This is a genomic window from Microbacterium memoriense (genome assembly GCF_025398275.1).
Lineage (GTDB): Bacteria > Actinomycetota > Actinomycetes > Actinomycetales > Microbacteriaceae > Microbacterium > Microbacterium memoriense.
This window is the reverse complement of sequence record NZ_JAODOR010000004.1, coordinates 283,732-339,739: the sequence shown is the minus strand read 5'-3', so window position 1 is coordinate 339,739 and position 56,008 is coordinate 283,732. Positions and strand designations below refer to the sequence as shown.

61 protein-coding genes and 2 tRNA genes (2 of these 63 running past the window's edge) are annotated in these 56,008 nt (G+C 67.5%); 20 read left to right on the top strand and 43 right to left on the bottom strand.

Annotation, left to right across the window (positions count from 1 at the left end):
* Positions 1–455, top strand: the 3' portion of a protein-coding gene (locus N4R40_RS04395) for an acyl-CoA thioesterase (protein WP_261606222.1). 382 nt of this gene lie to the left of the window's left edge; 455 of the gene's 837 nt are visible here — the last part of the coding sequence; the start codon falls outside the window, past its left edge; its stop codon occupies positions 453–455.
* A 15-nt stretch (positions 456–470) separates the two neighbouring features.
* On the opposite strand, the gene N4R40_RS04390 is transcribed toward N4R40_RS04395, so the two are convergent.
* From N4R40_RS04390 to N4R40_RS04375, 4 genes are read right to left on the bottom strand one after another with little or no spacing between them, the layout of a single operon-like run.
* Entirely contained in the window at positions 471–959 is a 489-nt protein-coding gene (locus N4R40_RS04390) for an acyl-CoA thioesterase (RefSeq protein ID WP_261606135.1), read from the bottom strand.
* Entirely contained in the window at positions 952–2,631 is a 1,680-nt protein-coding gene (gene ettA, locus N4R40_RS04385) for an energy-dependent translational throttle protein EttA (protein WP_261606134.1), read from the bottom strand. The genes N4R40_RS04390 and ettA overlap by 8 nt, the downstream gene beginning before the upstream one ends.
* A 35-nt stretch (positions 2,632–2,666) precedes the next feature.
* Positions 2,667–3,167 carry a DUF6993 domain-containing protein gene (locus N4R40_RS04380; RefSeq protein ID WP_261606133.1) on the bottom strand — a complete coding sequence of 167 codons (501 nt, stop codon included), beginning with the start codon at positions 3,165–3,167 and terminating at the stop codon, positions 2,667–2,669.
* A 39-nt stretch (positions 3,168–3,206) separates the two neighbouring features.
* Complete coding sequence (locus tag N4R40_RS04375) at positions 3,207–3,752, bottom strand: single-stranded DNA-binding protein (RefSeq protein WP_261606132.1); 546 nt, start codon at positions 3,750–3,752, stop codon at positions 3,207–3,209.
* Positions 3,753–4,017: 265 nt separating this feature from the next.
* On the opposite strand from N4R40_RS04375, the gene N4R40_RS04370 reads away from it, so the two are divergent.
* Positions 4,018–4,266, top strand: coding sequence for a hypothetical protein (locus N4R40_RS04370; RefSeq protein ID WP_261606131.1), 249 nt, complete (start codon positions 4,018–4,020; stop codon positions 4,264–4,266).
* A gap of 1 nt (position 4,267) precedes the next feature.
* Here N4R40_RS04370 and yczR read toward each other — a convergent pair whose 3' ends face one another.
* Positions 4,268–5,698, bottom strand: a complete 1,431-nt coding sequence (yczR, locus tag N4R40_RS04365; RefSeq protein WP_261606130.1) for a MocR-like transcription factor YczR — start codon at positions 5,696–5,698, stop codon at positions 4,268–4,270.
* A 61-nt stretch (positions 5,699–5,759) separates the two neighbouring features.
* On the opposite strand from yczR, the gene yczE reads away from it, so the two are divergent.
* Entirely contained in the window at positions 5,760–6,374 is a 615-nt protein-coding gene (gene yczE / locus N4R40_RS04360) for a membrane protein YczE (RefSeq protein WP_261606129.1), read from the top strand.
* A gap of 17 nt (positions 6,375–6,391) precedes the next feature.
* Here yczE and N4R40_RS04355 read toward each other — a convergent pair whose 3' ends face one another.
* Complete coding sequence (locus N4R40_RS04355) at positions 6,392–6,595, bottom strand: methyltransferase (RefSeq protein WP_261606128.1); 204 nt, start codon at positions 6,593–6,595, stop codon at positions 6,392–6,394.
* Between the two features lie 125 nt (positions 6,596–6,720).
* On the opposite strand from N4R40_RS04355, the gene N4R40_RS04350 reads away from it, so the two are divergent.
* From N4R40_RS04350 to N4R40_RS04325, 6 genes are all read left to right on the top strand, one after another.
* Positions 6,721–6,792: transfer RNA gene (locus N4R40_RS04350), tRNA-Arg, on the top strand.
* A gap of 73 nt (positions 6,793–6,865) precedes the next feature.
* The gene (gene orn / locus N4R40_RS04345; protein WP_261606127.1) at positions 6,866–7,489 is read left to right on the top strand and encodes an oligoribonuclease; all 624 of its coding nucleotides are present in this window, start codon (positions 6,866–6,868) and stop codon (positions 7,487–7,489) included.
* A gap of 34 nt (positions 7,490–7,523) precedes the next feature.
* Positions 7,524–7,599: transfer RNA gene (locus tag N4R40_RS04340), tRNA-His, on the top strand.
* A 25-nt stretch (positions 7,600–7,624) separates the two neighbouring features.
* Positions 7,625–7,975, top strand: a complete 351-nt coding sequence (locus tag N4R40_RS04335) for a metallopeptidase family protein (protein ID WP_261606126.1) — start codon at positions 7,625–7,627, stop codon at positions 7,973–7,975.
* Positions 7,966–8,265, top strand: coding sequence for an ATP-dependent Clp protease adapter ClpS (gene clpS, locus N4R40_RS04330; protein WP_261606125.1), 300 nt, complete (start codon positions 7,966–7,968; stop codon positions 8,263–8,265). Before N4R40_RS04335 ends, clpS begins: the two co-directional genes overlap by 10 nt.
* A complete protein-coding gene (locus N4R40_RS04325) occupies positions 8,262–8,750 on the top strand; it encodes a DUF2017 domain-containing protein (protein ID WP_261606124.1) in 489 nt (162 codons plus the stop codon). The genes clpS and N4R40_RS04325 overlap by 4 nt, the downstream gene beginning before the upstream one ends.
* On the opposite strand, the gene N4R40_RS04320 is transcribed toward N4R40_RS04325, so the two are convergent.
* Genes N4R40_RS04320 through gatC form a run of 6 tightly spaced genes read right to left on the bottom strand, consistent with a single transcriptional unit; the run spans position 8,751 to position 14,295 of the window.
* Positions 8,751–9,326 (bottom strand): nucleoside/nucleotide kinase family protein, encoded by a 576-nt coding sequence (locus N4R40_RS04320; RefSeq protein ID WP_261606123.1) that lies wholly within the window; start codon positions 9,324–9,326, stop codon positions 8,751–8,753.
* A complete protein-coding gene (locus N4R40_RS04315; protein ID WP_261606122.1) occupies positions 9,310–9,627 on the bottom strand; it encodes a hypothetical protein in 318 nt (105 codons plus the stop codon). The genes N4R40_RS04320 and N4R40_RS04315 overlap by 17 nt, the downstream gene beginning before the upstream one ends.
* Before the next feature lie 42 nt (positions 9,628–9,669).
* A complete protein-coding gene (gene dinB / locus N4R40_RS04310) occupies positions 9,670–10,935 on the bottom strand; it encodes a DNA polymerase IV (protein WP_261606121.1) in 1,266 nt (421 codons plus the stop codon).
* Positions 10,936–10,973: 38 nt separating this feature from the next.
* The gene (gatB, locus tag N4R40_RS04305; protein ID WP_261606120.1) at positions 10,974–12,488 is read right to left on the bottom strand and encodes an Asp-tRNA(Asn)/Glu-tRNA(Gln) amidotransferase subunit GatB; all 1,515 of its coding nucleotides are present in this window, start codon (positions 12,486–12,488) and stop codon (positions 10,974–10,976) included.
* Positions 12,488–13,999 carry an Asp-tRNA(Asn)/Glu-tRNA(Gln) amidotransferase subunit GatA gene (gene gatA, locus N4R40_RS04300; RefSeq protein ID WP_261606119.1) on the bottom strand — a complete coding sequence of 504 codons (1,512 nt, stop codon included), beginning with the start codon at positions 13,997–13,999 and terminating at the stop codon, positions 12,488–12,490. Before gatA ends, gatB begins: the two co-directional genes overlap by 1 nt.
* Positions 13,996–14,295: an Asp-tRNA(Asn)/Glu-tRNA(Gln) amidotransferase subunit GatC gene (gatC, locus tag N4R40_RS04295; RefSeq protein ID WP_261606118.1), complete on the bottom strand. Its 300-nt coding sequence runs from the start codon at positions 14,293–14,295 to the stop codon at positions 13,996–13,998. The genes gatA and gatC overlap by 4 nt, the downstream gene beginning before the upstream one ends.
* Before the next feature lie 56 nt (positions 14,296–14,351).
* Here gatC and N4R40_RS04290 point away from each other — a divergent pair, with 56 nt between their 5' ends.
* Positions 14,352–16,061 (top strand): long-chain-fatty-acid--CoA ligase, encoded by a 1,710-nt coding sequence (locus N4R40_RS04290; protein ID WP_261606117.1) that lies wholly within the window; start codon positions 14,352–14,354, stop codon positions 16,059–16,061.
* Here the strand turns inward: N4R40_RS04290 and ligA are convergent, their stop codons facing one another.
* The 3 genes from ligA to N4R40_RS04275 all read right to left on the bottom strand — a co-directional run bounded on the left by ligA (position 16,062) and on the right by N4R40_RS04275 (position 20,747).
* On the bottom strand, positions 16,062–18,275 hold the full coding sequence (ligA, locus tag N4R40_RS04285) for an NAD-dependent DNA ligase LigA (protein WP_407665832.1): 2,214 nt from the start codon (positions 18,273–18,275) through the stop codon (positions 16,062–16,064).
* 186 nt (positions 18,276–18,461) lie between these two features.
* Positions 18,462–19,559, bottom strand: a complete 1,098-nt coding sequence (gene mnmA / locus N4R40_RS04280) for a tRNA 2-thiouridine(34) synthase MnmA (protein WP_261606115.1) — start codon at positions 19,557–19,559, stop codon at positions 18,462–18,464.
* Between the two features lie 9 nt (positions 19,560–19,568).
* A complete protein-coding gene (locus N4R40_RS04275) occupies positions 19,569–20,747 on the bottom strand; it encodes a cysteine desulfurase family protein (RefSeq protein ID WP_261606114.1) in 1,179 nt (392 codons plus the stop codon).
* Positions 20,748–20,801: 54 nt separating this feature from the next.
* Between N4R40_RS04275 and glgX the strand changes: the two genes are divergently transcribed.
* The 3 genes from glgX to glgB all read left to right on the top strand — a co-directional run bounded on the left by glgX (position 20,802) and on the right by glgB (position 27,223).
* On the top strand, positions 20,802–22,889 hold the full coding sequence (glgX, locus tag N4R40_RS04270; RefSeq protein ID WP_261606113.1) for a glycogen debranching protein GlgX: 2,088 nt from the start codon (positions 20,802–20,804) through the stop codon (positions 22,887–22,889).
* Between the two features lie 102 nt (positions 22,890–22,991).
* Positions 22,992–25,076, top strand: coding sequence for a maltotransferase domain-containing protein (locus N4R40_RS04265; RefSeq protein WP_261606112.1), 2,085 nt, complete (start codon positions 22,992–22,994; stop codon positions 25,074–25,076).
* Positions 25,073–27,223, top strand: coding sequence for a 1,4-alpha-glucan branching protein GlgB (glgB, locus tag N4R40_RS04260; protein WP_261606111.1), 2,151 nt, complete (start codon positions 25,073–25,075; stop codon positions 27,221–27,223). The genes N4R40_RS04265 and glgB overlap by 4 nt, the downstream gene beginning before the upstream one ends.
* Positions 27,224–27,236: 13 nt before the next feature.
* Here glgB and N4R40_RS04255 read toward each other — a convergent pair whose 3' ends face one another.
* Together N4R40_RS04255 and N4R40_RS04250 are read right to left on the bottom strand one after the other, a co-directional pair.
* Entirely contained in the window at positions 27,237–28,193 is a 957-nt protein-coding gene (locus N4R40_RS04255) for a tetratricopeptide repeat protein (RefSeq protein WP_261606110.1), read from the bottom strand.
* Positions 28,190–29,968, bottom strand: coding sequence for a glycosyl transferase (locus tag N4R40_RS04250; protein WP_261606109.1), 1,779 nt, complete (start codon positions 29,966–29,968; stop codon positions 28,190–28,192). Before N4R40_RS04250 ends, N4R40_RS04255 begins: the two co-directional genes overlap by 4 nt.
* A gap of 163 nt (positions 29,969–30,131) precedes the next feature.
* On the opposite strand from N4R40_RS04250, the gene N4R40_RS04245 reads away from it, so the two are divergent.
* Positions 30,132–31,211, top strand: coding sequence for an AI-2E family transporter (locus tag N4R40_RS04245; protein WP_261606108.1), 1,080 nt, complete (start codon positions 30,132–30,134; stop codon positions 31,209–31,211).
* Positions 31,212–31,215: 4 nt separating this feature from the next.
* On the opposite strand, the gene N4R40_RS04240 is transcribed toward N4R40_RS04245, so the two are convergent.
* The 9 genes from N4R40_RS04240 to rpsB all read right to left on the bottom strand — a co-directional run bounded on the left by N4R40_RS04240 (position 31,216) and on the right by rpsB (position 37,828).
* The gene (locus N4R40_RS04240) at positions 31,216–31,926 is read right to left on the bottom strand and encodes an alpha/beta hydrolase (protein ID WP_261606221.1); all 711 of its coding nucleotides are present in this window, start codon (positions 31,924–31,926) and stop codon (positions 31,216–31,218) included.
* A 2-nt stretch (positions 31,927–31,928) separates the two neighbouring features.
* A complete protein-coding gene (locus tag N4R40_RS04235) occupies positions 31,929–32,210 on the bottom strand; it encodes a hypothetical protein (protein WP_261606107.1) in 282 nt (93 codons plus the stop codon).
* Between the two features lie 4 nt (positions 32,211–32,214).
* On the bottom strand, positions 32,215–32,832 hold the full coding sequence (locus N4R40_RS04230) for an aggregation-promoting factor C-terminal-like domain-containing protein (protein ID WP_407665827.1): 618 nt from the start codon (positions 32,830–32,832) through the stop codon (positions 32,215–32,217).
* A gap of 163 nt (positions 32,833–32,995) precedes the next feature.
* Positions 32,996–33,562 (bottom strand): DivIVA domain-containing protein, encoded by a 567-nt coding sequence (locus tag N4R40_RS04225; RefSeq protein ID WP_261606106.1) that lies wholly within the window; start codon positions 33,560–33,562, stop codon positions 32,996–32,998.
* Entirely contained in the window at positions 33,559–34,578 is a 1,020-nt protein-coding gene (locus N4R40_RS04220; RefSeq protein ID WP_261606105.1) for a phosphatidate cytidylyltransferase, read from the bottom strand. The genes N4R40_RS04225 and N4R40_RS04220 overlap by 4 nt, the downstream gene beginning before the upstream one ends.
* 8 nt (positions 34,579–34,586) lie before the next feature.
* Positions 34,587–35,141 (bottom strand): ribosome recycling factor, encoded by a 555-nt coding sequence (gene frr, locus N4R40_RS04215; protein ID WP_261606219.1) that lies wholly within the window; start codon positions 35,139–35,141, stop codon positions 34,587–34,589.
* A gap of 56 nt (positions 35,142–35,197) precedes the next feature.
* Positions 35,198–35,917 (bottom strand): UMP kinase, encoded by a 720-nt coding sequence (pyrH, locus tag N4R40_RS04210; protein WP_261606104.1) that lies wholly within the window; start codon positions 35,915–35,917, stop codon positions 35,198–35,200.
* Between the two features lie 85 nt (positions 35,918–36,002).
* Positions 36,003–36,830 (bottom strand): translation elongation factor Ts, encoded by an 828-nt coding sequence (tsf, locus tag N4R40_RS04205; RefSeq protein WP_261606103.1) that lies wholly within the window; start codon positions 36,828–36,830, stop codon positions 36,003–36,005.
* Positions 36,831–36,922: 92 nt separating this feature from the next.
* The gene (gene rpsB, locus N4R40_RS04200) at positions 36,923–37,828 is read right to left on the bottom strand and encodes a 30S ribosomal protein S2 (protein WP_261606102.1); all 906 of its coding nucleotides are present in this window, start codon (positions 37,826–37,828) and stop codon (positions 36,923–36,925) included.
* A gap of 314 nt (positions 37,829–38,142) precedes the next feature.
* On the opposite strand from rpsB, the gene N4R40_RS04195 reads away from it, so the two are divergent.
* Entirely contained in the window at positions 38,143–38,643 is a 501-nt protein-coding gene (locus N4R40_RS04195) for a murein hydrolase activator EnvC family protein (protein WP_261606101.1), read from the top strand.
* A gap of 1 nt (position 38,644) precedes the next feature.
* On the opposite strand, the gene N4R40_RS04190 is transcribed toward N4R40_RS04195, so the two are convergent.
* From N4R40_RS04190 to N4R40_RS04145, 10 genes are all read right to left on the bottom strand, one after another.
* Positions 38,645–39,202, bottom strand: coding sequence for a DUF3060 domain-containing protein (locus N4R40_RS04190; RefSeq protein WP_261606100.1), 558 nt, complete (start codon positions 39,200–39,202; stop codon positions 38,645–38,647).
* Between the two features lie 25 nt (positions 39,203–39,227).
* On the bottom strand, positions 39,228–40,127 hold the full coding sequence (locus tag N4R40_RS04185) for a tyrosine-type recombinase/integrase (protein WP_261606099.1): 900 nt from the start codon (positions 40,125–40,127) through the stop codon (positions 39,228–39,230).
* A 47-nt stretch (positions 40,128–40,174) separates the two neighbouring features.
* On the bottom strand, positions 40,175–41,374 hold the full coding sequence (gene dprA / locus N4R40_RS04180; protein WP_261606098.1) for a DNA-processing protein DprA: 1,200 nt from the start codon (positions 41,372–41,374) through the stop codon (positions 40,175–40,177).
* A complete protein-coding gene (locus N4R40_RS04175; protein WP_261606097.1) occupies positions 41,371–42,903 on the bottom strand; it encodes a YifB family Mg chelatase-like AAA ATPase in 1,533 nt (510 codons plus the stop codon). The genes dprA and N4R40_RS04175 overlap by 4 nt, the downstream gene beginning before the upstream one ends.
* The gene (locus tag N4R40_RS04170; protein WP_261606096.1) at positions 42,900–43,262 is read right to left on the bottom strand and encodes a YraN family protein; all 363 of its coding nucleotides are present in this window, start codon (positions 43,260–43,262) and stop codon (positions 42,900–42,902) included. The genes N4R40_RS04175 and N4R40_RS04170 overlap by 4 nt, the downstream gene beginning before the upstream one ends.
* Positions 43,263–43,365: 103 nt before the next feature.
* Positions 43,366–43,689, bottom strand: coding sequence for a DUF2469 family protein (locus tag N4R40_RS04165; protein WP_144807996.1), 324 nt, complete (start codon positions 43,687–43,689; stop codon positions 43,366–43,368).
* Positions 43,690–43,716: 27 nt separating this feature from the next.
* Positions 43,717–44,376 (bottom strand): ribonuclease HII, encoded by a 660-nt coding sequence (locus N4R40_RS04160; RefSeq protein ID WP_261606095.1) that lies wholly within the window; start codon positions 44,374–44,376, stop codon positions 43,717–43,719.
* Positions 44,373–45,110, bottom strand: a complete 738-nt coding sequence (lepB, locus tag N4R40_RS04155; protein WP_261606094.1) for a signal peptidase I — start codon at positions 45,108–45,110, stop codon at positions 44,373–44,375. The genes N4R40_RS04160 and lepB overlap by 4 nt, the downstream gene beginning before the upstream one ends.
* Positions 45,111–45,269: 159 nt before the next feature.
* The gene (gene rplS / locus N4R40_RS04150; protein ID WP_261606093.1) at positions 45,270–45,617 is read right to left on the bottom strand and encodes a 50S ribosomal protein L19; all 348 of its coding nucleotides are present in this window, start codon (positions 45,615–45,617) and stop codon (positions 45,270–45,272) included.
* 177 nt (positions 45,618–45,794) lie between these two features.
* The gene (locus N4R40_RS04145; RefSeq protein ID WP_261606092.1) at positions 45,795–46,316 is read right to left on the bottom strand and encodes an MFS transporter permease; all 522 of its coding nucleotides are present in this window, start codon (positions 46,314–46,316) and stop codon (positions 45,795–45,797) included.
* A 25-nt stretch (positions 46,317–46,341) separates the two neighbouring features.
* On the opposite strand from N4R40_RS04145, the gene map reads away from it, so the two are divergent.
* The gene (map, locus tag N4R40_RS04140; protein WP_261606091.1) at positions 46,342–47,124 is read left to right on the top strand and encodes a type I methionyl aminopeptidase; all 783 of its coding nucleotides are present in this window, start codon (positions 46,342–46,344) and stop codon (positions 47,122–47,124) included.
* 485 nt (positions 47,125–47,609) lie between these two features.
* A complete protein-coding gene (locus N4R40_RS04135) occupies positions 47,610–47,951 on the top strand; it encodes a hypothetical protein (RefSeq protein ID WP_261606090.1) in 342 nt (113 codons plus the stop codon).
* 629 nt (positions 47,952–48,580) lie between these two features.
* On the opposite strand, the gene trmD is transcribed toward N4R40_RS04135, so the two are convergent.
* The 4 genes from trmD to rpsP are packed head-to-tail and all read right to left on the bottom strand — an operon-like array spanning position 48,581 to position 50,540.
* Complete coding sequence (trmD, locus tag N4R40_RS04130; protein ID WP_261606089.1) at positions 48,581–49,282, bottom strand: tRNA (guanosine(37)-N1)-methyltransferase TrmD; 702 nt, start codon at positions 49,280–49,282, stop codon at positions 48,581–48,583.
* Between the two features lies 1 nt (position 49,283).
* A complete protein-coding gene (gene rimM / locus N4R40_RS04125) occupies positions 49,284–49,874 on the bottom strand; it encodes a ribosome maturation factor RimM (protein WP_315902487.1) in 591 nt (196 codons plus the stop codon).
* A gap of 1 nt (position 49,875) precedes the next feature.
* Positions 49,876–50,106, bottom strand: coding sequence for an RNA-binding protein (locus N4R40_RS04120; protein WP_261606087.1), 231 nt, complete (start codon positions 50,104–50,106; stop codon positions 49,876–49,878).
* 5 nt (positions 50,107–50,111) lie between these two features.
* A complete protein-coding gene (gene rpsP, locus N4R40_RS04115) occupies positions 50,112–50,540 on the bottom strand; it encodes a 30S ribosomal protein S16 (protein WP_261606086.1) in 429 nt (142 codons plus the stop codon).
* A gap of 185 nt (positions 50,541–50,725) precedes the next feature.
* Between rpsP and N4R40_RS04110 the strand changes: the two genes are divergently transcribed.
* Positions 50,726–51,889: a glutamate--cysteine ligase gene (locus tag N4R40_RS04110; RefSeq protein WP_261606085.1), complete on the top strand. Its 1,164-nt coding sequence runs from the start codon at positions 50,726–50,728 to the stop codon at positions 51,887–51,889.
* A gap of 13 nt (positions 51,890–51,902) precedes the next feature.
* On the opposite strand, the gene ffh is transcribed toward N4R40_RS04110, so the two are convergent.
* Positions 51,903–53,459: a signal recognition particle protein gene (ffh, locus tag N4R40_RS04105; RefSeq protein ID WP_261606084.1), complete on the bottom strand. Its 1,557-nt coding sequence runs from the start codon at positions 53,457–53,459 to the stop codon at positions 51,903–51,905.
* Positions 53,426–54,016: a TetR/AcrR family transcriptional regulator gene (locus tag N4R40_RS04100; RefSeq protein ID WP_261606083.1), complete on the bottom strand. Its 591-nt coding sequence runs from the start codon at positions 54,014–54,016 to the stop codon at positions 53,426–53,428. Before N4R40_RS04100 ends, ffh begins: the two co-directional genes overlap by 34 nt.
* Positions 54,017–54,136: 120 nt before the next feature.
* Between N4R40_RS04100 and lipB the strand changes: the two genes are divergently transcribed.
* Positions 54,137–54,787: a lipoyl(octanoyl) transferase LipB gene (lipB, locus tag N4R40_RS04095; RefSeq protein ID WP_261606082.1), complete on the top strand. Its 651-nt coding sequence runs from the start codon at positions 54,137–54,139 to the stop codon at positions 54,785–54,787.
* Positions 54,784–55,806, top strand: a complete 1,023-nt coding sequence (gene lipA, locus N4R40_RS04090) for a lipoyl synthase (protein ID WP_261606081.1) — start codon at positions 54,784–54,786, stop codon at positions 55,804–55,806. The genes lipB and lipA overlap by 4 nt, the downstream gene beginning before the upstream one ends.
* Before the next feature lies 1 nt (position 55,807).
* Here lipA and N4R40_RS04085 read toward each other — a convergent pair whose 3' ends face one another.
* A protein-coding gene (locus N4R40_RS04085; RefSeq protein WP_261606080.1) for a DUF2004 domain-containing protein crosses the window boundary here: on the bottom strand, positions 55,808–56,008 show its 3' portion. Its footprint extends 300 nt past the window's final position; 201 of the gene's 501 nt are visible here — the last part of the coding sequence; its start codon lies off the right edge, out of view — the gene reads right to left on this strand; the stop codon is at positions 55,808–55,810.

Sequence of the window (56,008 nt, the reverse complement as noted above, 5' to 3'; positions counted from 1 at the left end):
CGGTGGCCGCGACCGCGCCGGTGCTCCACCCGTTCTCGCGTCGACTTCTCGACTCGAGCCCCATCGAAGTGGTTCACGTCGACGGAGCGATCTACGACGCGACGCCGACACCGGCTTCCGCGACGCAAAACGTCTGGATGCGTGCACGCCGCCCTCTCGGCGACGATGCCGCGGTGCACCGAGCGGTCCTGGCCTACATGAGCGACCTGACGATTCAGGAGACCGTCCTGCGCGCGCACGGTGTGGCCTGGTCGCTGCCGGGATTGAAAGTCGCGAGCCTCGATCACGCGATGTGGTGGCACCGCCCGGCCCGCGCCGACGAGTGGCTGCTCTATGCGCAGGAATCCCCCAGCGCCCGTGGCGGGCGCGGGCTCGCTCGCGGGCGCCTGTTCACGCGCGAGGGTGCGCTCGTGGCCACCGTCGCGCAGGAAATCATGATCCGGGTGCCGGCCTGACCGGCGTCCGCAGGGTCAGCGCCGCGTGAATGCGACCGGCTCGCCGAGGTAAGGCGACCACGCCGCGCGCATCCGGTCGTTCAGACGCACGGGGCGGAAGGTCTGCGCGTCGACGAGCACGACGGCCGACGATGCCCGCGCGTAGAGCGTCTGCGGTGCGTCGCTCAGCGGGCTGTAGACCTCATAGCAGACTTCGATGCTCGAGCCGCCGATCTTCCCGAACCACATCTGAATGTCCAGCGGCTCGCGGCGGTACGGCACGGGAGCGAGGTATTCGATCTCCTGGCGCGCGATCAGTGTGAGCTCACCGGCATCCACTCCCGCGTCGATGACGGCGGTGTCGGGCGCCTGCTCGCCGCCGATCGGCGACCAGAACACCCGTACGCGCGCCTCTTCGAGGAGCTTGAGCATCGTCGCGTTGTTCACATGATTGAACGCGTCGAGGTCACCCCACCGCAGATGGATCGGAACGTGCAGCCGCGCGCTCGTCGAGGTGTCAGTCACGCGTGAGCTTGCGGTAGGTCGACTTCGCCGGGTTCGCCGCGTCCGCGCCCAAGCGCTCGACCTTGTTCGCCTCGTACGACTCGAAGTTCCCCTCGAACCAGTACCACTTCGCCGGGTTCTCGTCCGTGCCCTCGTAGGCGAGGATGTGGGTGGCGATACGGTCGAGGAACCACCGGTCGTGAGTGATCACGACGGCGCACCCGGGGAACTCGAGGAGTGCGTTCTCGAGGGATCCGAGCGTTTCGACGTCGAGGTCGTTGGTCGGCTCGTCGAGAAGCAGCAGGTTGCCACCCTCCTTGAGCGTCAGAGCGAGGTTCAGCCGGTTGCGCTCACCGCCGGAGAGGACGCCCGCCTTCTTCTGCTGGTCGGGTCCCTTGAAACCGAACTTCGACACATACGCGCGGGACGGGATCTCCGTCTTGCCGACCGTGATGATGTCCAGGCCGTCGGAAACGACCTCCCACAGGGTCTTCTCGGGGTCGATGCTGCTGCGCGACTGGTCGACGTAGCTGATCTTGACGGTCTCGCCGATCTTCAGGTCACCGCCGTCGAGGGGCTCGAGCCCGACAATCGTTTTGAACAGCGTGGTCTTTCCGACGCCGTTGGGGCCGATCACGCCGATGATGCCGTTGGGCGGCAGGCTGAAGCTCAGGCCGTCGATGAGGACACGGTCACCGAACGCCTTGTGCAGCTTCTTCGCGTCGATCACGACGCTGCCGAGGCGGGGACCGGCGGGAATCTGGATCTCTTCGAAATCGAGTTTCCGCTTGCTCTCGGCCTCGGTCGCCATTTCCTCGTACCGAGCGAGCCGCGCCTTCGACTTGGTCTGACGGCCCTTCGCACTCGAACGAACCCAATCGAGTTCATCCTTGAGGCGCTTGGCGAGCTTCGCGTCACGCTTGCCCTGAATGTCGAGACGTTCGGCCTTCTTCTCGAGATAGGTCGAGTAGTTGCCCTCGTAGCCGATCAGGCGGCCGCGATCGACTTCGGCGATCCACTCCGCGACGTTGTCGAGGAAGTACCGGTCGTGGGTGATCGCGATGACGGCACCCTTGTAGGCCTGCAGGTGCTGCTCGAGCCAGAGGACGCTCTCAGCATCGAGGTGGTTGGTGGGCTCGTCGAGGAGCAAGAGGTCGGGCTTCTGCAGAAGGAGCTTCGCGAGTGCGACGCGACGACGCTCACCACCGGAAAGGGGCGCGACGGGAGCATCCGCCGGCGGCGTGCGCAGAGCATCCATCGCCTGGTGGAGCTGGGATTCGAGTTCCCAGCCGTCGGCCGCGTCGATCTCTTCCTGCAGGGTGCCCATCTCTGACAGCAGCGCGTCAAAGTCGGCGTCCGGATCGGCCATGAGTGCAGAGATCTCGTTGAATCGGTCGAGCTTCGCCTTGATCGCGACGCCGTCTTCGATGTTCTCCAGCACCGTCTTGGTGTCGTCGAGTACGGGCTCCTGCATGAGGATGCCGACCGTGAAGCCGGGCGCCAGTTTCGCTTCACCGTTGGACGGGTTGTCGAGGCCCGCCATGATCTTCAGGATCGTGGACTTTCCCGCACCGTTCGGCCCGACCATGCCGATCTTGGCACCGGGGAGGAACGCCATCGTGACGTCGTCGAGGATCAGCTTCTCGCCCACAGCTTTGCGGGCACGGACCATGGAGTAGATGTATTCGGCCATAACGGCCTCAGTCTACGTGCGCAGCCGCACGGGGCTCACCAGTCGATGGGTCGGGTCTGTCCGATGAGGCACGTTCCCCCGGGCACTTCCGGAAGGACGACCGCCGTCGGCGCCGGGGTGGACGGACCCACTTGCCCGACCAGACACTCCCCCTGCCAGCGGACGGAGAACTGGATGGCGTCGGCCGGGTTGTCGACCGTAGTGCGGTCCTGCGTCACTTCCATGTCGGCCTTCGGGAAGCCGGCTGCCACGAGCGCGTCGATGTAGGCGCGCCCTTGATAGCTCTGGTCTTCGGCCCAGACGCTGTCCATCACCACGCGGAAGAACGGCAGGTTGTCCTCGGCAGATCCATCGGGCACAAGGACCGGAACGGACGGAGACGGCGTGCCGCTCGGACCGACCGATGCGGTCGAGGTCGTCACTGATGTCGGCTCTCCATCGGGCGCTACGGCGCATCCGACCCATGTCAGCACACCGATGATGACCCCCGCGACCACGGCGGACACACGGATAGATCGCGAGGTGGTTCGGCGCACCCGAGCAGTCTAGAGCGCCGAACCTGTGACCTCGGCGGCTCAGAACGGCGTCGGATCGCCGAGGGGTCGCGTGTCCCAGGTGCCCGCAGACACGAGCTCGGGTGCGGGCGCGAGCTCGGCAGAGTCGCCCGCATCCCGCGCAGGCGACGCCTCCGCCTGCGTCTCCGGGCCGGGGTCAGCCCAACCGGATTCGCCCGTCGATTGCGACTCGGGCCGCGGTGCCACGCGATTGCGGTCATCCCGCTGGAAGCTCGTCGTGCCGAACAGAAGGTCGGGCCCCACAGCGTCCGCGTCGATCTCGGCTTCCGTGCCATGCTTGCCGCCGGCCTCCCACTGCCGCACTCGGAACCGACCGGTCACGATGACACGCTGCCCCTTCGTGAGAGAGGCAAGAGCGTGCTCGGCCAGTCGACGGTAGGCCGACACCGTGTACCAACTGGTGTGCGCGTCGACCCAGGTCCCGTTCTCCTGCCGGCGCTGGCTGGTCGCGGCGAGTCGAAATCGTGCGATCGGCTCGCCTCCGGGGAGGGAGCGCGGCTCCAGTTCGTTGGCGATGTTGCCGACGACGGTGATGTGTTCGGTCATGACGGATCCTCTCTCCTGCGCCGAAGACGGTCCTCGGCCCGCTCCGGCACCCGGGTGCCCACCGGGTGCCGGAGCACTCTCAGACTGCAGCGCCCCGGGGCCGCGTAGCTGCGGCGGACGTCGATCTGTGGAGAGGTCCGGCCAATCGCGCCCTGGGGAGGAAAAGTGCCGATCGCCACGAGATCTCCGTGTCGGAGGCCGCGCGTAGGGTCCGGAGCAGATGCCACCCGAACGGGTCGCAGATCACGATCAGAGAGGAAGCCGCATGCAGACCATCGACCTCGCGCCCTCCACCGTCGACGCCGCCGGAGTGCGGGTCATCCCGATCGGCGTGCAGCGATGGAGGGTGCTGGACCTCTCCGGCCGCGCACTCGGACAGCTCGTCGCCTCCGGTGAAGCGACCGGCAGACGCTTTCGTGCGCGCCGGTTCCACCCCGCACGTGGGGCCTTCCATGACGTCGGCGACTTCTGGCGGGCCGCCGAGGCGCTCGAATGTCTGCGACTGCTGCGGTGACTCAGACGACGGCTTCGAGCAGCTCGCCGCCTGACACCGGAGCGGCCGCGCGCACCGTGGGCCACACGCGAGCGAGGACGTCGACGGCGCGTCGAAGCTGATCGGCGGGTGCCGTGAACGGAATGCGGAGGTGGCGGTCGTGGCCACCGTCGACAGCGAATCGCGAGCCGGCAGACAGGTACACCCCGTGGGCGCGTGCTGCGAGAACCAGACCCGAACTCAGCGGCGCGTCCAGCTCGACCCACAACGCGACGCCGCCGGCCACATGCGGCACGCGCCACGACGGCAACTCGAGCCGAAGTGCGGACGTCACGGCATCCCGCCCTTCGCGGAGAAGCGCAGAACGCTGGCTCAGAATCGTGGGCATCAGTGGCATCAGTCGCGCAGCCACGGCCTGCTCGAACTCCGGAGTACCGAGGTCTCGCCGGGGTCGCGCCGCGACGAGGCGCCGGATCAGCTCAAGGTCGGCCCGGATCCATCCGACGCGCAGGCCGCCCCATACCGTCTTACCCAACGACCCGACACGAACGATGTCTGCGTGCGAGAAGCCGCTGTCGCCGACGAACAGGGGCCCCGCGGGCCGCGGGTCGATCGCGAGCTCGGCTGTCGTCTCGTCGATGACGAGAGTCGTTCCTGCGCGCACTGCCGCCTGCGCGATCGCGGATTGCTCGTCGCCGGACATACTGCGTCCGGTCGGGTTCTGGTAGCTCGGCATGAGGTAGGCGAGCGTCGGCGACGTTCTCGTGAACGCTTGCGCGGCGCGGTCGAGGTCCCACCCCTCGGTGGTGACCGGCACACCGACAAGCCGTGCGCCGGCTTCCCGCAACGCTTCCGCCGCGTGCGGGTAGGTCGGCGTCTCGATCACAGCCCGGTCCCCGCGCCGCAAGAGCACGCTCGCGAGCAGATGGATAGCCGCCTGCGCGCCCATCGTGATCATGATCTGGTCGACCGAGGTCGTCACGCCGCGCTGTGTGAAGCGCTCGGCAACCTGCGCCCGGAGCTCCATGGACCCGAGGACGTCGTAGCCGGACCGGGCCACGAGGGAAGCCGCATCCACCGCCGTCTCGCTCATGATTCCCGCCAACCCGGGCCAGGCCGCGGGACTCGCCTGCTGGAGATCGATGTCGTCGTCGTTCACGGAGACCCGGCCCAGCTCGCGTCGACCGAGCGGGAGCGTGACGCTGCCCGAGCCGCGCACACTCTCGATGTGTCCCGTGTCGCGCAAGCTGCCGTATGCGGTGGCGACGGTCGTCCGGCTCAATCCGAGGGCTGCTGCGAGTTCGCGCTCTGCCGGAAGCGCCGTGCGAGGCGCCAGCCGGTTGTCGAGGCAGAGAAGACGGATCCCATCCGCCAACGCTTCGTATGCAGGCTCGCGCGTGCGCCACCCGCCCAGCGCAGCGGCCAGGGCCCGTGCCGTCAATCGAGAGTCCATGCGTCCACGATATCTAAATTGGACTGCTGCTCAAGGTCCAATCATGCGATTGGATATCTTCATGGCCCTTCGTCTCGTACAGCTCCTCGTCGGACTCATCTTGTTCGGCGCCGGCTGCGGAATCATGGTGCGCGCGGGAATCGGGCTGGATCCGTGGACGGTGTTCGCGCAGGGCCTGGCTCTGCAGACGGGGATCGGGATCGGCTGGATCACCAACATCGTCGGCTTCCTGGTCCTGCTGCTCTGGATTCCACTGCGTCAGCGCCCGGGGATCGGTACGGTCGCCAACATTCTGCTGGTCGGCACGAGCATGCAGGCCACGATCGCGGTCGTCCCCCACGTCGACGGTTTTGTGTGGGACCTGCTGATGTTCGTCGGCGGGATGCTGCTGGTCGCGGTGGCGTCCGGTCTGTACATCGGCGCTGATTTCGGGCCCGGGCCGCGCGACGGATTGATGACGGGGCTCAATTCGCGCTTCGGCTGGCGGATCTGGGCCGCGCGACTCGGCGTTGAAGCCTCCGTACTCGTCGCCGGATGGCTTCTCGGCGGCACGGTCGGTCTCGGGACAGTGATCTTCGCGCTCTGCATCGGCCCGCTCGTGCACGTCGCGCTTCCGCCTTTCGACCGTCGGCGCAGGCGCGCGGCACGCGTGGCGGAGACGGTACAACCGGTCTGAGCGACCTTCGGGTCGGCTCAGTGCTCGCGGAACTGCGGCCAATCCGCACCGGGGGCCAGATGCCCATGCAGCGCATTCTTTGCGATGTCCATCGACGGGTATGTGCCGAGACTCGCCTCGGCGCCGGCGATGGTGACGGTGTAGCCGTCGTCGTCCTTGCGAACGCTTCCGACGACGTTCCCCTCGCTGCCGTAGGCAACCCAGAGACTGGATGAACTCATGATGGCGCTCCTCTCGTTCTGCCCCTGACGCTACGCCGACGAAGCGCCGCGCGCCACGGTTCTCTGCGTCGCACCCGCGATCACACCCTGCGGCGTTGCGCGGTACGGTAGAACACGTCTCACCACCCTCCATAGCTCAGTGGAAGAGCGAGCGGTTTCTACCCGCAAGGTCGGGGGTTCGAATCCTCCTGGGGGGACTCTTTCGCTGATGTGCCCTCCGGCGTCGCCTGCGCCAGGCCGGCGTGTCGGCCTGCTCGTTAGGATGACGGAATGGTGAATGCCGCGGAGAACGACAGGATCGTCTGGATCGATTGCGAGATGACCGGGCTGGATCTGGCTGTCGACGAGCTCGTCGAGATCGCGATCGTCGTGACCGATTTCGAACTGAACGTGCTTGACCCGGGCTTCCAGATCGTGATCAAGCCCGACGACTCCGCGCTGGCGAACATGAACGACTTCGTGACGAACATGCATGCCAGCTCGGGGCTCCTCGAAGAGATCCCACGTGGCGTGAGCCTCGCCGAAGCGGAGTTCGAGGCGCTCGAGTACATCCAGCGTTTCGTGCCGGAGGGGAAGGCGCCGCTCGGAGGCAACACGATCGGCACCGACCGGATGTTCCTCGCGAAGTACATGCCACGCGTCGACCGCTGGCTGCACTATCGCAACGTCGATGTCTCCAGCATCAAGGAGCTGTCGCGTCGCTGGTATCCGCGCGCCTACTTCCAGGCCCCCGTGAAAGACGGCGGGCACCGTGCGCTCGCCGATATCCGCGAGTCGATCCGTGAGCTCGCGTACTACCGCGACGCGGTGTTCGTCGCCGCACCTGGACCGACGTCCGATGAGGCGCGAGAGGCGGCAGCCTCGGCTGTGTCGTCGTTCGCCCGCGAGCTGTAATACACTTGATGGGTTGCCCGGAGATGGGCACATGGTGGGTATAGCTCAGTTGGTAGAGCGCGGCCTTGTGGTGGCCGATGTCGCGGGTTCGAGCCCCGTTACTCACCCCAAGTACTCCCCCGGTGGGAGGGTGTCATGATCGAGATGGATGCGGTGGCGTTCGATCGCCTGGTGACCGATGAACTCGACCTTCTTCCCGACGAGATGCTCGACGGGCTGGACAATCTCGTGTTCGTCGTCGAAGACCGTCCGGAAGACGGGAGCCTGGACCTGCTCGGTCTGTACGACGGACTCGCCCTCACGGAGCGGGATCGTTACGGAATGGGTGAACTCCCGGATCGGATCATCGTCTACCGGGAACCGCACCTGCACGCGTGCGATGACCTCGACGAACTCCGCGAGGAAGTGCACACGACGCTGGTGCACGAGATCGCGCATTTCTACGGGATCGATGATGAGCGCTTGCACGAACTGGGGTGGGCGTGATGAGCGTCGCCCTCCCCCTCGACGACGTCGAACTCCGCCTCGAAGAAACCGGGTTCGGCGCCTGGCAGACGGTCGTCTGGAACGATCCGGTGAACCTCATGAGCTACGTCGCCCACATCTTCCGGGAGTACTTCGGTTTCTCGGCGGAGCGCGCCGAGAAGCTCATGCTCGCCGTGCACCATGACGGCCACGCGGTCGTCGCGGAAGGTGCGCGCGAGCAGATGGAACTGCACGCCCAGGCCATGCACGACTACGGCCTGTGGGCCACCGTCCGCGAGGCGGGGGGATGACGGGGTCCGTCGAACTCGACCTGTCGCTCATCGAGGCAGCTCATCTGACCGACCTCGTCGAGCAGTTCATCGAGGTGATCAGCGCAGGCGAGGCGACGGACGATCCTGCCGTCGCGCGACTCGTGCCCGATGCGTACCGGGACGATGACGCTGCCGCTGAGGAGTTCCGACGCCTCACCCAATCCGACCTGCTCGACCGGCGGCTCGCCGATGCCCAGCTCGTTGCGACGACGCTTCTCCGCGACGGCGAGCAGTTGTCCCCGGCATCCCTCGACGTCACGGAGTTCGACGACCGCCTACGGGTGCACCTGGACCGTCACGCATCCGCTGCCTGGCTACGAACGCTCAGTGCCCTGCGACTCGTCCTGGCGACGCGGCTCGGAATCCACACGGAAGACGACCACGACGACGCCGATGGCCGATTCGGCATCTACGACTGGTTGGGCTATCGCTTGGACGGGCTTGTGCGCGCGTTGGAACGCTGATCAGGGCATCGCGAAGACGAACATGGCGTGGCTCTGAGGCCGGTGCTGCGCAAGGTGCACCGTCTCCTGTGCGGCCCACTGATCCCAGTGCGGCCGGTACGTCTCGCCATCGCGATCGAGAGCCCGCCGTTTGCGCGAAGACGCCGGTGCCTCCAGCCAGACCGTGACGTCGGCCAGCGCAGCGGTCTCTGCGGTGAGCAAGCCCGCACCTTCGACGAGGAGTGGGCGATCCGGATCGACCGTATGCGCTTCCGCGCGGCGCCCGAGAGCCCAATCCCACCGCCGCCAGGTGGCACTATGTCCCGTCGCGTGCGGCGCGATGACGCGCTTCAACGCCTCCTCGGCCCCCGCAGCCAACCCATCCCACCCCGGGTAGAGATCGTCGAGGGCGATGAGTTGCAGGCGGCCGCGGCTACGCGCGACGAGATCGGCCGCGAGAGTGGACTTTCCCGACCCGGATCGGCCGTCGATCAGCGTGATCGGGGCGAAAGCGGATGCCGAACCGAGCGCGGCGACGATGTCATCGGCGGCGGCGGACAGCGCCGCCGCGAAGGTGAGGTCAGCGCTTGAGGGCACGGATGATGCGGCTGAGCGCCCGACCCACGACCCACACGAGCGGGATCGCGATCGCGGCGAGCGAGACCAGGTTCGGTTCGAACCGCAGGTCGTCGCCCTTGCGGATGTAGGCACCCAGGGGAATGGCGTAGCCGCCGCCTCCGCCGCCGCTTCCCTCTGCGGCTTCCCCGGCGCCGAAGCCGGTCCACGCGAGGGCGACGGGCACGAGTGTCACACCCCCGACATCCTGCTGTTGTCCGTAGACGCTGTTCACGCCGAGGGAGGCTGTCTGCTTGCCGAGTTCGAGTGCGAGATTGGGCATGCCTCCACCGTACTGCGCAGTCGGAGCCTGCGCACGGCTTCGTCAGTCGCGCGAAACGTCCGGCAGTCGCGGATTGGTGGGAAGCGCATTGACGTCGCGACGTGGTCCGATCACGCTGGCGCGCGTGACGGCTCCGCCACCGAAGCGTTCGCGCGCACCGTCGAGCGCGGCATCGATGCGCTTCCAACCGGCGTCGTCGTCCCAGAGCGGGATCATTCCACCTCCGTGGGGGCGCAGCTTCTCCGCCCGGACACCGATGAGCCGCACCGGCTGCGACAGGTCCAGCTGCTCGAACAGGCCGATCGCGACGTCGCCGATCCGCTGTCCGACGTCGGTGGGCTCTGCCGGCGTCGATGCTCGCGTCAGCGTCGTGAAGTCGGCGTAGCGCAACTTCAGGGCGATCGTGCCGGCCTCCCACCCGCCGGCCCGTAGCCGGGCCGCCACACGGTCGGCCAGTCGGCGCAGTTCGCTGCGGAGCACCGTGGGGTCGGCGACATCCTCGAGGAAAGTCTCTTCGTGGCCGATGCTCTTCTCGATGCGTTCAACCTCGACCGTGCGCGGGTCATGCCCCTGCGCCAACTGCCGGATGCGCTGGCCGGTCACGGCCCCGAGCGCCCGGTCGAGGACGGACGGCGGCGTGGCGAGAATGTCGGCGACGGTGTGGATGCCGCGCCCTGCCAGTGCCTCGGCCGCTTTCGGCCCGACGCCCCAGAGCGCAGCCACCGGTCGCGCGGCGAGGAAGGCCGCGGTCTCGTCGGCGCTCACGATGAGGAGCCCGTCGGGTTTCGACAGAGTCGATGCGATCTTGGCGACGTGCTTGGTCGATGCAACGCCGATGCTGCAGATCAACCCCGTCTCGGCGCGGACGCGTGCGCGCAACTCGCGCGCGATGTGTCCCGGGCTCCCCCACAACCGCCGCGCACCGGCGACATCGAGAAAGGCTTCATCGATCGAGAGGGGCTCGACGAGCGGAGTCACGGAATGGAAGATGTCCATGACCTGGCGCGACAGCGCGGCATACCGCTCGAAGTGCGGGACCACGACGATCGCGGTCGGGCACAGCCGTAGCGCGACCTGGACCGACATCGCCGATCGCACGCCGTATCGGCGCGCCTCGTACGAGGCGCTCGCAACCACACCTCGCCCCTCGGCGCCTCCGACGATCAGCGGTTTCCCGGCGAGCGACGGATCGTCGAGCACTTCGACGGACGGGTAGAAGGCATCCATGTCGACGTGCAGGATGCGGGTACCCGAATCGTCGGCATCGTCCGGTGAGACGACCCGCCCCGTTCCATCGCCGCGTCCCATGCATCCATTCTGCCGGTCAGCGCCGACAGCGGCGGTGGCTACTGCGCGGCGCGCTCGAGGACGAGTTCGCGCACGCGACCCGCGTCGGCCTGACCCCGCATGGCCTTCATGACCGCGCCGATGACGGCACCGGCCGCCTGCACCTTGCCGTCGCGGATCTTCTCGAGCACATCCGGTTGAGCGGCCAGCGCGTCGTCGATCGCAGCGATCAGCGGGCCGTCGTCGGAAACGACCGCAAGTCCGCGCGCGTCGACGACTTCCTGCGGCGTGCCTTCGCCGGCGATGACGCCTTCGAGCACCTGGCGGGCGAGCTTGTCGTTCAGCGTGCCCGCATCGACGAGCAATTGCAGAGCGGCTACCGAGGCCGGAGCGATCAGCGACGTCGCCTCGACGCCCTGCGCGTTGGCCAAGCGGGAAATTTCACCCGTCCACCATTTGCGGGCGGCGGACGGTGTCGCGCCGGCGGCGACCGTGGCCTCGACCTCCGCGAGGAGCCCGCCGTTGGCGACGTCCTGGAACTCCAGGTCGGTGAAGCCCCAGTCGCCCTTCAAGCGACGGCGGCGTACCGACGGCGCTTCGGGAAGGGCGGCGCGCAATTGCTCGATGAGCGCCTCGGACGGAACGACCGGCAGCAGATCCGGCTCCGGGAAGTAGCGGTAGTCGTCGGCATCCGACTTCGGGCGGCCGGGCGACGTACGCCCGGTGTCCTCGTGCCAGTGGCGCGTCTCCTGCGTGATCGTCCCACCGCCGGCGAGGATCGCCGCCTGACGCTGAATCTCGTAGCGGACGGCGCGCTCGACCGAGCGCATCGAGTTGACGTTCTTGGTCTCGGTGCGCGTTCCGAGCTTCTCCTGGCCGCGAGGACGCAGCGACACGTTCGCGTCGCAGCGAAGGTTTCCCCGCTCCATGCGCGCTTCCGAGATGCCCAGCGACAGCACAATGTCCCGGATCGCCGCGACATAGGCCTTGGCCACCTCCGGAGCACGGTGCTCGGTGCCGTAGATCGGCTTCGTGACGATCTCGACGAGCGGCACTCCGGCACGGTTGTAGTCGACGAGCGAGTACTCCGCGCCCTGGATTCGCCCGGTCGCGCCACCGACGTGAGTCAGCTTGCCGGCATCCTCTTCCATGTGCGCACGCTCGATCGGGACGTCGATCACGGTGCCGTCGGCGAGTTCGATCTGAACTTCGCCCTCGAAGGCGATCGGCTCGTCGTACTGCGAGATCTGGTAGTTCTTGCCGAGGTCGGGGTAGAAGTAGTTCTTCCGCGCGAAGCGGCTCGACGGCGCGATCGAACACCCGAGGGCCAGACCCAGGCTGATCGAGAATCGCACGGCCGTCTCGTTGACGACCGGCAGCGAGCCCGGCAGTCCCATGTCGACGGGCGCGACCAGCGTGTTCGGCGCAGCGTCATGGTTGTCGGCGTGCGCCGGGTTGCCGGCGGCCGAAAACATCTTCGTGGCGGTGTTCAGCTCGACGTGCACCTCGAAGCCCAGTACCGGCTCGTAGAGCTCGAGCGCTTTGTCGAAGTCGAGCAGTGCGTCCTTGGCCATCAGCGGGCCCCTCCCAGCAGCGGGGCGCGGTCCAGGAGCGGACCACCCCATTCATCGACGAGCAGAGCTTCCAGCGCAGCACCCACGCGGTACAGGCGGGCATCCTCGCGGGCGGGAGCGACGAATTGGATGCCGACCGGCAGCCCGTCCTCTGCCGCCAGCCCGGAGGGGATCGAGATCCCGGGGACTCCGGCGAGGTTCACCGGAATCGTGGTGATGTCGTTGAGGTACATCTGCAGCGGGTCATCGATCTTCTCCCCCAGCCGGAAGGCCGTGGTGGGCGCCGACGGCGTCGCGATCACATCGACCTGCGCGAAGGCGTCGTCGAAATCACGCTGAATGAGCGTGCGCACCTTCTGGGCACTGCCGTAGTACGCGTCGTAGTAGCCGGCCGACAGCGCGTAGGTGCCGAGAATGATGCGACGCTTGACCTCGTCTCCGAAGCCGAGGTCGCGCGAGCGCGCCATCACGTCCTCGACCGTGCCGCCCGGAACGTCGACGCGAAGACCGAAACGGACCGAGTCGAACTTCGCGAGGTTGCTCGATGCCTCGGCGGGCAGGATCAGGTAGTACGCCGCGACGCCGTACTCGAAGTGCGGTGCGCTGATCTCCACGATCTCTGCGCCCTGTGCCTCGAGGAGCGCGAGTGACGCGCGGAAGGACGCCGAGACACCCGCCTGGAAGCCGCTATCGGGCAGCTCGCGAATAACGCCGACCTTCAGCCCTTTCAGGACGTCGCCGCGAGCGCCTTCGCGCGCAGCCGCCGCGAACGACGGCCACGCGTCGGTCAGCGACGTGGAATCGTGCGGGTCGTGCCCGCCGATGACGTCGTGCAGCAGCGCCGAGTCGAGGACGGTGCGCGAGACGGGGCCGACCTGATCGAGGCTCGAGGCAAGAGCGATCGCGCCAAAGCGACTGACGCCACCGTAGGTGGGCTTGAGCCCGACCGTCCCGGTGACGTGTGCCGGTTGACGGATCGACCCGCCGGTGTCCGAGCCGAGGGCGATCGGCGCTTCGAACGCGGCCACGGCCGCAGCCGAGCCACCACCGGAGCCGCCGGGGATACGGTCGAGGTCCCACGGGTTGTGGGTCGGACCGTACGCGGAGTGCTCGGTGGAGGAGCCCATCGCGAATTCGTCCATATTGGTCTTACCGAGGGGCACGAGGCCCGCCGCGCGCACGCGGGCGACGACAGTCGCGTCGTAGGGCGACAGGAATCCCTCGAGGATCTTCGATCCGCTGGTCGAGGGCATGTCGGTCGTGACGAGGACGTCCTTGATCGCCAGCGGAACACCGGCGAGGTCTCCGAGCTGCTCGCCCGCGGCGCGGCGCCGGTCGATGTCGGCAGCGACGTCGAGCGCGTGATCGCTGACGTGAAGGAACGCGTGCACGTCGCCGTCGACCGCGGCGATGCGGTCGAGGTGAGCCTGCGTCGCCTCGACGCTCGAGACGTCGCCCGCAGACAGGCGCGCCGCGAGGTCCGCGGCGCTCAATCGAATCAGTTCGCTCACTGCTCTTCTCCCAGGATCGCGGTCACGCGGAAACGGCCGTCGGCGGCATCCGGAGCATTCTGCAGCACCTCGTCGCGGGTCAGCATGCGGCCCACGACGTCGGGACGGAACACGTTGTGCAGCGGAATCGGGTGGCTCGTCGCGGGGACGTCGGGGGTGGCGACCTCGGACACCTTGGCGATGTTGTCCACGATCGCGTCGAGCTCTCCGGTGAGGCGCTGCACCTCCTCGTCGCTCAGTTCGATCCGGGCGAGCACGCCGAGATGGCGCACGAGATCAGGGGTGATTTCAGACACCAGACCAGTCTACGTGGGCCCTCCATGGCTTCCTGCCGCGCCGTTAGGCTGATGCCGTGACGACCTACGACCCTCCTCGCCCTTGGATCGCCAGCTACGCCGACGGGGTCCCCGACGACCTGGAGCCCGTCACGGGGTCCCTTCTGGACATCGTCGCGGCATCCGCACGGGACTACCCTGATGCGCCGGCGTTGCAGTTCTTCGGGCGCGAGACCACCTATCGCGATCTGCAGGATGCCATCGATCGGACGGCGGCAGGGCTCGCCGCGCTCGGGGTCGGTACCGGCGATACCGTGGCCATCGTGTTGCCCAACTGCCCCCAGCACATCGTCGCGTTCTACGCGATCCTCCGGCTCGGCGCCATCGCGGTCGAACACAACCCGCTCTACACGCCGCGAGAACTCCGCCAGCAGTTCGAGGATCACGGGGCGAAGACGGCCATCGTCTGGAGCAAGGTCGTCCGCACCGTGCAGGATTTCCCCGCGGATGTGGAGGTCCACAATCTGATCTCGGTCGACATCACGCGCGCCATGCCGCTGCGTCTTCGCCTTGCGCTGACGCTGCCGATCGCGAAGGCCCGCGCGTCGCGGGAGGCTCTCACCGAGCGCGTCTCGGGAGCGATCCCGTGGGAGAAGCTCCTCGCGAGCGATCCGCTGCCGGCGTCTCGACCCGGACCGCAGTGTGATGATCTGGCGATCATCCAGTACACGAGCGGGACGACGGGCGCGCCGAAGGGTGCGGCGCTGACGCATCGGAACCTGCTGTCGAACGCCCGCCAGTCCCAGGCGTGGGTGCCGTCGATCCAGCGTGGCCATGGCTGCGTCGTCTATGCCGTCCTGCCGATGTTCCACGCGTACGGGCTGACGCTCTGCCTCACCTTCGCGATGTCGATGGGAGCGCGACTCGTGCTCTTTCCCCGCTTCGAGCCCGATCTCGTTCTCGAGGTGACGAAGAAGCACCCGGCCACATTCCTCCCGCTCGTTCCGCCGATCGCCGAACGGCTCCTGGCCGCGGCCCGTGCGGAGGGTGTCTCCCTTGCCGGGACCGACGTGGCCATCTCGGGCGCCATGGCGCTGTCGCAGAGCATCGTGGTGCCGTTCGAGGAAGCCACCGGCGGGTTTTTGGTGGAGGGCTACGGCCTCTCCGAGTGCTCCCCCGTCCTCATGGCCAACCCTGTCGCGGACAACCGGGTGGCGGGGACCGTGGGCCTGCCCCTGCCGGGAACCGAGTGCCGCGTCGTCGATCCCGATGAGCCGACGCGCGACGTGCCGCCGGGTGAACGCGGCGAGCTCTTGGTGCGGGGACCGCAGGTCTTCCAGGGGTATTACGGCCGCCCGGAAGAAACCGAACGGGTCTTCGTCGACGGTTGGTTCCGGACGGGCGACATCGTCACGATCGACGAAGGCGGCTTCGTGCGCGTCGTCGACCGCATCAAGGAGCTCATCATCACGGGTGGGTTCAACGTCGCCCCGACCGAGGTGGAGAACGCGCTCCGCCAGCACCCGCACGTCGTCGATGCCGCCGTCGTGGGACTCCCGAGCACCCATTCCGGCGAGGAGGTCGTCGCCGCCGTCGTCCTCGACGGAGCCGACATGGACGTGGAGAGCATCCGCGAGTACGTGCGCGGCATCCTCACGCCCTACAAGGTGCCACGCCGGATCTTCGTCGTCGACGAGTTGCCGACCTCGCTCATCGGCAAGGTCCTGCGCCGTCAGGTGCGCGAGTCACTGCTGACCCTGACGAACGGCACCGCACCGGCGGAGTGATCAGCCGGCGCCGAGCGCGTCGGGGCCTTGCTCGACGAGGATCCGGAACTGTGCCGCGTCGATGATGCGCACGCCAAGCTCCTCCGCCTTGCCGAGTTTCGACCCGGCGCCGGGTCCGGCCGCAACGAAATCGGTCTTCTTCGAGACGCTGGATGCCGCTTTGCCCCCGGCGGCGATGATCGCCTCCTGCGCGCCCTCGCGCGTGTAGCCGTCGAGGCTCCCCGTCGCCACGACGGTGACTCCCTCCAAGACCCCGCCGGCCAGGGCAGCAGCGCCCGGTCCGGGGTGACCGGGAGTTGTGAGCTGCGCACCGGCGGCGGCCCAGCGATCGACGATCTCGCGATGCCAGTCGATATCGAACCATTCCCGCAGCGAATCGGCGATGATGCCGCCGACGCCGTCGACGGCGGCCAGCTCCTCACGCGTGGCCGCACGAATGGCGTCGAGCGAACCGAACCATTGGGCGAGAGCGCGCGCGGCCACCGGACCGACGTGACGGATACTGAGCGCGACCAAGAAGCGCCAGAGCTCTTTCGTCTTGGCCTTTTCGAGTTCCGCCAGCAGTTTCACCGCGGCCTCGGACGGCAGCACTTCGCGATAGTCCTTGCGGATGCCGGCCTTCCGCCGTTGCGCCGCGTCCATGTCGGCGGCTTCGGGTGGATACGCCGCCGGGCCGAGCTTCTGGAAGGGCGTCCGGCGAACGAACTCGCCGGTCGACTCGTCGACCCGCCGCTCCCCTGTTTCGGCGTCGCGGACGACGACCTCGATGGGCACGAGATCATCGAGCGTCAGCTCGAACAGCGCCGCCTCCGTTGCGAGCGGCGGGATCGTCGGCACGTCGGGTTGCGTCAGCGCAGCCGCGGTGACTTCGCCGAGCACTTCGATGTCGAGCGCTCCACGGGAGCCGATGTGCTCGACCCGCCCGCGGACCTGCGCGGGGCAGGAGCGCGTATTGGGACACCGCAGATCGATATCTCCCTCCTTCGCGGGTGCGAGGGGGGATCCGCATTCCGGGCACTGCGTCGGCATGACGAAGGCCCGCTCCGTGCCGTCACGCAACTCGACGACGGGACCGAGAACCTCGGGGATCACGTCTCCTGCTTTGCGCAGCACGATCGTGTCGCCGATCAGAACACCCTTGGCCTTCACGACGTCCTGATTGTGGAGAGTCGCCTGACGGACGACCGATCCCGCGACGCGAGCGGGTGCCATGACGGCGAAGGGCGTCGCCCGTCCGGTGCGCCCGACGGACACGACGATGTCCAGGAGCGTGGTGTTGACCTGCTCGGGCGGGTACTTGTACGCGATGGCCCAGCGCGGCGCGCGGCTCGTCGCGCCGAGCTCGTCGTGCAGAGCCAACTCGTCGACTTTCACGACGATCCCGTCAATCTCGTGGGTGACGTCGTGTCGATGCGACCCGTAGTGCGCGACGAACTCCTGCACCCCGGCGACGTCGTCGAATGTGCGGAAGTAGGGACTCGTCGGCAGACCCCATCCGGCCAGGAGCGCGTAGATCTCACTCTGCGACGACACCGGCGGATCGGGCCACGCCCCGATTCCGTGGACGTACAGCCGCAGCGACTCGACGCGCGCGCGGCCCGCTTCGAGTTCGAGCCCGGTCTTCTTCTCGAGTTGCTGTCGTAAGCCGCCGCTGGCCGCATTGCGCGGATTGGCGAACGCCGGGAAGCGGCGCGCCGCACTCCGGGTCGCCTTTTCCTCGTCGACGCCGCGCTCGAGCGACTCGGTCATGACCTGATCACGCAGGCGCGCCTGGAGTGTGTTGAGCACGTCGAATGCCGCCACCGGAATATAGACCTCGCCACGCACCTCGACGAGCGCCGGATGCCCGGTGCCCTCCAGCCGGCGGGGGATTCCCGCGATGCGGAGGGCGTTCTCGGTGACGTCCTCGCCGACGCGACCGTCCCCGCGGGTCGCCGCGGAGACGAGCTCACCGTGCGCGTACCGCAGGTTGATCGCGAGCCCGTCGATCTTCAGTTCGGTGAGCCACCGGACATCCCGCGCCGCCGCCGCACGGGTCTTCTCACACCACTGCGTGAGTTCCTCGGCGCTGAACACGTTGTCGAGGCTCAACATCCGCTCGGCGTGAGTGACCGGAGCGAACAGCGACGACTCCGCAGCACCGATCGTCAGAGTGGGCGAGTCCTGGCCCTGCACCTCGGGGAAGAGGCGCTCGAGGTCTTCGAGCGCACGCATCCACGTGTCGTAGGTCGCGTCGTCAACGAGTTCGGCATCATGCCCGTAGTACGCCTCACGGGCATCGACGATCAGCGCGGTGAGCCGCTCGGACTCGGAACGCGCCGCGTCGAGGTCATCTGGCAGCGCGTTCTGGTCAGCGGCATCCGTCACCCCGTAAGTGTAGGACGCACCTGCGACATCGTCTCAGGCGTCGACGGCGACCGCAGACACCGTCGCGTCGACGGTGAACTGGCCGAGCACACGCGTCCCGAGGTAGAGAACCGCGGTCTGGCCCGGAGCGACCCCGTCGAACGGAGCATCGGGGACGACCGTGACACCGCCTGAGCGCCACTGTGCGCGTGCCGAGACCGGGTCGGAGTGCGCCCGGATCTGCACGTGGCAGTCGAACTCCTCCGCCGCGGGCGGCGCGCCGGTCCACGTCGCGCGGATGCCGGAGATCTCCGCTGTCGCGAGGGCTTCTTTGGGTCCGACGACGACCGTGTTCGACACGGGTCGCACCTCCAGAACGAAGCGCGGTTTGCCGTCCGCAGCAGGAGTGCCGATCGAGAGTCCACGACGCTGGCCCACGGTGAACGCGTGCGCCCCCTCGTGAGTGCCGATGACGTCACCGGCACGATCGAGGATCTGCCCGCGCTCTGCGCCGACCTTGTCGGCCAACCAGCCGCGCGTGTCGCCGTCCGGGATGAAACAGATGTCGTGGCTGTCCGGCTTCTGCGCGACCGTCAGACCGCGCTCGGCAGCCTCTGCACGCACGAGCGCCTTGGACGGCGTGTCGCCCAGCGGGAAGTACGTGTGTGCAAGCTGCTCAGCAGTGAGGACACCCAGGACGTAGGACTGGTCCTTGGCAGCGTCCGACGCACGGTGCAGCTCCCGACCGTCCGGTCCGTCGACCAGCAGGGCATAGTGCCCGGTGCAGACCGCGTCGAAACCGAGCTCGAGCGCACGCTCGAGGAGCGCGGCGAACTTGATCTTCTCATTGCACCGCATGCACGGGTTCGGCGTGCGGCCCGCCTGATATTCGGCGACGAAGTCGGCGATGACGTCCTCACGGAAGCGCTCGGAGAAATCCCAGACGTAGAACGGGATGCCGAGGCGATCAGCGGCGCGACGCGCATCCAGAGCGTCCTCGATCGTGCAGCAACCACGACTGCCCGCGCGCAGCGTGCCCCCCGCGCGCGAAAGCGCCAGATGGACCCCGACGACGTCGTGACCGGCCTCCACGGCACGCGCCGCAGCGACGGCAGAGTCAACCCCACCGCTCATCGCCGCTAGAACTCGCACGAACCCAGTCTACGAGCGAGCGGCTGTGCGGGCTCCGGATGCCCGCAGATACGCATCCGGCAACACCGCGAGCACGGCGTCGATGTCGGTGGCGGTCGTCGTCCTGCCGAGCGTGATGCGCAGCACCGACCGCGCCACGCGTTCGTCGCGCCCCAGTGCCAGGACGACATGCGACGGTTCGGCGACTCCGGCCTGGCACGCCGATCCGGTCGATACCGAGATGCCCGCCTGGTCGAGCAGAAACAGCAGAGACTCCCCCGCGGCGCCCGGGAAATGCAGGTGGACGTTTCCCGGAAGGCGATTGTCGGGGTCACCCAGGAGTTCGGCGGCCGGCACCGTAGCGCGGATACCCGCGATCAAGCGCGCGCGCAGCGCCGACAGGCGCGCGTGCTCCCCCGCCTGCTCGGCGACGGCCTCCGTCGTCGCGACGGCGAGAGCGGCAGCGCCGGCGACATCGGGGGTACCGGAGCGCAGGCCGCGCTGCTGCCCGCCCCCGTGAAGGAGCGGGGTGAGGGCGGCGTGGCGCGACACCACGAGCGCACCCGTGCCGACGGGAGCGCCGACCTTGTGTCCCGAAATACTGAGCGCGACCAGGCCGCCGGAGCCGTTCCCGGCGCCACGCCAGCCGGCGAAGTCGAGCGGGAGGTGACCGAGTGCCGAAATCGCGTCGAGGTGGAGCGGGATGCTGGCCTCCGCCGCCGCGCCGGCCAAGGCACCGGCATCCTGCACCGTCCCGACCTCGTTGTTGGCGATCAGCGCGGTCGCAAGTGCCGCGCCGGGGAGGGCATCCGCGAACCGGGTCGGATCGATTCGTCCCCATCCGTCGAGCGCCACGTGGCGCGCGTGTGCACGTTCGACGGCCACGAGCCACGACATCGTGTCCATCGTCGCGTGATGCTCGCCATCCGGGACGACCACGGCATCCGCCCCGGCCGAACGTGACCACCAGAGACCTTTGAGCGCGAGATTGACCGATTCCGTGCCGCCCGACGTGAAGACGACTTCGATCGGCTCGCACCGCAAAGCGGCGGCGAGGGTTTCCCGAGACTCCTCGAGCACCCGTCGTGCGTCCTGGCCGGCACCGTGCACAGACGAGGCGTTGCCGATCACGTCGGTCGCGGCGAGCCACGCGTCGCGTGCAGCGGGCCGCAACGGCGAGAACGACGCGTGGTCGAGGTAGATCGACATGACCCTCCTCGTGGCGTTACGTGCCGGACTCACGGCATTACTACTGTAGAGCGCATGGCCTGCCCGACGCCGTCCAGTACCCTCGCGGCTCCCCCCGCATTCCTCGACTCCTCGCTCGACGATCTGGGGGTGACTCTGCGGGGTGATAGTGGACGCCTGCGCGTCTGGTCGGGAGCGGCCACGCGCATCGAGCTGGTCGTCTTCGACGAAACCGACCTCGACTGGATCACGGAAGCGTTTCCGCTCGCCCCCGTCGGCGGCGGTGTCTGGGAGATCTCGACGCCGAGCCTGCGTCCCGGCACGCGCTATGCGCTGCGCGTCGACGGTCCGGCCGGGCCCGGCAACACCTTCAACCCCGAGAGCTTGCTGATCGACCCGTACGGGCGGGGCCTCGTGCCGGTGCGGCGGGGTCAGTGGCGCTCGGTCGTCGTCGAGCCCGATTTCGATTGGGAAGGCGTCACGAAACCGGCGACTCCGCTGGATCGCACCGTGATCTACGAAGCGCACGTCACCGGGCTCTCCAAAAGACATCCCGGTGTCCCTCCTGCGCTGCACGGCACGTACGCCGGGCTCGGACACCCGGCGATGATCGAGCACTTGCGTGCGCTGGGTGTCACGGCCGTCGAACTGCTGCCCGTGCACGCGTTCGAGACCGAGCCTCGTCTGTTGCAGCACGGTCTCACGAACTACTGGGGCTACAACACGCTCAGCTTCTTCACGCCACACGGCGGCTACGCGACCGTGGAGTCATCGGCCCAGGGGCCCGGCGGTGTCGTCCGCGAGTTCCAGGAAATGGTCAAGGCCCTGCACGCGGCCGGTATCGAGGTGATCCTCGACGTCGTCTTCAACCACACGTCCGAACTCGGTATGGCCGATCCCCGGTCGAGCCTGCGGGGCATCGACAACGGGGCCTACTACCGCCAGCACGAGGACAGCGCGTACATCGATGTCACGGGCTGCGGCAATTCGCTGAATACGTCCACGGATGCCGCCGCGCGCCTGGTGCTCGATTCGCTGCGCTACTGGGCGAACGACCTGCAGGTCGACGGATTCCGTTTCGACCTGGCCGCGACGCTCGGTCGTGACGAGAACCACGTCTTCACCGCCGATCACCCCCTCCTGCGAGCGATCATCGACGATCCCGCCCTGGCCGGTGTCAAGAACATCGCCGAGCCGTGGGATGTCGGCATGGGCGGCTGGCAGACGGGAAACTTCGGCGAGGGGTGGGCCGAGTGGAACGACCGCTATCGCGACCGCGTGCGCAACTTCTGGCTCAGCGACGTCGACTATGCGCGACGGGCCGGGACGGCTCCCGTCGGGGTCGGCGGGTTCGCGACCCGACTCGCGGGATCGTCGAACACGTTCAGTGACGCGCGCGGTCCGCTCGCGAGCGTCAACTTCGTGACCGCACACGACGGGTTCACGCTTCGCGACCTCGTCTCCTACGACATCAAGCACAACATGGGCAATGGTGAGCAAGGGCGCGACGGCACCGACACGAATCGCTCGTTCAACCACGGCGCCGAGGGCCCGACGAATGATCCGCATATCCTCGCCGCACGGCGACGCGCGATGCGCAACCTCATGGGGACGTTGCTGCTTTCGGCCGGCATTCCGATGATCACCGCCGGCGACGAGTTCGCCCGCACGCAACGTGGCAACAACAACGCCTACTGCCACTCGTCGCCCCTCACCTGGGTCGATTGGCAGCACGCGCCGTGGCAGGAGGACCTCTTCGCGCACGTGCAGAGACTCATCCGTCTGCGCCGGGAGAATCCGGCTCTCCGCCCGCGTCGGTTCGGGCACGCCGTACATTCCGTTCCGAACTCGTCCGTGATCGACTGGTACGACGAGAACGGGGAGACGATGTCGATCGAACGGTGGACGAACCCGGCCCACCGCACCTTGCAGTACGACGCACGGTCCACTCCCGAGTCCGAGGACCCCAACCGGATCCTGCTCATCGTGCACGGAAACGAATGCCCGATCGATGTGACACTCCCCCGGATCGAGGGCATCACCGAGTTCGTCTCACTGTGGTCGAGTGTGCCTGAGCGCCCCGACGAATCCGAGCAGACTTTCGCCCCCGGCGACGTCGTGTCTCTGCCTGGCACGGCGATGCAGCTTTTCCGCATGGCCTGACCGGCCCCGCCCCCGCGCTCAGCCCTTTTTCGCCGCGGCCGGGAGTGCGGCCGCGCCGACCGATAGGTGCACGCCGCGACGCAACGGCGGTAGGTTCGAGACGTGGCGACGACGACGAGCACCTCCCCTTCCCCGGCAGTTCGCAGCACGGCGGAGATTCCCCTCCGACCCGTCGGCGCCCCGGCCCCCGACGCGGCAGCGCGCACGGGCCGCATTCCTCTCGGCCAGGTGCGCCCGCGGGCCCTGGACCCCGACTTCCGCCCCTCCGCGTTCGTCGGCGAAGCCGTGCCGTTCACCGCGACGGCGTTCCGCGAAGGTCACGATCTGATCGGCGTGCACGTGCGATTGTTCTCGCCTTTCGGTCAGGAATCTCTGCATCGGCTGACGGCTCTCCATGACGGGTTCGACCGGTGGCGCGTGCTCGTTTCGCCGCTCGAGCAGGGAGTGTGGCGCTTCCGGTTCGAATCCTTCGCGGATGACTTCGCCACATGGGAGCACGCCGCCGAACTCAAGATCGCCGCCGGCGTGGATGCCGCGCTCATGCGCGCCATGGGAGCCGAGCTCTTCCTGCGTGCAGCGAAGGAGAAGGACCGTCCTGCGGCCGAGCGTCGCGCGCTGAAAACCGCGGCGGAAGCGATGCGCGACAGTGCCGTCAACGACGAGCAGTCGCTCGTGATCGTCCGCGACCCACGCCTTGCGGCGATCTTCGCGGCGCGGCCGCTCGCCTCGCTCACGACGGTGAGTCGTACTCACGAGCTGCTCGTCGAGCGTGAGCGCGCCGGCGTCGGCGCCTGGTACGAGTTCTTCCCGCGATCCGAAGGCGCCGTGCGCCGCAAGGACGGCACCATCAAGAGCGGCACGTTCCGCTCCGCCGTGAAGCGCCTGCCCGCCGTCGCGGCGATGGGGTTCGACGTCGTCTACCTCCCGCCGATCCATCCGATCGGTGAGCGCAACCGCAAGGGCCCCAACAACACGCTCACGGCGGGCCCCGGCGATCCCGGGTCGCCGTGGGCCATCGGGTCGGCGGCCGGTGGCCATGACACCGTGCACCCGGATCTCGGAACGATCGCTGACTTCCGCGCTTTTGTGCGCGCGGCCACCGCTCAGGGCCTCGAGGTGGCGCTCGATCTCGCTTTGCAGGCAGCCCCCGATCATCCCTGGGTGACCACACACCCGGAGTGGTTCACGACCCTTCCCGACGGCTCGATCGCGTACGCCGAGAACCCGCCGAAGAAGTATCAAGACATCTACCCGATCAACTTCGACAACGATCCGGACGGCATCCGGGCCGAAGTTCTGCGCATCGTGCGGCTCTGGATCGGCCACGGCGTGAAGATCTTCCGCGTCGACAATCCGCACACGAAGCCCTTGCAGTTCTGGGAGTGGCTGATCGCGACGGTCGGCGCCGAGCATCCGGATGTCGTCTTCCTCGCCGAGGCATTCACGCGCCCGGCACCGCTCCTCGGGCTCGCTCAGGCGGGATTCCAGCAGAGCTACTCGTACTTCACGTGGCGCAACACGAAGCCCGAACTCGAGGAATTCCTCACGTGGATTTCGGACGAGACCGCCGACATCATGCGCCCGAACCTGTTCGTGAACACCCCCGACATCCTGACCGAGTATCTCCAGTACGGCGGGCGACCGGCCTACAAGATCCGCGCCGCGATCGCCGCGACAGCGGGCGCGAGTTACGGCGTCTACGCCGGCTACGAGCTGTACGAGAATGTGGCACGCGCGGGCGCCGAAGAGAACATCGACAACGAGAAGTTCGAGTACAAGGTCCGGGATTGGGCTGCCGCAGAAGCGGCGGGTGATTCGCTTGCGCCGTATCTCCAGCGTCTCAACGAGATCCGTCGCACGCATCCCGCACTTCGGCAGTTGCGGGGCCTGCGCATCCATTTCAGCGACGACGATGCGATCCTCGTCTACTCGAAGCACGTTCCCGGCGCTCTGACCGCTGACGGACAGTCCGACACGATCATCGTGGTCGCCAATGTCGACCCTCACTCGGTGCGTCAGACGACCGTCCATCTGGACCCCACGGCGTGGGGCGGATCACCCGGCGACGAGTTCACCGTCGAAGATCTCATCACCGGCGCGACGTGGACCTGGTCGGATCACAACTTCGTCCGACTCGACGCCTTCGCCGAGCCCGTCCACATCCTGCACGTGAGGGGAACCCGATGAACCGTCCCGACGACGCCGTCCTCGACACCGTAGCCACCGGGTCCTATTACGCGCCGCACGACGTGCTGGGGCTTCACGGGCAGCCGGACGGCACCTGGGTCATCCGTGCACGACGGCCGCTCGCTCAGACGGTGACGGCCGTACTCGCGGACGGCGAGCGAGTGGTGCTCACGCACGTGCGCGCGGGAATCTGGGAGGGTTCGACCGACACCGCCCCCCTCTCCTACACGCTCGAGACCGCCTACGACGGCGGCGTCGCGTACACCGCCGATGACCCGTACCGGCACGTGCCGACGGTCGGTGAGCTCGATCTGCACCTGATCCGCGAGGGACGCCACGAGGAGCTGTGGCGGGTCCTCGGTGCGCGCCTGCACCAGACCGCCGGCGTCGACGGCGTGGCCTTCTCGGTCTGGGCGCCGAACGCGCGCGCGGTCCGCGTCGTCGGCGACTTCAACTCCTGGGATGGTCAGGGGCACGCGATGCGATCGCTCGGCTCCAGCGGAGTCTGGGAACTCTTCATCCCGGGACTCGGCGTGGGCACGACGTACAAGTTCGAACTTCTCACGCAGGCCGGCCCGTGGATCACGAAGGCCGACCCGATGGCGCAGCACGCCGAGGTGCCGCCGTCCACGGCATCCATCGTCACCGACACCACGCACGAATGGGCCGACGACGCGTGGCTCACCCGGCGCGGATCCCGCTCCCCCATCGACCAGCCGATGTCGGTGTACGAGCTGCACTTCGCGTCGTGGCGGCCGGGTCTGACCTATCGTGAAGCCGCCGACCCGCTCGTCGGATACCTGATCGAGCAGGGGTTCACGCACGTCGAGTTCCTCCCGCTGGCCGAGCATCCGTTCGGTGGCTCGTGGGGGTACCAGGTCACCGGGTATTACGCCGCCACGAGCCGCTTCGGGACCCCCGACGACCTCCGCTATCTCATCGATCGCCTGCACCAGGCCGACATCGGCGTGATCATGGACTGGGTACCCGGTCACTTCCCGAAGGATGAGTTCGCGCTGGCCCGCTTCGACGGTCAGCCCCTGTACGAGCACCCGGACCCCCGTCGCGGCGAGCACAAAGACTGGGGCACCCTGATCTTCGACTACGGCCGCAACGAGGTGCGCAATTTCCTCGTCGCGAACGCGCTGTTCTGGTTCGAGGAGTTCCACGTCGATGGTCTGCGGGTGGATGCCGTGGCCTCCATGCTCTATCTCGATTACTCGCGTGAAGCCGGCGAATGGGAAGCGAACATCTACGGCGGGCGGGAGAACCTCGAGGCGATCCGCTTCCTCCAGGAGGTCAACGCGACCGCGTACAAGCGATATCCGGGCATCGCCATGATCGCCGAGGAATCGACCAGCTACCCCGGTGTGACCGCACCGACCAGCCAGGGCGGACTCGGATTCGGCCTCAAGTGGAACATGGGCTGGATGAACGACTCCCTCGAGTACATGAAGCGCGACCCGATGTACCGGTCGCACCACGAGGGCGAGCTGTCGTTCTCGTTCGTGTACGCGTTCAGCGAGAACTACCTCCTGCCGATCAGCCACGACGAAGTCGTGCACGGCAAAGGAACGCTCTTCACGAGGATGCCCGGCGACCACTGGCAGAAGCTCGCGAACATGCGTGCGTTCCTGGCGTACATGTGGGGCCACCCCGGAAAGCAGCTGCTGTTCATGGGACAGGAGTTCGGGCAGATGTCCGAATGGTCTGAGTCACGCAGCCTGGATTGGTGGCTCCTGGACCAACCGGCGCACCGCGAGCTCTTCAACTTCGTCGGTGCTCTCAACCGGGTCTACCGCGACCATGCTCCGCTGTGGGCACGCGACAGCGACGCGGGCGCGTTCACGCGATTGGGAGCGCCGCACTGGAACCCCAACGTCATCGCGTTCTCACGGCGCGACAATCACGGGAACACGATCGCCATCGTCTGCAACTTCTCCGGCGCCCCGGTCTATGACTTCTCCCTCGACCTCGGCGAAAGCGGTCAGTGGACGGAGATCCTCAATTCGGACGTCCCTGAGTACGGCGGCTCCGGTGTCGGCAACTTCGGAGCCGTCCGGGCGGATGATTCCGGCCGCGCGACGATGACACTGCCCCCCTTGGGCGTGTTGTGGCTCAGCCACAGCACGGAGGGCTCGTCGTAGCTCCGCGCGCGGATCAGAACAACAGGCTGGAGAGGCGACCGCGCGCGCGGAGCACGCGCGGGTCGGTGTCGCCGACGAGCCCGAAGAGCTCGAGAAGGCGTTCGCGCACCGGTGCACGCTCGTCGTCCGGAAGAACAGCGAACAGGTCGAGCAACCGGCCGAACGCATCCTCGACGTGACCACCGGCGAGGTCCAGATCGGCCACCGCGAACTGCGCCTCGGGATCCTCCGGAGCTGCGGCCGCTGCGGCCCGCGAGTCTTGGAGGTCGAGTCCCTGCACGCGTTCGAGCAACCGCACCTGTCCGAGACCTGCGCGCGCCTGCTCATCGCGCGGGTCTTCGACGAGCGCTGCTTCATACGCCGTCGCGGCGCGCGCATAGTCGCCCGCCTCGATCGCCTCGAACGCCTCTTGATGGAGCGGCGGAAGCGCGGAAACCTCCTCTTCCCGCTGCTCGGCGTCAGGGTCGACGGGACCCTGCGGCACGGTCCCGGTCACGCCCTGCTGGGCCGCGAGTTGGAGTAGCTGGGCGAAGACCTCTCGCACCTGCTGCTCCGGGACAGCTCCCGTGAACAGCTGCACCGGCTGTCCGGCCACGAGCGCGACGACGAGCGGAATCGACTGCGCACGGAAGCTCTGCGCCAGCTGAGGGTTGGCATCGACGTCGACCTTGGCGAGGACGAGACGCCCGCCCAGCTCGGTGACGATCTTCTCCAGCACGGGACTGAGTTGCTTGCACGGCCCGCACCACTCCGCCCACAGGTCGACGACGACCGGCACGGTGCGCGAGAGCTCAAGCACGGTCGCGAAGTTCGCATCGGTGGCGTCGAACACGAGCGGCGGCGCGGGCGCATCGCCGGTCGCCGGTGCGGGAGCAGCTGCCGTCGTCGCCCGTTCGCGGAGCGACGACAGGTCGACCGCACCACGGAGAACGGCGCCGGGGTGCTGGGCGCCGAGGGTCTGATCGCTCACGGAGTGACCGCCTTCACGTCGAGGATGCTGGAGGAATAGCCGAGGAACTGGATCCGCTGGGTCGAACTCTGAGCGGGGACGAAGAAGAACAGTTGATCCGCGAAGGTCGTCGTGAATCCCGTCGCAGACTGACTGACACCTGCCAAGGCCTTCACCGTCGGGCTGTCATCCAACTTGATGACTGCGTCGGCGTTGGTCGGAGTGACGGTGTCGGTCTCATTCACGCTGACGGCGACGATCGCGCCGCTGTCCAGGGTCGCGAGCGCGACCGGCGTCGTGTCCCCCGCGGAAGCCGCGAACGTCAACGTGCCGGTCTCAGCCGCCGTTTGGTTGAACGACTCCAACCGGGATGTCCGGTTGGCGGCTATCTGCGTCCGGAACACGTCGGTCTCGGCGTCGAACAGCGGCGCGAACTCGCTGTCCGCATCCTTATCCAGCACATCCGCGTAGGCGCCGGCGAGCTCTGACGGCGGAAGCAGAAGGAACGGCGAGTCGGGGTCGATCGCGACCGCACCCACATACGGCGGAGCTAGGCTCAGGCTGGTGTCGGCGGCGAGGTCGGCGATGTACTCGACCTTGTAGTCCGACCAGGCATCGGCTTGCGTCACGCTCATGATCGTGTCGGGCGAATCCGCGCCCGTGCCCACGACGGCGATGAACGTCCGGGGCCAGCCGTCAAAGGCTTCGGGGAGCAATACCCGGATGCCCGAGGTGGGGATCGGGTCGAGCGACTGCTGCTCGGGGATCGCGGTGCGGAGGCGGTAATTCGTCTCGCGGGCCTGCAGCGCCGCGCCGTCCGCGCGACCAGCGGCAGCGGCGGCATCATTCGCTTCATCCGCCACACTCAGCTGCGTGGAGATGCGGGAGATGATGCGCTCCGCCTGCGCCTCGGTCACAGCCGGGCTCCCCTGGTCGTCGGGGACGACGATGCTGGGCGTGGCCGAAGGCGTCGGCGACCCGACCAGTTCCGGCCAGGCATCCGGTGAGCAGCCTGAGAACATCAGAGCGGAGACCGCGACGATGGGGAGGACCGCGAACGAACGCTTGCCGCGGGTGAGGGATCGACGTGTCGGCGTGGCCGAGATGACGCCCTTCTCCTCGGTGTCGACCGCGAGGTCGATGGGTTCGGTCACCGGAAGCGGCAACCCCTTGCGTCGGGGGCCTCGCGAGCGGCGGGCGTGGCGCACACCGAGCGCGTAGAGAATCAACCCGACCAGAAGCAACAGGCTGCCACCCACGATCAGCGGTCCGGCCCACGGGGTCGCTGCCCCGGTCGGCCAAGACAGTGTCAGATCGCTCGGTGCCGGCTCGGTCCCGTCCGTCGCGACAAGGACGCTCATGTCTTCGGGGAGCTGCAACTGCGTGATGAGCAAATCGTCCTGCTGGAACTGGTCGAGCCACAAGTCGGAGTCGACGGGTGTGAGCGCGATCGCATCGTCTGCGGGAGCCTCGGTCTGCGGAACCGTCTCGGAGACGATCGCACCGTCCTCGCCGAGCGTCAGGTGTGCGTAGTCGGCCCGCTGCAGCCAGGTCGTCAGGTCATTCGTCCGCGCGTACGCGGCGAAGATCGTCCCGTCGCCCTGGGCCCGGAGGGTTTGGGTGCCGTCGTGGCTGCGCAAGACCGCGCCGTCGATCAACACATACGGCACGTCACCGGTGACTTCGATGGCCTGAGTGACCGTCGTCGGACCCTGCAGGACGGTTCGCTGAGCGATTCCCGCCCCGATCATGACAGCGGCAAGCACAAAGGCCACCACAGCCCAGACGAAACGCACGGATGACACCTTTCTGCGCGCGCGGAGAACCCGCAGACACACATTCGACATTCCAGCCTAGCGAAAATGACCTGAATGTCGCCCGGGAGGGGGCGGCGCGACGGATATCGGGCCCTCTCTGCGTAATGTGTGTCACACACCACGACGGCAAGAAGGTCCCCCTGTGAAGCTCCAGCATCCGTTTCGCACTGCGCTCATCGCCACGCTCGGCGTCGGCGTCGGCATCCTGCTGATCCAGAGCGTCGCGTCACTGTCGACGATCCTGCTCTACGTCGGGACGGCACTGTTCCTCTCGCTGGGTCTCGACCCGCTCGTCTCCTGGCTCGAGCGCCGAGGCCTCCCGCGCTGGGCGGCACTGCTGACCACGTTCTTCGCGTTGCTGGCGGTGTTCGCCGGCATCATCCTGATGATCGTGCCGATCATCGTCACCCAGGTGTCCCAACTCGTCGCCCAGATCCAGAAGCTCATCGAGAGCGCGGTCAACCTGGAATGGGATCCGGTCGAGACTGTGCGCACATGGTTGAACGATGTCTTCCCCGCTCTCGACGTGGAAAAGGTCTTCCAGTACATCTCCGACTGGTACGCGACCCTGGACATCACGAAGATCGGTGGGGCCGCGGGTGAGACGATCCTCGGCATCGGCGCGGGGATCGTCGCCGGGTTCACCGGAGCGCTCATCGTGCTGATCCTCACGATCTATTTCACCGCCTCGACACCGTCGCTCAAGGCCGCGGTCTATCAACTGGTACCCGCGTCCAAGCGCGCGCGGTTCATCGATCTCAGCGAGCAGATCACCGCGTCCGTCGGCTATTACGTCGCCGGTCAGGTCACACTCGGTGTGATCAACGGCATCCTGAGCGCCATCTTCCTGTCGATCATCGGCGCGCCCTTTCCCGCGGTCCTCGCCGTCGTGGCGTTCTTCTTCTCGCTGATCCCGTTGGTGGGGACGTTGACGGGTTCGGCGATCATCGTGCTCACGTGTCTGATCCCGGGTCTCGGATCACCCCTCACCGCCCTCGTCGCCCTGATCTGGTACGCGGTCTACATGCAGGTCGAGGCCTACCTCCTGTCGCCGCGCATCATGAACCGTGCCGTCTCGGTGCCGGGCGCGGTCGTCGTGATCGCCGCTCTGGCCGGTGGATCTCTGCTCGGGTTGCTCGGTGCGCTGATCGCGATTCCGGTCGCTGCCAGCATCCTGATCATCTACCGGCAGGTCATCATCCCGCGGCAGAACGAACTCTGAAGGCTCAGGCGTCCCACTCGGTCGGCAGCGGCAGCGCGTCGGGGTTCGTCGCCGCGACGATCTCGGTGAGCACGCGGCGAGTCTGCGTCTCCCCCACCCACAGGTGCTTTCCGCCGTCGACCGCGATCAGAGTCGCCCCCGGTACCGAGGCGAAGCGTTCCCGCGCTTCCGCGGGGCGCAGATAGTCATCGAACTCCGGCACGACGACCACCAGGCGGCGCGGATCATCGCTCCACGCCGCGACATCGTCCGCGGTGGCACGGTGCAGGGGCGGCGAGAGCAGGATGGCGCCCTCGATGGCATGGTCTCGTCCGTACTTCAGCGCCAGCTCCGTCCCGAACGACCAGCCGAGGATCCAGGGATGCGGGAGACCGCGATCGTGGACGAAGGCCATCGCGGCGGCGACGTCGAACTCCTCGGCGGCTCCGCCGTCGAAGGCGCCCTCGCTCGTTCCCCGCGACGAAGAGGTGCCTCGGGTGTTGAAGCGCAACACGGCGAGGTTCGCCAGCGCGGGAAGCCGCCCCGCGGCCTTGCGCAGGATATGCGAGTCCATGAAGCCGCCGGCCGTCGGCAACGGATGCAGGGTCACGAGCGTTGCGACGGGCTCACTCTTCTCGGGGAGCGCGAGTTCGCCGACCAGGGTGAGCCCGTCGAGCGTGTGCAACTCGATTTCTTCCCGCCGCGCCGGGAGCTGTACGGGTCCGCGAATCTCCATCGTCATCCGATCCTCCAACAGGCGGTATGCCAGTGTCGCCGGGCCGCGAGATCCGCGGCATCGCCGAGCACGCCGTCCGCACGCCAGACGACGACGTGCGCGGTTCCCGGAACGACATCCCGACTGCATCCGGGGCAGGTGTAGGTCTTCTGGGCCTTTGCCGCCGACACAGGTTGGACGGTCCACTCGACGCCACGGCGCGTCTCGCCGCGTTTCCACCCGTTCAGCAGTCGGTCGAACGAATCGTCGGCAGGCTCGGGCCTGCGACGGTGCGCACGAGGCATGCGATCAGTACCAGCCCTTGGCCTGAGAATGGCCCCACGCGCCGCACGGTGTGCCGTAGCGTCCACCGATGTAGCCGAGTCCCCAGCTGATCTGCGTCGCGGGATTCGTGGCCCAGTCCGCGCCGGCCGATGCCATCTTTTCGCCCGGAAGGGACTGCGGGATGCCGTAGGCGCCGCTCGAGGCGTTGTACGCGTTGACGCGCCAGCCGGATTCTTTGTTCCACAGCGCGACGAGGCACGCGAACTCACTCTCACCCCAGCCGCGAGCCATGACGGCTTCGTACGCGATGGCCTGCGCGGACCCCGGATCCGGTGACACGAACGGCGGCGACCATCCGCCGGACGTCGAAGATCCAGTGGCGGATGCGGCCTGCTTCGCGGGTGTCGGGGTGGGGGTCGGTGTCGGTGTGACGTAGACCGTGTAAGACAGGCCCTCGCGGCCCAGATCGACGCCCGCAGCCTCGGATGCCGCCAGGTACTGCTGCGCATCGTGGATCGTGGTCGCATAGAGCGAAACCGGGTCGAGTTCGGCAGCCTCCGCCGTCGAGGTGGACGTCGTGAGAGGCCCGACGTAGGCAGCTGCGAATGCCGCGACCGCCAGGCTCGCGAACGTTGCGGTCACACCGCGTCGGCGCGACCACCGCTCGGGCGGTCGCGGTCGCGCAGGGACTACCGCGGAGGACTGCGTTGCAATCGCGCGGGATTCCTGGGGGACCAACTCGGCTTCGGAAGTCACAGTTCCCTGATTCTAGCGGGCGACCTGGATGCGTGCGATGAGAGCCCGCTCACACGACGGCGAGCATGACCTCGACGACGGAATCCAGCACCGCATCGACCTGTGCTTCGTTGTACCCGCGGCGTTGCATACGGAACGCGACCGTCCGGATCTGCTCGACGGAAACACCCTCGCCGGTCTCGAGGAATCGCGCGATCCGGTCGGCGACGAGGTCGACCTCGTCGATGCGGTAGCCGTACCGGAGGAGGCCCGTGCGCGCGAACCGGTGACGCTTGGGCCGCGTCAAGCGATCCAGAACCTCCTGTCCGAGCTGACGGGACTGCCCCACCCACGCTCGTGCACCCGCCCGCGACAGGGCCCGCTCACGCTCACGCGCGGCGAAGGCGTCTTCGATGCGGCCGAGGGCGGCATCGACGGCCGCGACCTGGTAGCCGCGTCTGACGAGCGGGAAAGCGACGGTGCGGATCGCGCCGGCATGGACCTCGCCGGCGTCCTCGGCCTGGAAGGCATCGCGCGCGCGGGCGAGAAACGCATCCACCGCATCGGGTGAATAGCCCTTCGTGCGTCCGGTCGTGTGCGGGAAAGGCGACGCCTCGGGCGCCTGTGGGTCGGTCATGAACTCACCAGGGGGAAGAAGAGGAAGTACAGCGCGAGCGCTGCCGGCGCGGACGGAAGAATCGAATCGAGCCGATCCAGCACGCCACCGTGACCGGGAAGCCACGAACTCATGTCCTTGATGCCCATGTCGCGCTTGATCATCGACTCACCGAGGTCGCCGATCGTCGCAGAGGCCAGCACCACGAGGCCGAAGACGGCGCCCGCCCACGCGGGCGCACGCAGCACGAAGATTGCGAAGAGCGTGGCTGCGAGGGCCGCCGCGAGAGCAGCCCCGCCGAAGCCCTCCCAGGTCTTCTTCGGGCTGATGCGGGGCGCCATCGGGTGGCGACCGAAGGCGAGTCCACTCGCGTAGGCACCCGTATCGGCGGCGACGACCGTCACGATCATCGCCAGGACCCAATACTCCCCCTGGTCTTGCCGCACGAGCACCAGGGTGAAGCTCGCGAGGAACGGCACGTAGATCGGGATGAAGCCGGCGACCAGGACGTCCGAAAGCACCTCACCATAGCTACGACCGTCGGCCGCAACCATCTGAGCCAGCATCCGCCAGACGACGACGAACGCGATCGCGGCGAACGTGATCACCCAGTGCGTCCAGTGACCGACGAAGAATCCCGAGGCCATGATGACGAGCCCGGCGACCAGTTGCGGCCAGACATCGACATGCCGTCCGGATGTCTGCAGCGCGCGTGAGAACTCGAACAGGCCCAACAGGCACACCGGGATCGCGAAAAGCAGAAAGAGCCATTTGACGAACAGCAGCGACCCCAGGACCACGGCGCCGATCGCCAGCGAGATCAAGACCGCGAGGAGGAGGTTGCGCCCAGTCCGTTCGTTGATCCGCTCCTGTACGTGCTCGAAATCCGCACGGGCCTTGCCGACCTGCTGTTCGAGCTCACTCCGGGCAGCGCGGACGTGCGCCTGGAAGGACGGGTTGTGCTCCGCCATCCGCCGCTCGCCTCGCGAGGGGGGCGCAGCGTCATCCGTCGCCGCGGAGTCCGAAGGATCGGTCATCGACGGTCTCAGACCTCGAGGAGTTCGGCCTCTTTGCGCCCCAGCGCCGCGTCGATCTCGTCGACGTGCGCGCGCGTGAGGGCGTCGAGCTCCTTCTCCGCCCGGGCGAGGTCGTCTTCGCCGACCTCGCTCTTGAGCGCGTCGAGTTCATCCTTGGACTTGCGACGGATGCCGCGGAGGTGCACCTTGGCATCCTCACCCTTCGTGCGGACGATCTTGACGTATTCCTTGCGACGGTCTGCCGTGAGCTCAGGCAACGTGACCCGGACGATGTTCCCATCGTTGGTCGGGTTTGCGCCGATGTTCGGCGTGTCACGTATGGCCTGCTCGATCGCCTTGAGCGCGGACTTGTCGTACGGCGTGACGATGAGCGTGCGCGCCTCGGGGTTGTTCAGCGAGGCGAGCTGCGCCAACGGCGTCGGCGAACCGTAATAGTCGACCAGGATCTTCTGGAAGAGCTGTGGGTTCGCGCGACCCGTGCGGACGGTGGCGAAGTCCTCCTTCGCCGACTCCACGGCCCGGGCCATGCGCGTCTTCGTGTCTGCCAGGATCTCGGCGATCACGGTCACTCCATTCGTCGGTACGTCCTTGCAAGTCTAGTGCCGGGGGATGCCGGAACTCAGACCGTGACGAGCGTGCCGATCGGCTCACCCAAGAGGGCCCGTGTGACGTTGCCGGCCGGCTCCATGCCGAACACGCGCATATCGATGCCGTTGTCCATGCACAGGCTGAACGCGGTCGAGTCGACGACCTTGAGCCCGCGTTGCAGGGCGTCCTGGTAGGTGATGCGATCAATTCTGGTGGCGCCGGCATCCTTCTTCGGATCGGCCGTGTACACGCCGTCGACACCGTTCTTCGCGACGAGCACCTCGTCGGCTCCGATTTCCAACGCACGCTGTGCGGCCACCGTGTCGGTCGAGAAATAGGGCAGGCCTGCTCCCGCGCCGAAGATCACGACGCGTCCCTTCTCCATGTGCCGCTCGGCCCGGCGCGGAATGTAGGGCTCCGCAACCTGGGTCATCGCGATCGCTGACTGGACGCGGGTGGCCGCTCCCGCCTGCTCCAGGAAATCCTGCAGGGCGAGCGCGTTCATGACGGTGCCGAGCATGCCCATGTAGTCGGCACGCCCGCGGTCCATTCCGCGCTGGCTGAGCTCGGCGCCGCGGAAGAAGTTGCCCCCGCCGACGACGATGGAGATTTCGACCCGATCGGCCGCGGCGGCGATCTCGCGCGCGATCTGGCCGACGACATCCGGATTCACACCCAGTTGCCCTCCCCCGAACGCCTCGCCGGACAGCTTCAGAAGGACGCGACGGCGTCCGGTGTTCTCATCGATCACGTGGTTCCTCTTCTCGGATGCAGACTATCGAAAACGCAGGCATCGAAAAGGGCCCGCATCCGAAGATGCGGGCCCTGTCGATCACTTACGCGCCGACCTTGAAGCGCGCGAAGTCCGTGACGGTGATGCCGGCAGCCTCAGCGACCTTCGCGACGGACAGCTTGTTGTCCTTCGCGTAGTCCTGGTCGAGGAGGGCGACCTGCTTGAAGAACGCACCGACGCGTCCCTCGACGATCTTCGGGAGCGCGGCCTCGGGCTTGCCCTCGTTGCGGGAGATCTCGGTGACGATCTCACGCTCCTTGTCGACCTCGGCCTCGGGAACGTCGGCACGCGAAAGGTACGTCGGGTTGGCGAACGAGATGTGCTGCGCAATGCTGCGCGCCGTCTCGGCGTCGGTACCCGAGTACGCGACCACGACACCGATCTGCGGGGGCAGGTCCTTGCTGGTCTTGTGCAGGTAGATCTCGAACGCGTCGCCGGTGAGCGTGCGCACGCGGCGGAGCTCGACCTTCTCGCCGAGGATCGCGGCCTCACCCGAGATGAGGTCGGCAACAGACTGGCCCGCAGCGTCGGCGGCCAGCGCGGCCTCGACGGAATCGGCGCCGACGGCTGCTGCTGCGGCGAGAACCTTGTCGGCCAGCGCGATGAAGCGCTCGTTCTTCGCGACGAAGTCGGTCTCGGTGTTCAGCTCGATGACCGTGACTTTGCCATCGACCTCAGCGGCGGCGACGAGGCCCTCGCTGGTGGAGCGGTCGGCACGCTTCGCGTTGCCCTTCGCTCCCTTGAGGCGCAGGATCTCGACGGCCTTCTCGAGGTCGCCATCGGCTTCCTCGAGCGCCTTCTTCGTGTCGACCATTCCCGTGCCGAGCTGCTCGCGCAGCGTCTTGATGTCAGCGATCGTGAAGTTTGCCATGGGTGGTGGCTCCTAAATTGTGGTGAGTTCTCATGGATGTCCCGGTCGGCCGCAGTTCTGCGTGCCGACCGGGACGGTGTCCGAAAGCGGAATTACTCCGCGGCTTCCTTGACAGCTTCTGCAGCGTCGGCAGCAACCTTGTCAGCGGCCTCGTCCTCGACCGGAGCGGCAGCGTCCTGGCCGGCAGCGTCGGCGGCCTCAGCCTCGACGACTTCCTCACCGGCGACGTCGGCGACGACGGGGGCCTCGAGCAGCGCGAGCTCCCAGTCGGCGAGCGGCTCAGCGGCCTGCGCTTCGTCGGTCGGCTGGTGGCGCTGAATCAGGCCCTCGGCGGCAGCGTCGGCGATGATGCGGGTCAGCAGGCCCACCGAGCGGATCGCGTCGTCGTTGCCCGGGATCGGGAACTGGAACTCGTCCGGGTCGGCGTTCGTGTCGAGGATACCGATGACGGGGATGCCGAGCTTCTTGGCCTCATCGATCGCGAGGTGCTCACGCTTGGCGTCGACCACCCAGATCGCCGACGGCGTCTTGGTGAGGTTGCGGATACCGCCGAGCGACTTGTGCAGCTTGTCGAGCTCGCGCTTCTTGAGCAGGAGTTCCTTCTTCGTGAAGCCGCTGTTCGCGGGAACCTCGTAGTCGAGCTCCTCGAGCTCCTTCATCCGGGCGAGACGCTTGGAGATCGTCTGGAAGTTGGTGAGCAGTCCACCGAGCCAACGCTGGTTCACGTAGGGCTGGCCGACGCGCGTGGCCTGCTCCGCGATGACTTCCTGTGCCTGCTTCTTCGTGCCGACGAACAGCACGGTGCCACCGTGGGCAACGGTTTCGCGGACGAACTCGTACGCCTTGTCGATGTACCCGAGCGACTGCTGCAGGTCGATGATGTGGATGCCGGAGCGCTCCGTGAGGATGAAGCGCTTGACCTTCGGGTTCCAGCGCCGAGTCTGGTGTCCGAAGTGAACGCCGCTGTCGAGCAGCTGGCGAATGGTGACGACGGCCATGGCCGTTCTCCTGTTCCGGCGCGCGACGGCGCCCTTTCGGTTTTCCTCACCGGACCGGTCGGTCGCGGTAAGCCTGGTGCCCGGCACACATCCACCTGCCGCCGGAGCGGAAGGACCTGGGATGTGGATGCCGCGATGCGAGGACGAGATGTCCTCGCGGTGCTGTGGGCACGCGGAGTCACCCCGACAAGCGGGATGCCCTTTCAGTGTATCAGTGACGGAGCCTCCTCCCCCGTCGGGTGTGGCGACGAGTTGTCCACGGATCGCCGCTCCCGCGCTCCCGCGGTGCGCGTGACGCGAAGAAGCTGTTCCGCATGCGCATCCTGGCCGGCATCCTGCTCGCCCTCCTCTCGTTCCTGGGCTCGACGGTCCCACCCGCCGGGACCGGCACGGCACCGTCCGCCCGGCTCGACGGCTGGCAGTGGCCTGTTGAGCCGGCGCTGGTCATCGAGGCTTACCGTTCACCGGCCCATCGCTACGGGCCCGGCCACCGCGGAATCGATATCGCGGCGCCCCAGGGCTCTCGCATCGCCGCACCGGCAGCCGGAGTCGTCGCTTTCGCCGGAGACGTCGCGGGGCGGCCGCTCGTGACGATCGATCACGGCGCGGGCCTCGTCACGACGCTCGAGCCGGTGGCACCCACCGTCCCGGTCGGCGCGCTCGTGCGCGCGGGCGACAGCGTGGGAACTGCGGCGGCCGGCGGGCATGTGGCGCCCGGTGCCGTCCATTTCGGGGTCCGCGAGAACGGCGACTACATCAACCCGATGGTGCTCCTCGGCGTGGTCCCGCGTGCCGTCCTGCTGCCGTGCTGTTGAGTCACGGCCTCAATCGCGGCGCGATCGCGTTGCCTTCACCCTGATCCGTAACGGCACCCAGCGCGGCCGCGGTCACCGTGTTGCCGCTCCCCTGAACCGTGAGCGATCCGAGATCGCCCAGGACATCGACGGTGTTCCCGTCCCCTCGTACCGTTCCCGAGCCGACGCTCGCTGCGGTGAGCATATTGCGCTGGCCCTCGATCAGCGCGCTCGTGACCGAGCCGGCGCTCACCGTGATGCCCTCCCCCCGGATCGTGAGCGCTCCGACAACCGCATCGGAGAGGTCGACCCGAAGGCTTTCGCCCGCGACTTCGACACGTGCGCAGGGTGCCGACAGCCGGAGTGAGGTGGAGTGGCCGGAGAGATACGCGACGTCGCCCGGGCAGTCCACATCGGTGACCGGCTCGTCGGCAGTCGGGCGGGGATCGACCGGCGCGACGGCAGGCGTCGTCGGCGCGCCGGACACCAGGAACGGCGGCTCGGTAGGTTCCGGGACGCATCCGCACAGGGTTACTGCCACGGAGGCGACGATGAGCACACGAAAACCACGAGCGATCATCACGCCAGGCTATCGGCCGCCGCTCTCACGCGCGCGGATGCGCCAGTCGATACGTCGCCGTCAGTTTCTCGGCGGATACGTGCGTGTAGATCTGCGTGGTCCCGAGGCTCGCATGACCGAGCATTTCTTGCACGGTGCGCAGGTCTGCCCCGCCGTCGAGCAGGTGGGTCGCCGCCGAATGCCGGAGGGCGTGCGGGCCGATCGCCGTCGCCCCGATCGCCGGCGCCACCGTACGCGAGACGATGTCGTACGCCGATCTCGCCCCGAGTCGACCGCCACGGACGCCCAGGAACAGCGCGGCGGTTCCCGAGCCGCGCCCGACGAGTGCGGGGCGGCCACGGACGAGGTACGACTCGAGTGCCTCGGCCGCCGGAAGCCCGAAGGGGACGACCCGTTCCTTGCCGCCCTTGCCGAGCACGCGGACGGTGCGGCGCTCAGCATCGAGATCGTCGAGGTCGGTGCCGCACACTTCCGAGACGCGCAATGCCGCGGCGTAGAGCACTTCCAACAGGGCCGCATCCCGGAGCGCGAGCGGGTCGCCGTCCGCCGCGCGCTCGCGTGCGTCGTCGAGCACCCTGCTCATCGCCGTCGCCGTCGTCACCGTCGGCAACGTACGACCCCGTTTCGGCGCCACCAAGCGCAGGCTCGGATCGAACGGCACGATGCTCTCATCCGCCGCCCAGGCGAACAGCCCGCGAACGGAAGCCGCGCGCCGCGCGAGGGTCGAACGGGCATCGCCGCGCTGGGTCGCGCGCCACAGCCACTCCCGCAGCATCTCCAGGTCGACATCACGCAGGGCGGGATCACCGAGCGCGTCGGCGAGATCGCGCAGGTCGCTGCGATACGCGCGGACAGTCGCGGGCGACAGGCGGCGCACGTGCGCGAGCTCGTGCGCCCACGCATCGGCACCTTCGGAGATCCGCATGACTCCAGCATGCCTGGCTCTCCGGCAGGTCGGCGTCGGCCACACCGTCACGAGGCACCGCGACACCACCCCTCGTCTCGGCGCATGACGATTCCTTCGAGTTCGAACAAACCCAGCAGCGCCGCCGCATCAGCTGTCGACATGCCACTGCGCCGGGCGACCTCCTCGGTGCTCCGCACCGAGCGAGACGTCACGGCGTCGAGGATGCGGGTCCGCTCCCCCGTGTACTCGCCTGCCTCGAAGAGGCCGCCGTCGTCCGCTCCGGCACCACCGAGTCCGAGGAGTTCACGCACATCCGTGGCGCCGGTGATGCAGACGGCATCCACCTCGCGGAGCAATCGGTGGCAACCCGCCGACGCCGCGCTGGTGACCGCGCCGGGGACCGCGCCGAGGGGGCGCCCGAGCTCGGCGGCGTGGTGGGCTGTGTTCAGCGCACCGGAGCGCCAGGCCGCCTCGACGACCACCGTGGCGTCGGACAGTGCAGCGATGAGTCGGTTGCGCGCGAGGAAGCGCCATTTGGTCGGCGACGATCCACACGGCACTTCGGCGACGACGACTCCGCGCGAAGCCACTCGGTCGATGAGATCTCGATGACCGGCCGGGTAGGGGCGGTCCACGCCTCCGGCGAGTACCGCGATCGTCGAGCCTTCCGCCGACAGCGCGCCGCGGTGTGCGGCACCGTCGATCCCGTAGGCGGCGCCGGAGAAGACGGCGATCCCGGATGCGGCAGACTCGGCTGCCAATTCGGTCGCGACATGCTCTCCATACGCAGATGCCGCGCGTGCGCCGACGAGCGCGACGCCGAGCTGCGGACTCAGTTGCGCGGCGTCGCCGAGAGTCCACAAGCACAGCGGCGCGTGGAGGCCCAGATCGCCGAGTCGCGTCGGCCACGCGACGTCTTCCGGGGCGAGGAGCCGAACGCCCGCACGCCGCGCCGCCGCCAGGGTGTGTCCGATGTCCTCGCGTCGTGGGAGCCAGCGTGCACGCCCGGCGCACAACGCGGCCGGAGTGAGGCCGGCACGTTCCGCGGTGTCCACATCATCGCCGGTACCGCCGAGCGCGATCTCGAGAGCAGGCACCGCGCCGAAGGCTGCCACGAGTGCGCCAGCCACCCCATCGCCGGGTTCGGTGAGGGTCGACCAGACCGCACGCGCGTAGGACGTCACCACTCCGGCATCATCACGGGGGCTGACCAGGCCCTCCAACGCAGCACGCGCCGTCTCCGGTCCCGGCACGACGGCGTTCATGCGAGAGCTCCCTTCTTCAGATACAGCGCCCGACCGATATCGGCGACCGACAGCCGCTCTCGCCCGGCCAAATCGACAATGCTCCACGCCACCCGCAGCACACGGTCGTAGCCGCGCAGCGTCAACGAGCCGCGGTGCAGGGCCGCATCCAACGGTCGACGGATGGACGGTTCCGGCGCCATCGGTCCGGTGCGGAGCCACGATCCCGACACCTGCGCGTTCATCCGCCACGGAGTACCGCGCAACCTCGACTGCGCCCGTTCCCTGGCGTGCGCGACGCGCTCCCGGGCGACCGCCGTCGTGAGGACCGCCGTGTCGGCGTCGGGGCGGCGAGCCACCGCGACCCGTTGCAGGGAGAGTTCGATGTCGATCCTGTCGAGCAGCGGCCCGGACAGCTTGCCGAGGTACCGACGGATCGCGAGCGACGGACACACGCACGCGCCGCCCGGGACACCGTAGTTTCCGCACGGACAGGGATTGGTGGCCAGGATGAGCTGGAACCTCGCGGGGAAGCTCGCGCGGAAGCCCGCCCGATGGATCTCGATGGCGCCGCTCTCCAACGGTTGGCGCAACGCGTCCAATGCCTGACCGCTGTACTCGCCTGCTTCATCCAGGAAGAGCACACCGCCGCTCGCACGCGCGATCGCACCGGGGCGCACGGTGCGGCTTCCACCACCGACGAGCGCCGCCACGCTGGCCGAGTGGTGCGGCGCTTCGAAGGGCGGTGTCCGGCTGAGCGCGGGCACCGGCAAACCGGCGAGCGAGCGCAACGAGGCCGTCTGAAGTGCTGCGGCGTCGTCGAGGTCGGGGAGGATGCCGGGCAGTCGTCGCGCGAGCATCGTCTTGCCTGCCCCCGGCGGACCACTCATCAAGACGTGGTGGCCGCCGGCGGCGGCAACGATCAGAGCATCGACGGCGTCTTGTTGCCCGATCACGTCGGCGAGATCCACCCGCTCCGGCGCTGCGAAGGTTGCGGCCACGGCAATCGGCACCGGATCGAGTCCGGCGTCCTCGACGTCCAGTCCGTGGTGGCGGGCGACGTCGCGAAGATCGACGGCGCCGGTCACCTCCACTCCCGACACCAGCTCGGCCTCCGTGCGGTTGGCTGCCGGGACGACGACGCGCGTGATTCCCGCCCGAGCGGCGGCGAGCACCGCGGGCAACACGCCGGGAACCGGACGCAGACGCCCGTCCAATCCGAGTTCGCCGATGTGCACCGTCGACGCGAGCGAAGCCGCGTCCATCGCCTGCTCGGTCGCGATCGCCGCGATCGCGATGGCGACATCCAGCCCCGACCCCTGCTTCGGCAGACTCGCCGGTGACAGATTCACCGTGAGCTTGCGCCGCGGCAACGGGAGAGCACTGTTCGCGCAGGCGTTGTAGACGCGCTGATGCGCCTCGCCGATCGCCTTGTCGGCGAGGCCGATGATCTGGAACCCCGGAACCTGGTTCGACAGGTCGGCCTCGACCTCGACGAGGTCACCGCTGAGCCCGGTCAGGACAACGCCCCAGGTGCGTCCGAGGGTCATCGCAGGTCCACCAGGTGTTCCAAGACCGCCGTCGCAGGGTCCTCACCCGTGATGCCGATCACATCGAGCCGTAGCCGGCGTCGCTGCACGAGATCGGGATGAGCCGTCACCCACGCGCAGGCGACCCGCCACAGACGGTCACGCTTGCGTTTGTCGACCGCGTCGAACGGGTGGCCGAACCACTCGGTGCGGCGCGTCTTGACTTCGACGACAACCAGGTGGCGCCCGTCGGTCGCGACGATGTCGAGTTCGCCCACCGCGCAGCGCCAGTTGCGGTCGAGGACCGTGAATCCCTGTTCCTGAAGATGTCGCGCCGCGCGTTGCTCGCCCGCGCGCCCCCGCTCGTCCTTTTGTGCCATGACGGCATGGTGCCCGCGTCGAAGCCCGCAGATTGCGGTGCGACGACGATCCGTGGACAGTCGCGCCGATCAGCCGCCTGGGGAGGAGGCGATGAGGCTCACATCAGGAATCGAGGGAAAGCTCGTCGGGAATCTGGAAGTCGCGGCGCTGAAGCTCTTCGACGTTCACATCTTTGAACGTCAGCACGCGGACGGACTTCACAAACCGGTCCGCCCGGTAGATGTCCCAGACCCAGACGTCGGTCATCGAGATCTCGAAGTAGAAGTCGTGCTCGGTATCACGCCGGACGACGTTCACATCGTTGGCGAGGTAGAACCGACGTTCGGTCTCGATCACATACTGAAACTGCGAAACGACGTCGCGGTACTCCTTGTACAGCGCCAGTTCCAGCTCGCGGTCGTAGTCCTCGAATACTTCGTCGTCCATGGTGCTTCCAGTCTAGATGTCGCTGAGTCAGAACAACGTCGGAGCATCGGCGATCGCCCACGAGGATCGGTGATGAGGGCTCAAACCGTGGGCGCGGATCGCTTCGCGGTGCATCATGCTCGCGTATCCCTTGTTGCGCGCCCACGCGTAGACGGGCTGCTCGTCGTGCAGGGCGACCATCAGATCGTCGCGCGCGACTTTGGCGAGGACGGACGCCGCGGCCGCGGACGCGCAATCACGATCGGCCTTGATGATCGGCTGCACGCGCAGATCGGCACCGCCAGCCGGCGTGATGTAGTCGTGATTGCCGTCCAGGATCACGATGCCCTCCTCGGGATCCACACCGAACGCCCGGAGATCCGCGATCGCGCGAAGCGCGGCGAGACCCAGCGCGCGGATGATCCCGACGTGGTCGATCTCCGCTGCGGTTGCCCATCCGACGCTGGATGCCTGTACCCACCGGGCGGCGCGTTCCGCGACCGCGGGCCGGTGGTGCTCGGCGACCAGTTTCGAATCCCGCAGGCCCTCGGGGATCCGGCGCCGCGCACCCGCGGCATCCATCACGACGGCACCCACCGCGACCGGACCGGCCAGCGCACCGCGACCGACCTCATCGCACGCGATGATCAGCGCGTGCTCACGCAGGAGGCGACGCTCGACAGTCAGCCGCGGGCTCACGACCGTCATCGAGCGTCCGGGATCCCGTCGAAGACGTCGTGATGGAAGTCGAGCGCGCCGAATCTCGGGAGCGGCCAGGTGATCAGGAACGCTCGTCCGACGACATTGTCGATCGGAACGAAGCCCTGCGAGGGCTGGTCCACGTTGTAGCGCGAGTCGCGCGAGTGATCACGGTTGTCACCGAGAACCCACAACGAGCCCTCCGGAACGGTGACGTCGAAGGACACGACTTCGGGGGCCGTCTGCCCGTCGGCGAGATCGAGGTAGGGCGTCTCGTCGATCGGCGTGCCGTCCACGGTGATCTGACCCAGGGGGTTGCAGCACACGACGTGATCGCCGCCGACACCGATGATGCGCTTGATCAAGTGATCCTTGCTGTCCGGCGCAGAGATGCCGACGACCGACAGGAGCCAGTCCACGGCCTGCACCGGGAGGCTCTGCTCGGGTACCGACTCGACCGGCAGCCAGCCACCCGGATCGCGGAAGACCACGATGTCGCCGCGGTCGTAGCCGCCGAACCGCGGGGTCAGTTCATCGACGAGGATGCGGTCCTTCACCTGCAGTGTCTGCTCCATCGACCCGGAGGGAATGTAGAACGAGCGCACCAGGAACGTCTTGATGAGGAAGGAAACGAGGACTGCGACGACCAGGATCACCAGGATGTCGCGCACGAGTGGCCACACACCGCGTCGTCGGGACTCACGCCGCGCGCCGCCCGTGGTGACGGTGGTCTCGGAGGTCATTCGTGTCCTTCTGGTGGGTCGATCCGCGCATCGGATCACCGCTGTCAAGCGTCGCACATACGACGCGCCCTCGCGCGCACGGCACGGCACTGCCGTCGCCGCGACAAACGACGGATGCCCCGGGTGATTCCGGGGCATCCGTCGTGTCAGAAAAGCGACTCAGCGGTCGCGCTTCTCCTTGATCTTGGCCTTCTTGCCGCGGAGCTCGCGGAGGTAGTACAGCTTGGCGCGACGCACGTCACCGCGCGTGACGACCTCGATGTGGTCGATCACCGGGCTGTGCACCGGGAAGGTACGCTCGACGCCCACCTGGAAGCTGATCTTGCGGACGCAGAACGTCTCGCGGACACCATCGCCCGAGCGGCCGATGACGACGCCCTGGAAGACCTGGACGCGGGAACGGGTTCCCTCGGTGATGTTGACGTGGACCTTGACGGTGTCGCCGGGGCCGAAGACGGGAATGTCGGAGCGGAGCGAAGCCGCATCGACGGAGTCGAGGATCTGCATGATCGTCACTTCCTGCGACCGCAACAGGTCGACCGCAAAATGTAAGAGGAAAAGGTGGTGTGTGTCCGAGGCAGACGTTTCCGTATTGCCGTGCTCCCCTGAGGCAGAGCTGGTTCAGGACACAAGTGTCCATTCTGCCATGGACGGGGGCACGCACCAAACCCGCGTCGGGTGGGTTCAGGCTGCGGGCGGCGCGGGGCGCTCGGTGACCACGATGACCTCCGGTACACCGCCCTGCGCCGCTTCGGACCGCGGTGCAGGGATGTAGGCCACACCCTCGGCGGTGCGGCGGAGGGCGGCGGCCGGCTTGGCTTCGCGCCAGAGTTCCCAGAGTTGCGTCCACAGCAGAGCGACGCCGACGGCCACGGTGATTCCGAGGACGAGCCACCACCACGGGTTCGAGAACACCCCGAGCGCGATGATCAGCGCGTGCCAGGATCCGAACAGGGCGACGTCGGTCCAGGAGACGGCGCGCTCTGTGCGGACCGTGCCGCGGGCACGCACCAGGAGTGCCAGCACCAGTTGCCCGACGAAGACGACCGGCACCGAGACGAACACCCAGAGCAACGCCCAAGGGCTGGATCCGAAGATGATCCAGCCGACGAACAGCCACAGAGGCAACACGAAGGCGGCCGGGATCAGCCACTGGAAGAACGCGCGACGCAACCACATGTCCTTGATCGTACGCCGGTCAGACACAATGGAGGCTGAGGAAAGGATCACGATGATCGAGCTGCGCACCCCCGCCGAGATCGATGCGATGCGGCCGGTCGGCCGATTCGTCGCGGAGACGCTCGCCACGTTGCGCGCGGAGACGACGGTGGGCACGAACCTGCTGTCGATCGACCGCCGCGCACACGAACTGATCCGACGCGCGGGGGCCGAATCGTGCTACATCGACTACCACCCGTCTTTCGGCGCCAGCCCCTTCGGGAAGGTCATCTGCACGTCGGTCAACGACGCCGTCCTGCACGGCCTCCCGTTCGATTACGACCTGCGCGACGGTGACCTCGTGTCGCTCGACTTCGCCGTCGCCGTGGACGGGTGGGTCGCTGATTCGGCGGTGTCCTTCGTCGTCGGCACGCCGCGTGACGAGGACCTCGCGCTGATCGACACGACGCGGCGGGCTCTGTCCGCGGCGATCTCCGCGGCTGTCGTCGGCAACCGCATCGGCGACATCTCCTTCGCCACCGCGCAGGTCGCGCATGCCGACGGCTACGAGATCAACACCGACTTCGGCGGGCACGGCGTCGGGCGGGTCATGCACGGCGATCCGCACGTGCCGAACGACGGCAAGCCGGGTCGTGGCTACCCGCTGCGAGCGGGGCTCGTCCTCGCGCTCGAGCCGTGGTTCCTGCAGACGACCGACGAGCTCATCACCGACGCCGACGGATGGACGCTGCGCAGTGCCGACGGTTCACGTGGCGCGCATTCGGAGCACACGATCGCGATCACGGAGGACGGACCGATCATCCTCACCGATCGCTCGTTCCTCGGCGTCGACTAAGCCACGGCCCTGCGGGTCGGCCTGGCGGAGAGGCGATATCGAGGGGTGCGCTATTCCATGAAGTGAATGCTTCAGAGCATGGCTACGGCGACCTGCAGGCCGACCGGCCGCGCTGCCCACTCGACGTGAGAGTGGGGCAGCGCTTCAGGCCCCGAATGTCCTCCCAACGGATGACGTCGACGGTCACCGCGCGGTGGTAGTTTCTCCTCGTTGCCCGAAGCGCGAGCTAGATTGGACGGCCTTTCTTGAGAATTCGTAGCGCATCCATTACCGCCGGTATCGTCGCGATAGCGCTTTGCTTGGTTCCGTCGGTTGCGGCTTCCGCAGCTCCCTACTCCGTCTCCGCAGTGAGTTCCACGGGTGATGTCACACCGAACCCGCAGGGCGAGTACACGGCGACGCTGAACGGCGTCGAGTTTGGGGGGTCGGTGTCTGCCCGCGCCACTGCACCAGGCTGCTCAGCAAGTGATCCCGCCACAAAGCGCGTGAATACTTGGCAGCGACGCAACCCGAGCGGAGTAGCCAAACTCGAATGCGGAAACTCGGGCTATGGCTGGCGTCACATCGCCGCCGGCAAAGCGCAGGATTGGCAGAACATCATCAACAAGTACAACCTGGGCACCGACTGGGCCACCTTCGCGAAGTGGAACATCGGCAACCCTGTGGGCGCACCCGCGTCAGCGCCTGACAACAGCGCCAACCAGACGTACACCTATCAGGCGCCGCTTCAGATTCGTAATGCGCAGGGCCAAGTCGTGCGCACCTACACGGTGAAGGTGCCTGTCGGAAGCACCACTGAGCGAATCATCACCGCTTTCCCGAGCTGAAGGCCGCTCAGTGAGCACGTTGGAGCGATTCATTGATCACTTGCGGGCGGTTGATCATCGCAACACCTTTGACAGTGAGCGCGGTGTGATCGTGGTTTTTGGAGAAGGGTCCGATCGACATGCTGAGTTCACAATTACCGACCAGTCCTTGGGTGCACGCCTGAGCACACTCGGAGAAAGCGGCCGTCTCATCTGGCCAGAGGTCGACGCTGAGGTGGCTGCATTTCGACTCCTTTCCGTACACCTGATGGAGCAGGTCGACACCGGCAGTTCGGGTCGCTACGCGCTGGACGGGAGCGGTACTGCGTAACAGCGGCCGACCGTGACCACGACTACCGGACCGAGCACCTCAATACGAGGACTGACGCGCTCGGTCCGGTAGACGTTGTGCAGGCGCCTGACCTGTCAGGCTTGATTGGCTATCTGTGCGTGCGGCGATGTACTCGGCACTGTCGCGTTGTGAGAACTGCGCCCAGCGGCTGGCCGTCTGCGGCGTGATTCCCATCTGAGGCGGCGCAGAGAGCTTCGGTCCCCTCGACATCCTCCTTGAGCTCAGGCCCACTGCGCGGGCGATCGAGGTTCGCGCGTTGCATTGGATGGCAATATTGCTCGTTTGCCGGTACTGCGGATCAGATCTGGTCGGAGAGCAGATCAGGACGACGCAAACGAGTGCGCTCGATCTGCTGGTCCCTGCGCCACTGCGCCACCCGACCGTGGTGGCCGCTCAGAAGCACATCGGGGACCTCATAGCCACGCCAGGACGAGGGCTTCGTATACGACGGGTACTCGAGCAGGCCGTCTTCGTGAGACTCCTCGACCAAGCTCTCCGGGTTGCCGACGACGCCGGGAACCAGACGCCCGATCGCCTCGATCATCGCCATCGACGCGACCTCTCCCCCGTTGAGGACGTAGTCGCCGAGACTGACGAGGCGGACCTCGCCGAGCGTCGCCGCGTAGGCGAACACCCGCTCATCGATCCCCTCGTACCGCCCACAGCCGAACACGAGATGGTTCCGGGTCGACAGCTCGCGCGCCGTGGCCTGAGTGAAGACCTCGCCGGCCGGTGAGGGGAAGATGATCGTCGGGCGGATGCCGGTATCTGCCGCGCCCGCGATCTCGTCGAGGACGTCGCCCCACGGCTCCGGCTTCATCACCATTCCGGCACCACCGCCATACGGCGAATCATCGACCGTGCGGTGGCGATCATGGGTGTGGGAGCGCAGATCGTGGATACGGACATCGAGCAGTCCTGCCCCGCGAGCCTTGCCGAGGAGTGAGACATCGAGGATGTCGAAGAAGGCGGGGAAGATCGTGACGACGTCGATGCGCACGTCAGTCCTCGGGAGTCTCTTCCATTTCGCCGTCGTCGACGGTCGGGAGTTCCTCGAAAAGCCCCGGCGGCGGTGTGACCACGACATGACCGGCGGCCGGGTCGACCTCGGGCACGATCGCCGCAACGAACGGCACGAGGATCTCCCCTTCGCCGTCGGTGGGCGCCACGATGAGGAGGTCCTGGGACGGCAGGTGGTCGACGCGGATGATGCGCCCGATGCGAGCGCCATCACGGATGACGTCGAGTCCGACGAGCTGGTGATCGAACCAGGCATCCTCTTCGACAGCGGTGTCGGTGACATCTTGATCGACCCAGAGGATTGCACGCACGATGGTGTCAGCGCCCTCACGGTCTTCGATGTCGTCGAAGAAGACCACGGGGTGGGAGTTCATCCAACGGAACTCGCGCACGGTCACGGTCTTCCCGTGCCAGGGCGAAGATTCCGGGACCTGCAGGGTGAAGACGGCACCGGGGACGAAGCGTCCGTCCGGATCGTCGGTGTAGAGCTCGAGCTTGAGCGCACCCTTGAGGCCATGGGCCTTCACGAGGCGCCCGACGCGCAGCTGTGTGCGCGCAGGTTCGGCGGCCATCTCAGTCATCCGCGACGTCGACGCGCACGCGCGCACCGTCGGCAAGGGCCGACACCAGGGTGCGCAGCGCCTTGGCAGTGCGTCCGCCGCGCCCGATCACCCGTCCACGGTCATCGGGGTGCACACGCACCTCGAGGACGTCACCGCGGGGTGACGTGGAAGAACGGATGGCGACATCATCCGGGTGATCGACGATCCCCTTGACGATGTGCTCGAGCGCGGCGGCCAGCACCGTGATTACTCGGCGTCCGTGGCGTCGGCGGCGGGCGCCTCGGCTGCGTCGGCGGCGGGAGCAGCGGGCTCCTCAGCCTTCTTCTCGACCTTGGGCTTGACGACGGACTTCTTGGCCGTGTCGACCTGGAACTCCTCCTTGGCAGCCTTGACCTTGACGGTCGAGACGGCGTTGGCATCGCCCTGGAACTTGCCCCAGTCGCCCGTGAGCTTGAGGAGCGCAGCGACCTGCTCGGTGGGCTGAGCGCCGACCGAGAGCCAGTACTGCGCACGCTCGGAGTCGACCTCGATGAACGAGGGCTCCTCGGTCGGGTGGTACTTGCCGATCTCTTCGATCACGCGACCGTCGCGCTTGGTGCGCGAGTCGGCGACGACGATGCGGTAGTAGGGCGCGCGGATCTTGCCGAGGCGCTTGAGACGAATCTTGACAGCCACAATTCTCCTTGAGTGCTGTTGTGAGTTGATGAACGTCGCCTGGGCTGTGGGGTGCACACCCGGCGGGAGCTCTGTGATGGACATTCTTGCGGGATTAGAGGGTCGAGCAAGTGGTCCAACCGTCTATTTTGCCAGATCATGGGCCATGCCGCGAACCACAGCCGTTCGCGTGTCAGACTGTGCGGATGACGGAGCCGTTCGCCACATCCGCCCGCTCGTCCGTCGGGCTGGAATGGGAACTCATGTTGGCCGACGGGAAGACCGGCGATCTGGTCCCCCGCGCACCCGAGATCCTCGCGGCTCTGGAGGAGCGTGACGCGCTGGAGCGCTACACGATCACCGGTGAGCTGCTGACCAACACGATCGAAGTCACGAGCGGGATCGGCGACACCGTCGCCGCGGTCGTCGACGATATCGCGGACGCGATCGCGCACGTGCGCACGATCACCGATCCACTCGGTGTCGAGCTTCTCTGTGCCGGCAGTCATCCGTTCGCGCAGTGGTACGAGCAGCAGGTCACGGACAAGACCCGCTATCACAAGCTCATCGAGCGCACCCAGTGGTGGGGTCGCAACATGATGATCTGGGGCATCCATGTGCATATCGGCGTGGATGACGTGAACAAGGTCTTCCCGATCATCAACGCCCTCGCGGTCTATCTTCCGCATCTGCAGGCGCTCTCCGCATCGAGTCCGTTCTGGGCGGGTGAGCGAACCGGATACGCGTCCAATCGCGCGCTCGTCTTCCAGCAGCTCCCGACCGCGGGACTCCCCTGGCCGCTGACCGATTGGTCGCAGTACGAGTCGTATCTCGAGGATCTCGTGCGCACGGGCGTGCTCGACGACTCGACCGAAGTGCGCTGGGACATCCGACCGGCGCCCCGCTGGGGAACGATCGAAGTCCGCGCGTGCGACGGGATGTCGACTCTTCCGGAGATGGCCGCCGTGGCCGCGCTCGTCCAGGTGCTGGTGGAGCACTTCTCCCGTGAGCTCGATGCCGGCCGCGAGTTGCCCTCACTGCAGCCGTGGTTCGTCCGGGAGAACAAGTGGCGTGCGGCGCGCTACGGGCTGGAGGCGCGCGTCATCGTCGACCGCGACGGCACGCAGCGCCCGGTCGACGAGCACCTTCGCGAAACGCTCATCGCCCTCGCGCCGGTCGCGGCGGAGCTGCACTGCTCACGCGAGTTCGACGAAGTCGGCACGATCATCTCGCGCGGGGCGAGTTCGAGCCGTCAGATACGGGTCGCCGAAGACGCGGACGGGGATCTCCGTGCCGTCGTGCAACATCTCATCCGCGAGTTCCGCGCCGGCCCCACGCTGCGCGACCACCTCGCATCGCTCCGCAGCTGACGCGGGCAGACGCTCAGCTCTTGCCGAACAGCTTCTGGATCTGCGCCAGGTCCTCGGCCGTCGGCTCGGCCGCCGCCCCGCCGAGGCCGAACCCGGATCCCGTGGGCGCCGACGCGGTCGCTGCGATCCCGGCGTTCTCTGCCGCGCGCTTGGCCGGGTTGCCGGAGCGTGACCCCGCGCTCTTGGCCTTCTGCTTGCCGCCGCGCTTGGCCGACGCGCCGGGCTTGCCGCCCATCGGTCCCATTCCGGGAATGTTGGGCACTCCGCCGCGGGCCACGGTCTTCATCATCTTGGCTGCCTGGTCGAATCGCTGGACGAGCTGGTTGACATCCGTCACAGTCATGCCCGAGCCACGCGCGATTCGAAGTCGCCGTGACCCGTTGAGTACCTTGGGATTGCGCCGTTCGGCCACGGTCATCGAGCGGATGATCGCTTCGGTACGGTCGATTTCCTTGTCGTCGAAGTTGTCGAGCTGCTGCTTCATCTGACCCATGCCGGGAAGCATCCCGAGCATCTTCTTCATCGAGCCCATCTTCTTCATCTGCTGAAGCTGGTCGAGGAAGTCTTCGAGGGTGAACTGCTCGGTCGCGAGCTTTTCCGCCATTTTCATGGCTTCGGCTTCGTCGAACGCGGTCTGAGCCTGCTCGATCAGGGTGAGGATGTCACCGAGATCCAGGATCCGGCTCGCCATCCGGTCGGGATGGAACGCTTCGAGATCATCGAGGCCCTCGCCCGTGGACGCGTAGATGATCGGGCGTCCGGTGATGCTGGTCACCGACAGCGCGGCGCCACCCTTGGAATCGCCGTCGAGCTTGGAGAGCACGACACCGGTGAAATCGACGCCCTCCTGGAAAGCCTTCGCCGTGTTGACGGCGTCCTGTCCGCTCATCGCGTCGATGACGAACAGCACTTCGTCCGGGTCGACGGCCGTGCGGATGTTCGATGCCTGCTTCATCAGCTCGGCATCGACGCCCAGTCGCCCGGCGGTGTCGATGATCACGACGTCATGCTGCTGACGGCGAGCGGTCTCGACGCCGTCGCGCGCGACGCGCACGGGGTCACCGACGCCGTTGCCGGGTTCGGGCGCGTACACGGCGGCTCCGGCTTGCTGGGCGACCACCTGGAGCTGGTTGACGGCGTTCGGGCGTTGCAAGTCGGCGGCCACCAGGAGCGGCGTGTGGCCTTCCTTCTCGAGTTGCTTGGCAAGCTTTCCGGCGAACGTCGTCTTTCCGGAGCCCTGGAGACCGGCGAGCATGATCACGGTCGGGGCAGTCTTGGCGAACTGCAACCGGCGCTGCTGGCCGCCGAGGATCGCGACGAGTTCTTCGTTGACGATCTGCACGACCTGCTGGGCGGGGTTGAGGGCTTTGTTGACCTCGTCGCCGAGTGCGCGTTCGCGCACCTTGCCGGTGAACTCTTTGACGACCACGAGCGCGACGTCGGCGTCGAGAAGTGCGCGGCGAATCTCGCGAACGGTCCCGTCCACATCGGCAGGCGTGAGCTTGCCCTTGGTGCGGAGGTTGCGGAAGGTCTCTGTCAGCCGATCGCTGAGTGTGCCGAAAGTCGCCATGATCCCCCGATTCTATCTGCCGAGCCGGGCGCCACTGGTCCGCGTGTCTCCCCTTTCGGGTCGGCGATGGCGAGGGCGTCGTCGAGGAAAGAACCCATCTCGGCGCGTGCCGGACCCGCCGCCGACCATGCCCAGACTGCGGCGAGGACCGCACCGCCCGCCGCCGCACCACGCACGTCTGCGACCAGACGCGACCGTCCCTGCGCAACCAGGCGGTCACTCACCGCACGGCCGAGGAGGGCCTGCCGGAGTGCGCGCTCGGCGTCGAGATCGTGAGTGAGCCCCATCGCGTCGGCATGTGTGATGGCGAGCGCGAGGCTGTCCGGCGCGAATCCGACCGCGATGCCGCGCAGCGCGCCGATCGGATCCGCGCTGCCGGCGATCGCGTCACGCGCGCTCTGGGCCCGCGTGTCGAACCCGCCCCAGATCACATCCGACTTCGAGGAGAAGTAGTTGAAGAAACTCGATCGACTCACTCCCGCGCGCAGCGCGATGTCGGCCACCGAGGTCGCCGCGTAACCCTGCTCGAGGAACAGCTCGCATGCGGCCTCGGCCAAGGTTTCACGCGACGACGACTTAGGACGACCGGTGCTCACTCTCGCATCGTAGCGAGCGGTATTGTTGGACGCGATCCAACAAGGGCGGATTTCGCACGCGAATCGAAAGTGAAGTGACGGATGCTGGATATCCAGATCGTGGGGCTCACCCCTCATCTCATCCCCTACCAGGAGGGCTGGAACCTCCAGCGCCGCCTGCACGCCGAGATCGTCGCCGGAGAGCGCGACGACACACTTCTGCTCCTCGAGCATGAGTCGGTGTTCACGGCCGGAGCGCGTACGGCTCGCCACGAGCGCCCGACCGACGGCACTCCCGTCGTCGATGTCGACCGCGGGGGCAAGATCACCTGGCACGGCCCCGGACAGCTCGTGGGGTATCCGCTCGTGCGTCTTCACGAACCCGTCGATGTCGTCGCCCACGTGCGGCGGATCGAAGGCATCCTGATCGACGTCCTCGGCAGCTACGACATCACCGCCTATCGCGTCGAGGGACGCAGCGGCGTCTGGGTGCGGCGGCCGCTCCGCGAAGACAAGATCGCCGCGATCGGGGTTCGCGTCCAACGCGGCGTCACGATGCACGGATTCGCGCTGAACTGCGACAACTCCCTCCTCCCGTTCGGGCAGATCGTTCCCTGCGGGATCGCCGATGCCGGCGTCACGACCGTGAGCGAGGTCGTCGGCGCCGACCTCACGCCCGCCGACGTCCTCCCCCGCGTCGCGGCGGCGTTCGCCGCGGACTTCGCCACGGTCACCGGTGAGGTGGCGGCATGAGCGCCTGCGGCTCATCGGCATCCGCTCCGCCCGCCGGCGGACCCGACGGTCGCAAACTCCTGCGGCTCGAGGTGCGCAACGCCCAGACACCGATCGAGCGCAAACCGGAGTGGATCAAGACCCGGGCGAAGATGGGGCCGGACTACCAGGCGCTCCACTCGCTCGTGAAGGGCGAGGACCTGCACACCGTGTGTCAGGAGGCGGGATGTCCGAACATCTACGAGTGCTGGGAGGACCGCGAAGCGACATTCTTGATCGGTGGCTCCCAGTGCACACGCCGCTGCGATTTCTGCCAGATCGACACGGGCAAACCCGCCGCCTACGACACGGACGAGCCGCGACGCGTCGCCGACAGCGTGCGACGCATGCAGTTGCGCTACGCGACCGTGACCTGCGTGGCACGAGATGACCTGCCCGACGGCGGGGCGTGGCTGAACGCCGAGACGATCCGGCAGATCCACGCCGCGAACCCGGGCACAGGTGTCGAACTGCTCGCCACGGATTTCAACGGCGAGCCAGACCTGCTGAACGAGGTCTTCGATGCCCGGCCGGAGGTCTTCGCGCACAACATCGAGACGGTACCCCGCATCTTCAGGCGCATCCGCCCGGCGTTTCGCTACGAGCGCTCACTGAGTGTCCTCACGCAGGCGCGGGATGCGGGGCTCATCACGAAGTCGAACCTGATCCTCGGGATGGGTGAAGAGCCCGAAGAGGTCGTCCACGCGTTGCAGGATCTGCACGACGCCGGCACGGACATCGTCACGATCACCCAGTACCTGCGGCCGACGCCCCGACACCTTCCGGTGGCCCGGTGGGTCAAGCCCGACGAGTTCGTCGCCTTCAAAGAGGAGGCCGAGCGGATCGGCTTCTTGGGCGTCCTGGCCGGCCCGCTCGTCCGCTCGTCGTACCGTGCGGGTCGCCTGTGGGCCCAGTCGGTGGCCTCGAGAGGTGGCGTGGTCCCGCCGGGCCTCGAGCACCTGGCTGCATCCGCAGACCGCGGGTTCGCGCAGGCGGTCTGACTCAGTCCGCGCTCGTCACCGATTGCACGTCGCCGTCGCTCGTGAGGTTCACCAACAGCACTTCGTCGGTGTCATCGGGATCGAGGGCGTACTCGAGCACCGCGAAGGGATCCGAGCCGCCGTGTTCGTCGGCGAGGATCGTCATGCTCACCAACTGCAACGAGCGGATGATGTCGATGTGCACGTCGCCGGAGATGTCGAC

Coding starts and splice junctions, on each gene's coding strand:
- ettA (WP_261606134.1), bottom strand. CDS start 2,631: ATGGCCGAATACATCTACTCCATGGTCCGTGCCCGCAAAGCTGTGGGC.
- N4R40_RS04375 (WP_261606132.1), bottom strand. CDS start 3,752: ATGACCGAACACATCACCGTCGTCGGCAACATCGCCAACGAACTGGAG.
- N4R40_RS04370 (WP_261606131.1), top strand. CDS start 4,018: ATGCAGACCATCGACCTCGCGCCCTCCACCGTCGACGCCGCCGGAGTG.
- yczR (WP_261606130.1), bottom strand. CDS start 5,698: ATGGACTCTCGATTGACGGCACGGGCCCTGGCCGCTGCGCTGGGCGGG.
- yczE (WP_261606129.1), top strand. CDS start 5,760: ATGGCCCTTCGTCTCGTACAGCTCCTCGTCGGACTCATCTTGTTCGGC.
- N4R40_RS04355 (WP_261606128.1), bottom strand. CDS start 6,595: ATGAGTTCATCCAGTCTCTGGGTTGCCTACGGCAGCGAGGGGAACGTC.
- orn (WP_261606127.1), top strand. CDS start 6,866: ATGGTGAATGCCGCGGAGAACGACAGGATCGTCTGGATCGATTGCGAG.
- N4R40_RS04335 (WP_261606126.1), top strand. CDS start 7,625: ATGATCGAGATGGATGCGGTGGCGTTCGATCGCCTGGTGACCGATGAA.
- N4R40_RS04325 (WP_261606124.1), top strand. CDS start 8,262: ATGACGGGGTCCGTCGAACTCGACCTGTCGCTCATCGAGGCAGCTCAT.
- N4R40_RS04315 (WP_261606122.1), bottom strand. CDS start 9,627: ATGCCCAATCTCGCACTCGAACTCGGCAAGCAGACAGCCTCCCTCGGC.
- dinB (WP_261606121.1), bottom strand. CDS start 10,935: ATGGGACGCGGCGATGGAACGGGGCGGGTCGTCTCACCGGACGATGCC.
- gatB (WP_261606120.1), bottom strand. CDS start 12,488: ATGGCCAAGGACGCACTGCTCGACTTCGACAAAGCGCTCGAGCTCTAC.
- ligA (WP_407665832.1), bottom strand. CDS start 18,275: ATGCGTGCGCTCGAAGACCTCGAGCGCCTCTTCCCCGAGGTGCAGGGC.
- N4R40_RS04275 (WP_261606114.1), bottom strand. CDS start 20,747: ATGTCGATCTACCTCGACCACGCGTCGTTCTCGCCGTTGCGGCCCGCT.
- glgX (WP_261606113.1), top strand. CDS start 20,802: ATGGCCTGCCCGACGCCGTCCAGTACCCTCGCGGCTCCCCCCGCATTC.
- glgB (WP_261606111.1), top strand. CDS start 25,073: ATGAACCGTCCCGACGACGCCGTCCTCGACACCGTAGCCACCGGGTCC.
- N4R40_RS04240 (WP_261606221.1), bottom strand. CDS start 31,926: ATGGAGATTCGCGGACCCGTACAGCTCCCGGCGCGGCGGGAAGAAATC.
- N4R40_RS04235 (WP_261606107.1), bottom strand. CDS start 32,210: ATGCCTCGTGCGCACCGTCGCAGGCCCGAGCCTGCCGACGATTCGTTC.
- N4R40_RS04225 (WP_261606106.1), bottom strand. CDS start 33,562: ATGACCGACCCACAGGCGCCCGAGGCGTCGCCTTTCCCGCACACGACC.
- N4R40_RS04220 (WP_261606105.1), bottom strand. CDS start 34,578: ATGACCGATCCTTCGGACTCCGCGGCGACGGATGACGCTGCGCCCCCC.
- tsf (WP_261606103.1), bottom strand. CDS start 36,830: ATGGCAAACTTCACGATCGCTGACATCAAGACGCTGCGCGAGCAGCTC.
- rpsB (WP_261606102.1), bottom strand. CDS start 37,828: ATGGCCGTCGTCACCATTCGCCAGCTGCTCGACAGCGGCGTTCACTTC.
- N4R40_RS04195 (WP_261606101.1), top strand. CDS start 38,143: ATGCGCATCCTGGCCGGCATCCTGCTCGCCCTCCTCTCGTTCCTGGGC.
- N4R40_RS04190 (WP_261606100.1), bottom strand. CDS start 39,202: ATGATCGCTCGTGGTTTTCGTGTGCTCATCGTCGCCTCCGTGGCAGTA.
- N4R40_RS04185 (WP_261606099.1), bottom strand. CDS start 40,127: ATGCGGATCTCCGAAGGTGCCGATGCGTGGGCGCACGAGCTCGCGCAC.
- dprA (WP_261606098.1), bottom strand. CDS start 41,374: ATGAACGCCGTCGTGCCGGGACCGGAGACGGCGCGTGCTGCGTTGGAG.
- N4R40_RS04175 (WP_261606097.1), bottom strand. CDS start 42,903: ATGACCCTCGGACGCACCTGGGGCGTTGTCCTGACCGGGCTCAGCGGT.
- N4R40_RS04170 (WP_261606096.1), bottom strand. CDS start 43,262: ATGGCACAAAAGGACGAGCGGGGGCGCGCGGGCGAGCAACGCGCGGCG.
- N4R40_RS04165 (WP_144807996.1), bottom strand. CDS start 43,689: ATGGACGACGAAGTATTCGAGGACTACGACCGCGAGCTGGAACTGGCG.
- N4R40_RS04160 (WP_261606095.1), bottom strand. CDS start 44,376: ATGACGGTCGTGAGCCCGCGGCTGACTGTCGAGCGTCGCCTCCTGCGT.
- lepB (WP_261606094.1), bottom strand. CDS start 45,110: ATGACCTCCGAGACCACCGTCACCACGGGCGGCGCGCGGCGTGAGTCC.
- rplS (WP_261606093.1), bottom strand. CDS start 45,617: ATGCAGATCCTCGACTCCGTCGATGCGGCTTCGCTCCGCTCCGACATT.
- map (WP_261606091.1), top strand. CDS start 46,342: ATGATCGAGCTGCGCACCCCCGCCGAGATCGATGCGATGCGGCCGGTC.
- rimM (WP_315902487.1), bottom strand. CDS start 49,874: ATGGCCGCCGAACCTGCGCGCACACAGCTGCGCGTCGGGCGCCTCGTG.
- N4R40_RS04110 (WP_261606085.1), top strand. CDS start 50,726: ATGACGGAGCCGTTCGCCACATCCGCCCGCTCGTCCGTCGGGCTGGAA.
- ffh (WP_261606084.1), bottom strand. CDS start 53,459: ATGGCGACTTTCGGCACACTCAGCGATCGGCTGACAGAGACCTTCCGC.
- lipB (WP_261606082.1), top strand. CDS start 54,137: ATGCTGGATATCCAGATCGTGGGGCTCACCCCTCATCTCATCCCCTAC.
- lipA (WP_261606081.1), top strand. CDS start 54,784: ATGAGCGCCTGCGGCTCATCGGCATCCGCTCCGCCCGCCGGCGGACCC.